This window comes from Marinomonas sp. HM11-D, assembly GCF_057626615.1.
The window spans coordinates 1-57,671 of record NZ_JBMMKT010000012.1 but is presented as its reverse complement, the minus strand read 5'-3'; the positions used below and the strand labels follow the sequence as shown (position 1 = coordinate 57,671).

Here is a 57,671-nt window from a genome sequence, read left to right as displayed (position 1 = left end):
GAATTTGCCGTTCAAGGGCGGCTTTGGACAAAGCCATTAAGCTGGCTTGGGCGGTGAGGCTGTGTTGATAGCGGTCTTTCCAACTGGCACGCCAGAAATGCAGCATCCACGGCAAGATCGATAGCGCGTAGCGTGGCGGAATAGACAAAGGCCCAAGCGGATCTAGCAGCCATTTAGGTGCTTTACTCATAATCCCTGGGGTGGCCAGCGGAATCACATCGGCAAAGGCAAAAGCGCCGGCGTTCCCCATCGAGGTACGTGCTTTTGGATCTTGGTTATCCAAGATAGTGACCTGCTTGCCTTCGCTCTGCAGTTTTAAGGCAATGCTGATGCCGATAATGCCTGCACCGATAACCAATACCTCTGTCTGGATTGGGCTGGCGTTTGTCATAGTCGTACACCATAACGCAGAGGATCGCTTGGGTTACTGATCATTTTGGCTTCGCGGGTGACAAAGGCTTGTCCGGTGATCTTAGGCATCACCGCTTGTTTTGTGGCATCTGCCCATTGGTAACTTAGGGTGTAGCCACTGCCAATGGTGCTTTCTTGATAAATTTCTTCGCCTGCGGTTAAGCGTCCATCAGCAGCCAAACAGGCTAAGCGCGCCGAGCTGCCGGTACCGCATGGGGAACGGTCGTAGGCATTGTCAGGGCATAAAACAAAATTACGGCTGTGGCCTGCATCGGTGAGCGCAGGGCCATAGAAAACAATATGATCGATAATGCCGCCGTGCTCGCCGCTTAAACCTTGTGCGTAAAGCGTTTCGCGTACCTTGATGCCCGCTTCAGTTAGCTCACGAAGATGCTTGGGCGTCACAGGAACGGGGCTTTGATCGACGATAAAGAACCAATTGCCGCCATAGGCGATATCCCCCGTTACCGTTCCCAGCTCAGGTACCTCAAGGCGGATCCCCTGCTGAAAGCGGTAACTAGGAATATTTTGCACGGTCACGGTATTGGCGTCCGATAAGGTCACTTCGACTACGCCCACTGGTGTTTCAATACGATGTGTACCGACGCCGATCTTGCCCATATAAGCCAAGGTCGCCGCCACACCAATGGTGCCGTGACCGCACATACCAATCACCGCCGCCGCATCAAAGTAAATCACGCCCGTGACACAGCTCGGGTCGTTCGGTTCGACCAAGAGCGCGCCCACCATGGCTTCTTGGCCATAGGGTTCGCTGGTTAAAGCGCGATAAAAGTCTGGGTATTCTGTTGCCAAAACCTTGGCTTGTTCTGCCAGTGTACCCTTACCAAGCTCTGGACCGCCTTCTACAATCACGCGAGTTGGCTCGCCTTCCGTATGACTATCGATTACCAGCATTCTGACAGCACTCCACCTTGTTTGATCCAATCCCTGAACCATGCTTTGAACAAGGCATACTGCTGTTCACAGTAATGGCGTTGTGAAGCGTTCAATTCATCGGTCGGGTTAAAATGTAAGCGATACTCCGGTTCGCCATTCAATTCAAGCAAGTATTTAAAGAACAGCACCAGCTCAGGGCCTTCGTCGAAGCTAGCGAGCACGGACATGGCTTCTTCTAGTTCTTTGGCGCGTACCCGCGCTTCGGCATTGCCTTGAGCGGCCATACGGGATAGCTCGGTCAGCAGTAGCACTTCTTTGGGCAAGGCTGTACCTATCCCTGTAATGGCCCCGACCGCGCCACAATTGACAAAGCCGTGATAGACCGCAGTATCCACGCCCACCATGAGCAGAACATCCTGATCTTGTGAGGTAATGTTTTCTGCGGCATAACGTAAGTCAGCTGGACCGCCAAATTCTTTAAAACCCACTAAATTGGGGTGTTCAGCACGCAGGCTAAAGAACAAATCCGCACGCGTAGCGAAGCCATATACTGGGCTGTTGTAGATAATGGCGGGTAGGCTCGGTGCCGCTTCTAAAATGGCTTTAAAATGATGACGTTGCGCGGCGATCACGCTGCCACGGGACAACACACGAGGGATCACCATCAAACCGGCAGCGCCGACTTGTTCGGCGTGGGCGGCAATGGCGGCTGCGGATTTTGTATTGATGGCGCCAGTCCCCACCACCACGGGAATGCCTGCGTTCACTAAACGCTCAACCCCTTCCATACGTTCTGCGTCGCTTAATAGCGGCCAATCCCCCATGGAACCGCAATAGACCACAGCAGACATGCCCGCCGCGATCATTTCATGGCCTTTCTTTACTAGGGCATCAAAGTCTGGCGTACGATCGGCTGTACAAGGGGTCATTAGCGCTGGCATGACACCGTAGAAGACTTGCGTATTCATTGGAGCTCTCCTTGGAATGGTTATTTATGTATTTTGGATACAAAATACATTCAATATTGGAAGAGCGTCAATCACCTTTGCGACAATGTTTTCATATTAGGCGTCGCTTTCTTATCTAAGCTTTTGATAAATATGCAAATAATTAAGATTTGAGAGATCTCATACTATTTCACTATAGCGTCTCTGATAGCGATAGGTTAAAAATGAACCTATCAAATGATTGGTTTTAGACACGGATACGCACCATGGATATGAAGTCAAAGCTCGAGGCGGCTACAAAAGTTGAAAACCCCACTAAGGTGGCAATCTTAGATGCCGCTCTTAATGCCATGCTAAAGCATGGTTACAAGGCCATGAGTTTTCGCGATCTTGCCGCAGAAGTGGGGATTAAGAGTGCCAGTGTGCACTACCACTTCCCAACCAAAGGCGATTTGTGTGCCGCTGTGATGCAGCGCTACAGCGAGGAGTACGCTGAACGCTTGGTATTGCCGAAGAAAAAGCGTCAGGCAGCGCAAAAAGCCCTTAATCACTTTATTGATGACTTCAAATCCAATGTGGTGGACCAAGACCATGTCAGCCTTTGTACTGTGCTGGCGGCGGAAAAGAGCCTGCTCGATGAAGCTACCTTAACGGCCATTGCAGAGTTTTACGATCTGAAATTTGATTGGCTCGCAACGGTGGTGTCCTACATGAAAAAAGACTGGATGCCGACGGACGAAGCTCGTGCTTACGCCAGCCAGATCCTTGCCAGCCTGCATGGGGCTTCAGTTTTGGTGCGCGCAACGGGAAATAGTCAGTGCTTCGATGAAGCGGTTGCCCCTTGGCGTAACTTAGTTGACCGTATTTAACCCATATCCTCGATAGATCATTCAGTGTACGCGCTGAACAATGTTAGAATGGCGGCCAATTATGTTTTAAGGATTGGAGCCGATTGTGAGCGCAGTAACTGAGCAGAACATCAACGCCGTCAAAGAATTCTTGATGGGCCTACAAGACCGTATTTGTCAGCGTCTTGAAGCGTTTGAGCCAAGTGCGCGCTTTCATGAAGACGCATGGCAACGTGATAACGGCGGTATGGGCCGTACCCGCGTATTGGCGGGTGATGTGATTGAGAAAGGCGGCGTCAACTTCTCCCACGTGCGTGGTGACAAGCTGCCGCCTTCTGCCACTGCAGATCGTCCAGAACTCGCGGGTGGCAGCTTCGAAGCCATGGGCGTTTCCTTAGTGATTCATCCGCGTAACCCTTATGCACCCACGTCGCACGCCAATGTGCGCTTGTTTGTGGTTCACAAAGAAGGTCTCGACCCAGTATGGTGGTTTGGCGGCGGTTTCGATCTGACCCCATATTACGGCGATGATGCAGACTGTATCCAATGGCACCAACAGGCCTTGGATTCGTTAGCGCCGTTTGGTGAAGACTATTACGACCGTTTTAAAGCCTGGTGTGATGAGTATTTCTTCTTGAAACACCGCCAAGAACACCGTGGTATCGGCGGCGTTTTCTTTGATGATTTCAATGAGTTACCGTTTGATGAAAGCTTTGCATTGATGCAAGCAGTGGGTAACGGCTACATCGAAGCCTACGCGCCAATCCTAGCAAAACACAAAGACACACCCTTTGGTGAGCGCGAGCGCGATTTCCAATTACACCGCCGTGGTCGCTACGTAGAATTTAACTTGGTATTTGACCGTGGCACCCACTTTGGTTTGCAAAGCGGCGCCGGTCGTACCGAATCTATCCTGATGTCACTACCACCTGAAGTAAAATGGACTTACGGCTACGAGCCAGAAGCCGGCAGCCCAGAAGCGGCGCTGACGGATTATTACCTAACTGGCCGTGATTGGCTGGGTCGACAGACGTCATAACATAACAATAACTAGCCCATCGGGCCTTAAGTACTAGTTTTAGAGGTTTATAGTGGAACAGTTCGCCGTCATCGGAAATCCGATTGCACACAGTCGATCTCCAGAGATTCATCACGCCTTTGGTCAACAAACTGGCCGTGATGTGCGATATGAAAAGATCCTTGGTGATCTAGAAGGCTTTGAGCAGCAAGTGCGTGACTTCTTTGCTGCGGGGGGCAAAGGCTTAAACATCACGGTACCGTTTAAACAACGTGCCTACGATATGTGTGACAAGCTCAGCAAACGTGCTCAAGAAGCCGGTGCGGTTAATACCCTGATAATGGGTAAAAACGGTGAGCTATACGGCGATAACACCGATGGTACGGGCATGGTACGCGATATCGTTGAAGTGCTAGGCCAGCCGCTTGAAGACAAGCGCGTTCTACTGATCGGTGCAGGTGGTGCGGTACGTGGCGTGGTTGGACCGATTTTAGCGCGCAATCCAGCATCATTAACCATCGTCAATCGCACGGTATCGAAAGCACAAGAACTTGCTGAGATCTTTGGCTGTGATTACGCTGGCTTTGATGAATTAGAAGGCTCTTTTGATGTCATCATCAATGGTTCTTCGGCAAGCCTAGGTGGTGATCTACCGCCGCTAAAAGACGAACTCGTGACCGAAAATACTTGGGTCTACGATATGGTCTACGGCAAAGAACCAACCGTATTTATGCAGTGGGCCTTTGCTCATGGTGCGAAAGGCTCAGATGGCCTTGGCATGTTAGTGGGTCAAGCAGCAGAAGCCTTTTTCCTATGGCAACATGTACGCCCACAACAAGCACCAGTGATTGAGCAATTGCGCTCTGAGATGTGATTTTGTCTGAATTTTAAGATCACAAACTCTCTTCGTACTGACTGAACGGCACATCCCTGTGCCCATCAGTCAGCGTCGTCATCCTGACGACTGTACTCAGATGAGTTTATGATCTTTGTTAGGTTGTTTTACGTGATCAAACATACTTCTTGGGCATGAGTTATCAGTCTAAGAGCCGCCGTCAGGATGACGGCATCGGCTAATCAGCACAGGGATGTGCTGTTGAGCCGACTCGAAGACGATAACTTATGCCCTTTAACAATCTTGTTCTAGGGAGGTTCCATGAAAGCTCAATGGTTTGCATCGGTAGCGGATATTGGCTACGAGCGTTGGCAAGAAGCCATTGGCGAGACCTCCTATCCCTTTGCGCAATACGCGTTTTACCAAGCCCTTGAAGAGCATAACTGCCTAGGCGACGGTACTGGCTGGTATCCTGAGTACTTGCTGGTGATGGATGACGATGATGCTCCGTTAGCCATCGCCCCAACCTTCTTGAAAACCCATTCTCATGGGGAATTTGTTTTCGATTGGTCTTGGGCCGATGCTTATCAACGCTACGGTTACCAGTATTATCCTAAGCGCGTCTGGGCGGTGCCTTATTCTCCTGTTACTGGCCCGCGTCTGTTTACTCACCTTGATCCAACTGGCCATTCTGAAGAATACGTTGCCTTATATGCAGCGTTAGCGCCGGTGCTGACGCAAGCCAACCAAGAGCGTCAATTCTCCAGTTGGCACCTACTGTTCTGCCGTGAGCATTTGGCCGAGCATCTAGGCCGTTCTGATGAGTATCTGCACCGTATTTCCTGCCAGTTCCATTGGTTTAACAAAGGCTACCAGTCCATGGAGGACTACTTTGGCCACTTCTCCAGCCGTAAGCGCAAAAGTGCCCGCAAAGAGCGTGACAAGATCGCCCAGCAAGGCCTTCGTTTAGAACGTAAGCTTGGCTTGGAGTTAACGCCGGAAGAGGTGAAATTCTTTTATGTTTGCTACCAAAGCACCTACGCCAAACGTGGTCAGACAGGTTATTTAAGCGAAGCTTTCTTCCAACAGCTGGTGAAAAGCATGGCCGGGCAGATTCTCTTGGTATTGGCTTATAAAGGTGATCAACCAGTGGGTGCGTCTTGGTGTTTCTTCGACGATCACTCACTTTATGGCCGTTATTGGGGCTGTATCGAGGAATTTGACTGCCTGCACTTTGAAGCCTGTTACTACCAAGGCATCGAATTCTGTATCGAAAAAGGGTTACAGCATTTCGATCCAGGCACTCAAGGGGAACACAAAATCGCCCGTGGCTTCGAGCCTGTGTTTAGCCACAGCGTTCATTACATCGAGAATCCCGGCTTTCGTGATGCGATCGGCAACTTCTGCAAAGAAGAAGCCGAAGCAGTGCGTGGCTACCATCAAGATACCCACGAATTATTGCCGTTTAAGCAGGGCTAATTGCTCCTCCCCCTTTTTTAAGGGGGAGGTTGGGAGGGGGTAACCCCACCCTAACCCTCCCCTTGGTAAGGGGAGGGAATATGCGATACCTCAGTTTTAAAAACTCTGATGTGGACCAAACACTTCGTAGTGAATGCGATCTTCGTCCACACCAAGTCCTAGTAGCTGTTCCTTCACAAACATCATAAAGCCCACTGGACCACACAAGTAGAAATCACCGTCTGCCAGCGGCAGTACGTCAGAAACTTGCGCTAACTGCATTTGACCAGCCAAGACACGCTCTGCGTTCTCTGGTGCACCGTTTTCCAACCAAGTGTAATGCGTTAGATTCAGTGTCTCAGTCAAACCTGCTACATGCTCGGCAAATGAGTGTTGCTGGGCATTACGACACGCGTGTAGGTAGAAGATTGGGCTCTTACTGCCTTGTTGAGCTAGGGTATCCAGCATGGCATTCATTGGCGTTAAGCCAACCCCAGCAGAGATCAATACCACTGGGCGTTCGCGCTCTTGGTAATGGAAGTCACCCGCTGGTGGCATTAGCTCTACTTCATCGCCTTCTTCGATGCTGTCGTGTAGGTAGTTGGAAACCACGCCATTTTTCACATCGTTTAGTTCACGTTTAACGCTGATACGGTAGCTTTCGCCATTCGCTGCCGTTGAGATACTGTATTGACGGATTTCGTCAAACTCGTGATTGCTTGGGTGCACTTTAATGCCTAGGTATTGACCTGGAAGGTGAACCACCACTTTGCCGCCATCCACTGGAACAAAGGTAAAGCTAGTCACCAGTTCAGACTCGGCTTGTTTCTTCGCCACGCGGAATGTACGGAAACCTTCCCAGCCGCCGTTCTTCTCAGCGTTGGCTTTGTATAGGTCGCCTTCAATCTTGATAAAGATATCTGCCAATTGTTGGTAAGCCGCGCCCCAGGCTTCTTCAATTGCTGGCGTGAAGGCTTCGCCAAGTAGCTCACGTAGGGTTTCGATTAAGTGGTGGCCGACGATGGCATATTGATCCGCTTGGATATTAAAGCTGGTGTGCTTATGGGCGATGCGCATCACCGCGCCAGTCAGTACTTCTAGGTTATCAATATGCGTGGCGTAGGCCGCGATCGCGTTGAACAAAGCGGCTGGCTGACGGCCCGTGGCTTGGTGCGACATGTTGAACACGTCTTTTAGCTCAGGGTTATGGGTAAACATACGATTGTAAAAGTGTTCTGTGATGGCTGTGCCTGCCGATGCTAGAACTGGAATGGTCGCTTTTACTGTGTCGATATGAGTTTGCGATAGCATAGCGTGTCTCCGCGATAATTTGGGTGATTAAGTCGCTCGATAACCTGAGCCAGTTACCCTAGCTATAGCGAATTCAATGCCAATTTATAAACTTCTTTAAAATCAGTGGTTTAATAAATTAACGAAAACTGATTTATGTCACTTTGACTTGTTTTATAAGATGTCATTATGAATTGTATGAGTCAAAATGACTTATCTTTTATGCAATATGAGTTACGCCCATGATTTCTAGCGACACCCTGCTACGTTTTGCCTTGGATCTGGCCAGTGCTGTGACCCTTGAAGACCGCTTTGAACGTCTAATTCGTGCGATTCGAGCCACAGTCGACTGCGATGCGGTGGTGTTGTTGGAACGTCGCGGCGAGCTGCTGTTGCCCTTAGCCCAACAAGGTCTGATGGACGATGTCATGGGGCGTCGTTTTACTATTCCCGAACACCCGCGCTTTACTGAGATTTGTGATTCCTACCAGCCTGTGCGTTTTCCAACGGGCTGCACCCTTCCCGATCCCTACGATGGCATGGTGGCTGGCTTTGACGATGGCTTACCAGTACATGCCTGTATGGGGATTCCCTTATACGTGCAAGGCAATATGCTCGGGGTGGTCACCCTTGATAGCATGACCCCAGGGGTATTCGATACGTTAGATTCCCGCGCGTTAGATATTGTCGCGACCATGGCGGCGATGAGTTTGAATACCGCCATGCTACTGGCGCGTTTGGAGCAAAAATCCAAGCATGCTCAAGAACTTTTGGTCGAGTTAAGTGAAGAGGCCCTGAACAAAGAAGCCACGGAAATGGTTGGCCAAAGTGCAGCTATGCAGACGCTTAAACAGCATTTAGAACTGGTGGCGCCAGCGGATTTAGCGGTGTTAATTGAAGGCGAAACCGGCGTCGGTAAGGAGTTGGTGGCGCGTACCCTGCATCGCTCTTCCAAACGTGCTCAAGCGCCCATGGTGTATGTAAACTGCGCCGCGATTCCTGAAAACCTGATTGAAAGTGAGCTATTTGGCCACGTCAAAGGGGCCTTTACCGGGGCGGATCGTGATCGTGTGGGCAAATTTACTCTAGCTCACGGTGGTACGCTGTTTTTGGATGAAATCGGTGAGTTACCGCTAGAAGCCCAAGGTAGCTTGTTAAGAGCGATTCAAAACCAAGAAATCCAAGCAGTGGGTAAAGATAAAATCGAATACGTGGACGTACGCATCATCGCCGCCACTAACCGCGATTTGAAACAAGAAGTGGCCGAAAAGCGCTTTCGTGCCGATCTGTACCACCGTTTAAGTGTGTTTCCGATTGCGGTGCCGCCTTTGCGTGAGCGTAACGGTGATGTGCTGTTATTAGCGGGATTCTTCGCCGAACAGCTGCGTCGCAAGTTTGGTTTACAGCAATTAACCCTGTCACCGCAAGCCAGTGACTGGCTTAAAGCGTATCGTTGGCCAGGCAATGTACGAGAGTTGGAGCATGTCTTATCACGAGCGGCGTTATTGGCAAAAAGTAATACAAATCAGGGGATTACTAGAATAGAGCCAGTTCATTTGACGGGGTTGGTGGATGCTTTTGATCAGCGTACTTCTGTTGAAATGCCAGTGCCACCACAATCATTATTAGATACAGCTGACACACAGGATTTAAAACAAGCGACAGAAGATTTTCAGCGTCAAAGGATTGAGCAGGCGCTGGATCAAGCCCAATTAAACTGGGCGCAAGCGGCACGATCCTTAGGAATGGATCGTGCGAACTTGGTTCGATTAGCGAAACGCTTGGGAATCGAAGTGACGAAACAGCGTTGTTAACTAGCTGTTAGACTCTTGGCTATGCATGGCTTGGCTGACTTGCTGAATACGCCCTGCCGGTACACTAAACGCAGCGACCAAGTATTCACGCAGATCCTCTGGGTAGCCCAGATCACTGATGGCGTCAGACATACAGTTTAGCCAAATCAGGCGTTCTTTATCGTTTACTTTTAAATGAGCGTGGGCGCGCGGCAAAGCGATTTGACCATATTTCTGAGCGTACATGCGCTCGCCGCCCAACCAACCATGTAAAAACAGGATCAGTTTGTCGATTGAAGTATCGATCGGCTGCGGATGCATATCAAACAGCGGACGATAAGCCGGTACTTCCGCCATGATGCGGTAAAAGTTATGTACTAGCTTAGTCAAACCTTCCATACCACCCACGGCCTGTAGGGTGGCATCGCCATCACCGTATGCTCGAGTAGCGCTTGGCTCAGTCATCTTTCTTCTCTGCTACTGCGGCCGCTGCTTTTTCGGCTTTGGCTTGGTCCATTTTGATGGAGTTGCGGTAGCCACCTAATGCTGCCAAGGCGCCGATGATCAAACTCATGTACATCGGAATCTCAAACAACATGGTGATACTAATAAAGACTAAGCCTACGGCTAGGCCTTCTAAAATTGGCTTTAGTGTTTTTTTCATAACGAAATCCCCAAAAATTTAGCCGCTGATTTTAGCAAAATACCCACCAGTTTAAAGCAAATTGTGGAAAAAACGCCCAGTTATCCAGATGTCAATACAATCACTCACAACGCCCAATCAGTCAGCGATATTTGTGGATAAACAAATTTATATCGTCGATTGTGGATATAAACAGTGAAAATTTGCCCTATGAGCAGTTGAAAACTGTCTATAAAAGCCAGTTTTGTGTATAAAGCCTTGTTATGTCCACAGGCGAGTTTGGGTTTATGTCTGTGACCGGTGAATCGAGTTATCCACATAAAGTGGATATCCACAGAGTATGGATTTTCGAGGCTTGGCTTGAGTTTTCAACAGCTTGTGAAGCGTTTTCAAAAAGACGCGCCATTGAACGGTAAAATTTGGCGCATGGCATGGCCGCCAATGGTGTCTAACATTACCACGCCACTTTTGGGTTTGGTGGATACCGCCGTGGTCGGCCACCTAGGCACTGCTATTCATCTTGGCGCGGTCGCCATTGGCGCCAGTATTTTTAGCTTTTTATTCTGGGCGTTTGGTTTCTTGCGTATGGGCTCTACTGGTTTAACCGCCCAAGCTCTTGGTCGCGAGGATGGTCGCCAAGTTCGCGCCCTGCTACTGCAATCCCTCGCCATGGGCGTTGGCATCGGTTTTCTGCTGATTCTGTTCCAAACACCGATTATCGAGCTGGCGATCTACTTTATGGCGCCTAGCGCCGAACTAGAGCCGTGGGCACGCGCCTATTGTGAAGCGCGCATTTACAGCGCCCCTGCGGTGTTGGCGGGCTATGCGTTGATGGGCTGGTTCTTTGGCGTGCAATATTCCAAAGGTCCGCTGTGGATGCTGTTGCTGATTAACTTAGCCAATATGGTGCTCGACTACATAGCCGTGTATCAGTGGGATATGGCCAGTGTTGGTGTCGCCTGGGCGACGGTGGCTTCTCATTACTTAGGCGTGGCGTTCGCGCTGGTCATGGCGGCAAAGCAGTTACAGCGTTTTGACGGCCATGTGCCGTTAATCGATTTATCGAAATGGCGCACTTACATGGAGTTGGTGCAGGTCAATCGTTATCTGTTTGTTCGCACGATTCTCTTGCTCACCGTGATGACCTTCTTTACCGCTCAGGGCGCACGCCAAGGGGATGCGATCCTTGCCGCCAATGCGGTGCTGATGACCTTTTTAATGATTATTTCCAATGCCTTAGATGGTTTTGCCTTTTCCGTTGAAGCCCTATGTGGCGAGTATTTGGGGCGTAAAAACCGCGAACTGTTTCAAAAAGTGATTCGTCTATCGACTTATTGGGCCGTGGTGGCTGCGGTGATCTTGATGCTGATCTTCAGTGTCTTCGGTGGCTTGATCATTGATCTTTTGACCAGCGTTGAGTCGGTGCGAGCGGAAGCCAAACTGTACCTACCTTGGCTAATCGCCTTCCCCCTGTTGGGTATTTGGTCATATATGCTCGATGGTATTTTTATCGGTACCACCAGTGTGAAACAGATGCAAAACACCATGATTATCAGTGTGTTAGGCGTGTTCTTCCCGTTGTGGTTTATCACCCAAGGTTTGGGCAATCATGGCTTGTGGCTAAGCATGGCGCTGTTCTTTATCGCCCGTGCGATCACACTTTGGTGGTGTTACCGTCGTAATATCAAACAGGGTGTTTGGTTCAGTTGTTAAGGGTTTCACTGCGTCGCAGAGAGCGCTGAATACGCGACTCTTCGCGGCGCATGTTCAATAAGTTGTCTTCCACAAACACCAAATGTGAGTGCACCGCCGCGCGGGCTTCCTCGGCTTTGCCGGCCATAATGGCTTCGTATAAGGTTTTATGGTGTGCCATCACGTGCTCGCGGGCGTCTTTGCGCTCAAATAAGCTGCTGAGGTTGGCGGAAATGCTCTTCTCTAATGTCGAGCATAGACCGCGTAAAGTGTGCAGTAACACCACGTTGTGGGCGCATTCGGCGATGGCCATATGAAACTCAGTATCCAACTTCGATTCTAAACTGGCATCTTGCTTTAGATTCGCCTCAACCAAGGCTTCGTAGCGCTTGGTCAGCATGGCTTTGTCCGCATCGGTGGCGCGCAATGCCGCGTAATAGGCGGATAACCCTTCTAGGGCATCGCGAAACTCCAGTTGATCATACAAGAACTCATCGTGGGCGCTGAGTAGGTCCAATAATGGATCGGTAAACGATGAGCCCACTTGCTCCGACACATAGGTGCCACCGCCATGTTTGGAAGTCACCACGCCGCGTGCAGCAAGCTTTTGAATGGCTTCGCGCAAAGATGGGCGCGACACTTCAAAACGCTCCGCTAGCTCGCGCTCTGGCGGTAATTTTTGCCCTGCGGTAAAGGTGCCATCCAAGATCATACTTTCCAGCTCCTGCATGATGATATCGGACACTCGAGTCTGTTTTGCGCGTGGGAAAGAAGGTTTAGTCATGGTTCGCGTCCTAAATGGCGTCTTGTTTTACAATATAAAAGCTATTTTGGTATGACCAATTTTAGACTTATTAACACAATGTTCTAAAAGTGTTAGTAACTATAAAATTGGTAAAACCACTTATAAATAGCAATGAAATGTCGCTAAATTCTACGAAATTGAAAATTTGACATTCAGGGTAAAGCTTTCTATTGTTTTGCAAAATAACAAAGGTAAATTGGTATTACCAATTTATTTTGAATACGCCTGACTCTTATCCTGAGACGGATGCCTTATGAAATCCCAATATCAAGCCTTGTACAACCAGCTCGCTCAGCGCATTGACGAAGAGCGTTTGATCCACGACCCACTGCGTACGCTTGCCTATGGTACGGACGCCAGCTTTTACCGATTGGTGCCGCAATTAGTGGTGCGTGTGCATAACGAAGACGAAGTACGTTTTGTGCTGGGCTGTACTCGAGCGCTTGATATTCCGGTGACCTTCCGTGCGGGCGGTACCAGTTTGTCAGGCCAAGCGGTGACCGATTCGGTGCTGATTCAACTATCCGATCAATGGAAAGGCTACCGTATTCACGATCATGGTCATGCAGTTTCGTTACAGCCAGGCATCATTGGTGCCCGTGCTAACCAGTTGTTGGCACCTTATCAACGTAAGATCGGCCCAGATCCTGCCTCGATCAATGCGTGTATGATCGGCGGTATTGCAGCCAATAACGCCAGCGGCATGTGTTGTGGTACCGCGCAAAACAGCTATCACACCGTGAAAAGCATGCGCATCATCTTTGAAGACGGCACCTTGCTCGACACAGCGGATGAGAACAGTCGTGCTGCATTTCAGAAAAGCCATGCAGATTTGTTATCTGAACTCGCTTCATTGGCTAAAAATGTAAAAGATAACAGTGATTTAGCGGATAAAATTAGACACAAATATAGGCTTAAAAACACCACTGGGTATAGTCTTAACAGTTTGGTGGATTTTACCGACCCATTCGATATTTTGATGCACCTAATGATTGGTTCAGAAGGCACTCTGGGCTTTATCAGTGAAGTGACCTACCACACAGTCGAAGAGCATCCGATCAAAGCGGCGGCGCTGATCTATTTCCCTGATATGGAAACCACCTGCCGTGCGGTAACCGTGCTAAAAAGCACGCCAGTCTCGGCGGTGGAGCTGATTGACCGTGCTGGCCTTCGTACGGTGGAAGGCAAGCCTGGCATGCCAGATATCCTTAAGGATCTTGGTGATGAGGTCGCAGGCCTATTGGTCGATGTGCGTGGTATGACAAACGCAGAACTTGAGCAAAAAGTCACAGAGGTCACCCAGTCGCTGCAGGGCATGAATGCCCTGTATGAGATTGAATTTACTCAAGAAAAGACCTTATACGAAACCTACTGGAAGATCCGAAAAGGCATGTTCCCAGCGGTGGGTGCGGTACGCAAAGTCGGCACCACAGTCATTATCGAAGACGTCGCCTTCCCTGTTGAGCAATTGGCGGAAGGTGTATTGGAGCTGCAAGGCGTATTCCAAAAATACGGTTACAGTGAAGCCATCCTGTTTGGTCATGCTCTAGAAGGCAACTTGCACTTTGTCTTTACCCAAGGCTTTGATGATCCAGCGGAAGTGAAACGCTACGAAGCCCTAATGGACGAAGTGGCACAGCTGGTGGCGGTGAAATACAAGGGCTCTTTGAAGGCTGAACACGGCACAGGCCGCAATATGGCGCCTTATGTGCTGCTTGAATGGGGCCAACAGGCCTACGACATCATGTGGCAGCTGAAAAAAGCCTTTGATCCCAAAGGCTTACTTAACCCTGATGTGATCCTGAGCCATAACGCCAATATCCATGTACAGAACTTGAAACCCTTGCCACAGGCTAACGATAAGGTCGATACCTGCATCGAATGTGGCTTCTGTGAGTCTGTTTGCCCGTCGCGCGCGCTAACTCTAACACCACGTCAACGTATCGTGCTGTGGCGTGAAATCCAGCGTCTTGAGCGCTCTGGTGAATCGCCAAAACGCTTAGCAGAGCTACGCCACGAATACGAATACGAAGGCGTCGATACCTGTGCCGCCTGTGGACTGTGTTCAATGCAATGTCCAGTGGGCATCAACACCGGTGATCTGACTCGTGAACTTCGCCATGAGCGTTACGACGACACCAAAGTCGGCTACTGGGTGGCAGATCACTTTGAGGGTGTGACCAAGACAGCCCGTGCTGGCCTTGCGGTGGCAGGCGGCATGCGTAATGTCTTAGGCAATGCGGGTATGAAGGCGGTTACTGGCGTCGCCAACAGTGTAACTGGTGGCATAGTGCCGAAATGGCATCCACAAATGCCTGCGGCTGCGTCCATGCCAAAACACCGTATTGCCATCACACAAGAAGGCCGCCCAAGTGTGGTCTACGTGCCAAGCTGTGCGACTCGTGTGATGGGGGCAGGCCCGAATGCTTTGGACAAACGTCCTGTGATGGACGTCATGCTGTCTGTACTGGAAAAAGCAGGCTATAACGTAATTGTACCTAATGGTATCGAAAGCCAATGCTGTGGCATGGCCTTCCAGTCCAAAGGGCAATTCGCTGCTGCGGAACAAAAAGCCAACGATCTCAATACGTTACTGATGCAAGCCAGCCAACAAGGCGCGCTTCCGATTGTGTGTGACACCAGCCCTTGTCTGCTACGAATGAAAGAATCGCTAGATCCTGCGTTGAAGCTTTATGAGCAAGTGCAGTTCCTGTCAGAGTTCGCTATGGCGAACCTTAAGATCGAGAGCAAGATTCCGAAAATGGCACTGCATATTACCTGCAGCACCACGCGCATGGGACTTGGACAAACCTTTGTGAACTTAGCGCAGCAACTGGCTGAAGAAGTGGTTATCCCGCCAGACATCACCTGCTGTGGCTTTGCCGGTGACAAAGGTTTTAGCACACCAGAGTTAAACCAAAGCGCTCTGAAAACCCTTAAAACCGCCGTAAAAGACTGCGAAGTCGGCTACTCCAACTCCCGCACCTGTGAGATTGGCTTAACCGAACATTCGGGCATTGAGTATCAATCGATTGTTTATCTAGTCGATCAGTTGGCGAGGTAGGTTACCCAAAGATCTTAACCCCCTCCCAGCCTCCCCCTTGGCAAGGGGGAGGAGCTTAGTTTTGTAGTGTTGCGGTATTTCATGTCCCTTCCCCTTTTTAAGGGGAAGGTTAGGATGGGGTTACAGATGCTTGGGTTGATGCAAAGACCTTAACCCCCTCTCAGCCTCCCCCTTGGCAAGGGGGAGGAGCTTAGTATTGTAGCCCTGCGATAATTCGTGTCCCTTCCCCTTATTAAGGGGAAGGTTAGGATGGGGTTGCAGATGCTTGGGTCGATGCAAAGACCTTAACCCCCTCCCAGCCTCCCTCTTAGCAAGGGGGAGGAGCTTAGTATTGTAGTCTTGCGATAATTCGTGTCCCTTCCCCTAATTAAAGGGAAGGTTAGAATGGGGTTGCAGATGCTTGGGTCGATGCAAAGACCTTAACCCCCTCCCAGCCTCCCCCTTAGCAAGGAGGAGCTTAGTATTGTAGCCCTGCGATAATTCGCGTCCCTTCCCCTTATTAAGGGGAAGGTTAGGATGGTGTTACAGATGCTTGAGTTAAAGCAACACTATCTACGACTGCTGAACTACCATTACTCCAATAAACAAGGAGTCAATGGAATGACAAAAACCTTTAATATCAAAGCCAATAAGCCACTTCGATCAAGTCTTCGAAGCAATATGACTGAACCGGAACAACGCTTATGGCGTCGTATCAGAGCCAATCAATTAGGCGTTAAGTTCCGCCGCCAACATGGTATAGGCAATTACATCGTGGACTTTTACTGTCCTGATATCAGGCTAGTCATTGAAGTTGATGGTGACAGCCATTTCACGCAACAGGCTCAAGCATACGATCAGATTCGAGAGGACTTTATGAATGCTCTCGGAATCAAGACGATCCGCTTCACCAATGATCAAATAATGTTTGAATTGGATGCGGTATTAGAGGCGATCCTCCAAGCAGTCACACCCCATGAAACCATTCCTGTTTCTGCAAAAACGTAATCAATTCATCCCTTAATAACTTGGCTCGGACCGATAAGCTGCGGCGATAGGGCCACACTAGATAAATCTCGCGGTTGCGGCCGCGCCATTCTGGTAATACGCGCTTAAGGTTTCCCTGCTGAATGTCTTGATAGACCAAGCTCTCCGGCAGCAAGGTAACCCCCTGTCCGTGTTTGGCGAGGTTAACAGCGATGCGCATGTCGTTGCTGGTGTGGCGGTGGCTTTTGATTATGCTGCGTTCTTCGCCAGTCGTGTTATGGACGATGTGCCAATCGGTAAAGAGCTGCCCTGCGACGCTTTGGGTATTTTCCAATTGTTCGACTGTCTCAGGAAATGGCGTAAAGTCCGGTGATGCCACTAACACTCCATGAATTTCGCCGATCTTGCGCTGAATAAGCGATAAGTTGGCCGATTGGCCGGAGCGTAATGCCAGATCCGCTTGGGTGTCTTGCAAGCTTTCGTAATTATTGCTGAGCTCGATTCTCAGGGTAATCTGCGGGTATTGTGCGGCGAATTGCGCCCAAAAGCCGTCAAGTGGCCCTGCACCAAGGTTAGTCGGTGCGAGGATCTTCACTTCCCCTTCTAAGCTATTCAGCGTGTGGTCGAGATCGGAAATACGTTGATCGAGGGCTTCGATAAATTCGGCACATTCGCGGTAATAAGACTCGCCCACAGTGGTCAGGGTTAAGCCCTTGGTGGAGCGGTGCAGCAGCACTGAACCAAGGGTATTTTCAAGGCTGGCAATGCGCCGTGAAACCGTGGCGATGGTCATGCCGAGTTTGTCTGCGGTGGCCGTTAAGCTTTTCGTCTCGGCGGCCACGATAAAGATTTTAAGGTCATCAAGCATTTTTCAAATCTGTAAAAAGGGTTATCAAAACTGGCTATTTTTACCAATATAGCGGTTTGCTATGCTGTATGCATTGCTTAAAACCCTTCACAGTGATCGAGGTAACCCCATGAAACATCGCATCGTATTCGCCACACTTATGTCATTTGTACTGTCTTTGCTGATGTCTGCATGGATTACCTTTATGAACATTGGTGCGCACCCTGAGTTTGTCTCGTTTTGGATGAACGCTTGGATCTACGCATGGCCAACAGCGGGCGTGATCTCCTTTATCTTCGCGCCGTTCTTGCATCAATTAGCTCATAAAATTGCAGCTAAAATCTAGCAAAGACAATAAGTTAAGCTATATTGAAAAAGCCTCTTGGTGATCGATCAAGGGGCTTTTTTCGTATTTAATGGTCAAATGCTCTACCCCCTAGGGGATATAGCGTTTGGCCAACTGGCTTGGTTAACTTACGCTCATAGTAACGCTCTCAGCCGCGTGCTGAGCATGTTAGAAGGAATCCACTATGAAAACCTATCAAGAATGGCAAGCACTTCGCGAGACGCTTAACCTGCGTTCGGAAGCCTATATCAATGGTCAATTCACCCCTGCGAAAAAAGGGGCGACGTTCGAGTGTATCAACCCAGCCGATGAGACGTTATTGGCCAATGTGGCCAGCTGTGACGAAGCGGATGTGAACATCGCCGTTGCGGCGGCAAAGAAAGCCTTTCGTAGCGGTGTTTGGTCAGAGATGGCACCTGGGCAGCGTAAGCGAATTTTACAAAAATGGGCCGATTTGCTGGAGCAGCATTTCGACGAGCTGGCACTGACCGATACCTTGGATATGGGCAAATCCATTTCTGAGATGGTCAATATCGACATTCCCGACTCGATCGATTGTTTGCGCTGGTCTGCCGAGTGCATCGACAAGCTATACGGTGAAATCGCGCCAACCAATCCGCAAAACCTTGCTTTGATTAGTCATGAGCCGCTGGGTGTGGTGGCGATTATTACCCCTTGGAACTACCCGCTGATGATGGTGATGTGGAAGATCGCGCCAGCGTTAGCGGCCGGTAACAGCGTGATTCTTAAGCCTTCGGAAAAATCCCCATTGAGTGCTCTACGTATCGCTGAATTGGCGACGCAAGCGGGTGTGCCGGATGGTGTGTTTAACGTGTTACCGGGCTTTGGTCACACGGCGGGTAAAGCCTTAGCACTGCACCATGATGTTTGTACCCTTGCGTTTACGGGCTCCAGCCGCGTTGCCGGTATGCTGATGCAATACGCTGGGCAATCGAATATGAAGCGCGTTTGGCTGGAAGCGGGCGGCAAGTCCCCTTGTATCGTGTTTGCAGACTGCAAAGACATCAAAGCCGCGGCACAAGGAGCGGCGGTGGCGATCTTTACCAACCAAGGGGAAGTGTGTATTGCCTGCTCACGCTTGTACGTACACAGCAGCATCAAAGAAGAATTCCTGCAACACCTACTCGAAGCCACGCGCCAGTACGTACCGGGTGATCCGCTGGATCCTGCGACCAAAATGGGGCCTTTGGTGGACAAAGCGCAGTTTGAACGGGTCACTGGTTTTATCGAGAGTGCTATTTCTGATGGGGCCACCTTGGAAATCGGTGGTGTACCTAAATACGAAGAAGGCAAAGGCTTCTACGCCCATCCGACCATCTTCTCGGGTGCCAGCCATGAGATGGAGTTTGTCCAAGAAGAAATCTTTGGCCCAGTACTGGCCATGATGACCTTTGAAACCGAAGAAGAAGCGATCGCGCTGGCAAATGACTCGAAATATGGCCTAGGTGCGTCGATCTGGACGGCAGACTTATCTCGCGCTCACCGTGTGAGTCGCAAACTAGAGTCCGGCATGGTGTGGGTCAACACCTGGGGTGATGGTGATACCACCGTGCCATTTGGTGGCGTGAAAGCTTCTGGTAATGGCCGTGATAAGTCTTGGCATGCGCTGGAGAAATACACCGAAGTGAAAAATACCTGGATTCGATTGTAGTTTTGCAGCTCAACCCCACCCTAACCCTCCCCTTGAATAAGGGGAGGGAACATGAAATCCCTCAGTCCTGAGATACTAGGCTCCTCCCCCTTGCTAAGGGGGAGGCTGGGAGGGGGGGATGTATCAGCATTGAGAGGTTCCTCTATGTCAGCACCAAGTCATGTGAATTCCTATTACGCGGCGTCGGCGAACGACAAAGCCCTACGCCCTACGCTCACCGGTGAACACCGCTGTGATGTGTGCATCGTCGGCGCGGGTTTTACCGGTATTTCGACCGCGCTAAGCCTTGCTGAAAAAGGTAAAAAGGTCATCGTCCTTGAGGGCTCACGCATTGGTTTTGGTGCGTCGGGACGTAACGGCGGGCAGATCGTTAACAGCTTTAACCGCGATATTGACTATATTTTTGCGAATTATGGCGACAAGATCGGTCAAAAAATGGCGAAGATGGCGTTTGCTGGCTCGGAGCTGATTCGCCACCGTATCGAGAAGTATCAGATCGACTGCGACCTAAAACACGGTAACGTATTTGCTGCCTGCAACGATAAGCAATTTGAAGAGCTCAAAGCCAAGAAAGCCCTGTGGGAAGCCCACGGTCATAACGAATTAGAGCTGCTTGATGTACACAGCATCCAAGACCATATTGGCTCAGAGCGCTATGTGGGCGGTTTATTGGATCGCAAAGGCGGGCATATTCAGCCTTTGAATCTTGTTCTCGGCCAAGCCAATGCCTTTGAGGCGTTAGGTGGGCAGATTTTTGAAGACTCCAAAGTGGTCCGTTTAGAGCAAGGGGTGCCGGGAAAAGTCATTACTGAACAAGGGGTTGTGATCGCCGACAAGATCGTGGTCGCCGGCAATGCCTATGTCTTTGGTTTGATTCCAGAAGTGGAAAAGAAAGCCATGCCGTGCGGTACACAGGTCATCGCCACTGAGCCTTTGTCGCAGGAGTTGCAAAAACAACTGTTACCAACCGATCGCTGTGTAGAAGACTGTAACTATTTATTGGACTACTACCGCCTGTCTGGGGATGGTCGTTTGATCTATGGCGGCGGTACCACCTATGGCGCGCGGGATCCCGGCAAGATTGAATCCATTATCGTGCCTAAGATGCTAACCACCTTCCCCTATTTGAAGGACGTGAAGATCGACTACGCTTGGACCGGTAATTTCCTACTGACCATGATGCGCATGCCGCAAGTGGGTAAGATCGGGGCGAACCTGTATTACGCGCAAGGCTACTCCGGCCATGGCGTCACCAATGCTCATTTGATGGGAGAAATCCTATCTGATGCGATGGATGGTGATACCGAGCGTTTTGATGTGTTCGCTAGCATGCCACAGTATCCGTTCCCTGGTGGGCGTATGTTCCGAGTGCCCTACACCGCCTTGGGCGCGGTGTATTACAGCCTGCGCGATAAGCTGGGTATTTAGTGGCTGCTTTCCAAGGTTTCTAAGTGCTTTAAAAACAAAGTAAAAATCTCCGATTGGGAAGAGGTGTTGAGCTTAGCGTGAATGTTCTTACGATGTACTTTCACCGTGCCAGCACTGATTCCCAAATCCTCGCCAATCGACTTGGACGAGTGTCCTTTTAGTAGTAATCCCAGCACGTCTTGCTCGCGATCCGTCAGCACTCCTTGGGCAAAGGATTTAAGCGCCTGTTGCATGGGTGCAGATTCCGGCGCGTGCTCGGTAAACTCCCCTGCTTGCAGCCACCAAAACTGGCGAATCAGCGCTTCCAGCATAGGAAAGGCTAATTTCAGCTGCTTTAACTCATTGTGTTGAATCTCCCCTGCGTTTTGCTTGCGGCCCAGTGAAATGGCGCAGCTGGTGTCCTTGTCCAATTCCACGATCAGATTGATCTCATCTTCTAAGCCAAACTCTTGGTAGCAGGTTTGAAAGTACTCGGTTTCGTGGAACGAATCCGGTGCCATGTCTGCCAAGCGATACACACCGGAAGCAATGCCCTGGTGAATGGCGTTAAACAAAGGATCGAGCAAGTAGGCTTGGTTTAAATAAAAACGCAGGGTGGCGCTTTGCTCTGCTGGATCACGAGGATGAATCAGCAGCGGCCGTAGCGTCTTTTTGTAAGTCACCATAATCAAGGTATCGAAGTAACACAGCTTACTCAGCACCTGCTCCAATACCACAGGGAAGTTTGGCAGGCGAATATGGTTGGCCAGCAGGCTTAAATCCTTGATCAATTCTGCACTGTCTTGTGGCCCTAAATGTGTCCGCTGCACCATGCTGTTACCTGATAAATTGGCTGAATAAATTTGATCGACTTTTGTATTCGACAGGAGTACAACTAAAATCAATAAACCGAATAATAGTTCGGATTAAATGCAAAAGTGAATGTTTTAATGCGATTCAAACCTCCTGTCACAAACAAAGACATCTTGGAAAAATCCCACTAAAACAGCACTCTCCAGGTTCGGCTGACCGACGTCAGCGCTGATTTCGCGCCAAACTCGAAGAAATATTCAAGTTTAATGAACCAGTCGAGGCGCGAGTGATGAAGAGTAATGTGTATGTCAGATATCAACTTTATCGAAGATCATGAGTTTGACCTGTTTATTACTGACCTTAACGGTAATTTGCGCGGCAAACGTATCCCAGCCAGTGGCTTGAAAGGCGTCATGGCCAATGGCGTCAAACTGCCACAATCGGTGATCGGCTTTGATCACTGGGGCGATGATGTATTGGAAAACGGCCTAGTGTTTGAAACTGGCGACAGTGATGGTATCTGTCTGCCAGTGCACTCGACTCCGATTCCCGTGCCTTGGGCTGAGACGGCCCGCGACCAAATTCTTGCCATGATGTACAACCCAGATGGCACGCCCTTCTTCCCAGATCCACGTCAGATTCTGACGCGCATTATTGAGCGCTATAAAGAGTTGGGTTACACGCCAGTGGTGGCAACTGAGTTGGAATTTTACCTGTTAGATGGTGAATCAGAAGCCAAGCGTCGCCCTTCTCCGCCGGTGATTGTTGATGGTAACGGCTGTCGCTTGAGCAAAACCGACTGTTACTCGATTGAAGAAATGGACGGCCTTGAAGGCTTCTTTGCCGAAGTGCGCCGCGATTGTGAAATCCAAGGGATTCCGGCAGACACCATTATCTCCGAGCTGGGCCCCGGCCAGTTTGAAATCAACATGAAGCACACCAACAACGCGGTGCAAGCGGCCGACCATGCCATCATGTTTAAGCGTTTGATCAAGGGCGTGGCGCGTCAGCATGACTTTGGCGCCAGCTTTATGGCCAAGCCTTACGCGGATAAAAGTGGTAGCGGCTTCCACGTGCATTTCAGCCTGTTAGACCAAGACGGCAATAACGTATTTGATGATGGTACTGACGAAGGCTCACGTCTACTACGTAACGCCGTCGCCGGCATGTTGGCGCATATGTCCGACTCCATGTTGGTGTTTGCGCCGCACTTAAACTCTTACCGTCGCTTCCAGTTAGGGGCACACGCGCCGACCTATGCGAGTTGGGGTTATGAGAACCGTACGGTGGCGGTGCGTATCCCTGAAAGTGAGCCCGATGCACGCCGTATCGAGCATCGCGTGGCGGGTGCGGATGCCAACCCTTACTTGGTGCTAGCGAGCGTTCTAGGCGCGGCCTTGCACGGTATTGAAACCAATATGATGCCGCCAGAACCTATTGAAGGGGATGCCTATTCGCAAAGCGAACTGTTTGAGGCGTTGCCTAATCGTTGGGAAACGGCCAGCGAGACCTTCCGCGACAGTCCGTTTATGATGGAATACCTAGGCGAAGAATTTGTGCGAGTGTACGCCGCCGCCAAAGATCAGGAACAACAGAAAATTTACGGCCGTATTTCCAATGTGGAATACGAGGCGTATCTATAAGCCCAAGGGCGGATAGAGGAAATGAGGACGATGAAATGAAAATAGGGATTCTAGCGGCGGGGATCACCCCAGATGCACTACGGGGTGAGTATCCAACCTACGCCGAAATGTTCGCGCAGCAGATTGGCGCATTAGAGCCGGCGCTTAGCTTTGTTACTTACGATGTGCGTCTAGATGAGTTTCCAGAAAGCTCAGATGAATGCGATGCTTGGCTAATTACCGGCTCTAAATCCGATGCCTACGCGGACGAGCCATGGATCTTAAAACTGTGCGAATTGATCCGTGAGATCGATGCCAAAGGCCAAGTGCTGGTCGGCATCTGCTTTGGCCACCAAGTTATTGCCCGCGCCCTAGGTGGCACCGTGGCGAAATACTCCGGCGGCTGGGGCGTGGGTATTCACCACTACCAAGTAGTCGACAATATCCCGTCCGTGCCAGACCTTGGTGACATTGCATTATGTGCTTTCCACCAAGACCAAGTGATTGAAAAACCAGAGAAATTAATCACTTTCCTTAGCAGTGAGTTCTGTGAACACGCGGGTATGATTTACCAAGATAAAATCCTGACCTTCCAAGCGCATCCAGAGTTCTCCAAAGCTTACGAGCACGACCTAATCAATCTGCACGATGGCGGCAACTTACCCACCGACGTGGCGCAAAAAGCACGTCAAAGCGTCGAGCAAGACACTATCCAATCCTCTGCCATGATGGCTTGGATTGGCAAATTTCTACAGGGCTAACAGACCGTTGGGCTCCGCCTAATTTTAGGCTGGAACCTTTTCGTACGACCCTATTCCATTCGGGGAGCTTGGCCGCATCTTCTGTAGCAGTGAGTTGTTACCCTAGCTTTTTTCGGTGCCGGAGCTTCCATGCAATTCAATTCGCTTGCGCAACGTCTTTGCTTCGTTCCTCAGCTTCGACACGTCAGCGCGAATTAAACGCATGGAATCTCTAAGGAAGATCTCGATTCGTACGACCCGATTGTATCGAGAAGCGAGTCTTGCAGCTCCTCCATATCTGGCTATAATGTGAACACAACTTATCCTTCTTCCACGCGGGCGACATACAGACCTCTGGAGTTGGACGAATAAGCCGGCCTCGTGCCGGTTTTTTCACATCTAAAGCCTAGGAATACGTTCGCAGCTACAGAGAGTTTTTACTTTAGCTTTTGCTGGCGTAGGAGCTTCCATACGCACATCCGCAGTTGCTCTTCTATTTGGTTCTCATAGAGAATGTAATACATAGATTCTTCTACGATATAGAAACGTTTATTGTATAGAGTTTAATACTAAGTGAATTGAATTTTAAAGGGGCGGTTATGATAAGGAATGTTGCAGAGCTTTTAAAAGGCTTTTTAGATGAAGAGTGCTCCAAATTAAAAGAGTATGAGTTAAAGCATGCTCCTACAATTGGTGATATGTACGAAGGTTTATCCGCTGAGTTATTAAATAGATCAATCCCATCAGAATTAGGTCTAAAAATTGTAGATGGTTTTATAACTGATGGATCTGATTATCTATCTGGCCAGATGGATTGTATGCTAGTACGTGGTGAAGGCGAGCAGGTGCCATTCACAAAATCTTATAAATGGCATGTAAAAGACGTTTTAGTCGTTTTTGAAGTAAAAAAGAATTTATATTCTAGTGATCTAATAAACTCATTTTATAAGTTAAGGCAAGTTGCAGAAAGTTATTCAAAGTATTTATTTAAAGAAGATAGATCCGAAGAAGAGAATAAAAGAATAGACCTATCATCTTCCTATAATATTTTCTCTCAATTAACTGGTGTAACAGCTCCGAGTTATTTTGATAGAGAAACTTTAAGCAAAGAAAATGAGCTTATTTATACAACTATTTTTATGGAGCAGCTAACTCCCGTCAGAATTGTTCTAGGTTATGATGGCTTTAATTCGGAATTTGGGCTTAGAGAAGGCTTTTTTAAGTTTTTAGAAAAAGAGGGAATGGGAGCTGGTTATGGTGTTCCTTCTTTTCCACAATTAATAATTTGTGGAAAAAACTCATTAGTTAAAGGGAATGGAAGGCCATATCTTTTTCCCATTAAAGATAAGTACTGGGATTTCATGGCCTCCACAAAAGCGAGCCCCATTCTTCTAATGCTTGAGCTTATCTGGAGTAAAATTTCACTTGAGTACGAAATAGATCTACCTTGGGGTGACGACTTAGAAATGGAAAGTATGAATAAGTTTCTCAGTGCTAAGCCTGTAGTTACTCCAAACCAAGGAGGATGGAAATTAAAATATCATGAGATTACTAAAGAAAAGCTCGAGCTCGCTCCAACAGAAAGTTACTGGGAGCCAACGGAAGTAAGTTATCAAGTGTTTAGCATTTTCCAATATTTAACCCAAGCTAATGTTGTAACTAGTGACCCAGATTTCAGAGAGTTTGCTTTGAAGCACTCGAGTAGTGTTCAAGAGTTTATAGATGAAATCACTTCAACTAGTCTTGCATCATATGATGGAGAAAAACTGTCATTAACTTCTACAGACCTTTGTACAGCCGTATTGCCGGATGGTCGATTTGTAATTGCTGAGAATAATGCAGGTTTGTTTACATCTTGGTTATCAAACATAGCCTAATTAGATATAGAAAATAACCATTAGTACCCTTCCATGCGTTTAATTGGCGCTGACGCGGTCGAGGTACGAGAATTGCGCAAGCCAATTGAATTGCATGGAAGAGTGCCCCAACAGTCTGGCAACCTTCACAAAATCAAAGCCTCGCAACCTTCGCGATCTAAAACCTAAAGAGTTAAACCAACGCCCAAAACGCCTCAACCAGTGGGTTTTTCAAGCTCTTCTTCAAGGTAAACAAACCAATATCGTATGGCTCTAGTTCTGGCTGAACGTCGAGGATTTGAACGCGGTCCATCAGTGGGCTGTTGTCGAGTACGATTTTCGGTACCACGCCGATGCCAAATCCCAAGCTCACCATGCTGACGATGGCTTCGTTACCGGCGACCTGTGCATAGATATTTGGCGTGATGCTTTGTTCGCTTAACCAGTCGTCAACGCGAATCCTTGAAACACCGCCTTCAGATAGGATCATCGGCACCCGTTCCCAGTCGCTTTTTGACGCGGGTGCGGTGGTGGGCACGTTCGGTTGTTGTTCAACGGGGGCGATAAAGACCAACGGCGATTTGGTGATTGGAGTAAAGGCTAAGCCTTTGTTCATAGACACCGGCTTGGCGGCGATGGTGATTTCTTCGTTGCCGTCTAAAATTCGCGTAATGGCTTTGTCTGGGTCGCCGGTGTGCAGTTTGATTTCGATGTGCGGATGCACTTGGCGAAAGCGGTTTAGCAACTCAAACAAGAAGCTGTAACTGGCGGTGACGGAGCAGTAAATGCTGATTTCACCACTGAGTTGGTCCGAATGATCGGTGAGTTCGTGGCGAATGAGGTTCCATTGGCTGGTGGTTTCGCGAGCGTATTTTACGAAACGCTGGCCTTCGCGGGTCAAGGCGACGGTGCGGTTATCACGGCTGAATAGGTCTACCCCCACTTCTTCTTCTAAGTGGCGAATGTTGCGCGACAGGGCCGAAATGCTGATGTTGCACTCATCGCTGGCACGGCCAAAGTGCAGTGTTTCGGCTAATGCGAGAAATTGTTTGAGGGTTTTTGTATTCATAAAGCCCATGATAGCTCTGTTTTGCAAAAAATGGGACGTTATATTGCAAATATATCAATTTACGAAAGAGTCGCTCTTCTATACATTGAACCTACTCGCAGCACAGCCTGAATGTTGTTAGGTGTGTTTGTGTCACTCTTTTTTAATATCGACATGTTTTGATGTCGGTACTTTAATCATAAAAATTTAGGATGTGTTAACCATGGCTAACTACTTCAATACTTTGCCGCTACGTGAGCAACTAGCTCAACTAGCAAAATGTCGTTTTATGGATATGTCAGAATTTGCTGATGGCGTTGAAGCGCTTAAAGGCAAAAAAATGGTAGTAATCGGCTGTGGTGCACAAGGTCTTAACCAAGGTCTTAACCTACGTGATTCTGGTCTAGACGTTTCTTACGCACTACGCGCAGAAGCAATCGAACAGAAGCGTCAATCTTGGAAAAACGCGACTGAAAACGGTTTCGTTGTTGGTACTTACGAAGACCTAATCCCAACGGCTGACGTAGTTCTTAACCTAACTCCAGATAAGCAACACACTTCTGTAGTTAAAGCTGTTATGCCTCTTATGAAAGAAGGCGCTTGCCTATCTTACTCTCACGGTTTCAACATCGTTGAAGAAGGCATGCAAATCCGTGACGACCTAACAGTAATCATGGTTGCGCCTAAGTGTCCTGGTTCTGAAGTACGTGCTGAATACGTTCGTGGCTTCGGTGTTCCAACACTTATCGCTGTTCACGAAGACAACGATCCTAAAGGCGAAGGTCTTGCACTAGCAAAAGCTTACGCAGTAGGTACTGGCGGTCACAAAGCAGGCGTTCTAATGTCTTCTTTCATCGCTGAAGTTAAGTCTGACTTGATGGGTGAGCAAACTATCCTTTGTGGTATGTTGCAAACGGGTTCTATCCTTTGCTTCGACAAAATGGTTGAAGAAGGTATCGACGCAGGTTACGCATCTAAGTTGATCCAGTACGGTTGGGAAACAATCACTGAAGCACTTAAGTACGGCGGCGTGACTAACATGCTAGATCGTCTTTCTAACCCAGCTAAGATCAAAGCATTCGATCTTTCTGAAGAGTTGAAAGTGATCATGCGCCCTCTATACAACAAGCACCAAGATGACATCATCGACGGTACTTTCTCTCGCGTGATGATGGAAGACTGGGCGAACGACGACGCTAACCTTCTAAAATGGCGTGCAGAAACTGCTGAGACTAACTTCGAGAAAACTCCAGCAGGTGACGTAGAAATCTCTGAGCAAGAGTTCTTCGACAACGGTATCTTGATGGTAGCAATGGTTAAAGCGGGCGTTGAGCTAGCATTCGAAACTATGACTGCTGCAGGCATCATCGCTGAATCTGCTTACTACGAGTCTCTACACGAAACTCCGCTAATCGCGAACACTATCGCTCGTAAGAAACTTTACGAAATGAACGCGACTATCTCTGATACAGCTGAGTACGGTTGTTACCTATACAACCACGCTTGTGTACCTCTACTAGCGGACTTCATGAAAGGCATCAAAACTGACGTGATCGGTAAAGGCCTATCTGTAGAAGACAACGGCGTAGACAACGCTCGTCTAATCGAAGTAAACAAAGCGCTACGTTCTCACCCAGTTGAGGCAGTAGGTGCGGTTCTTCGTGGTCACATGGCTGACATGAAAAAAATCGTTTAATTTCCGTTAGAAATTAAACACCTAAAAAGCCGAGTTACTCATTGAGTGCTCGGCTTTTTTGTCGCTTTCTTTTTTGCAATTAGTTCGACATCGGTAAGGAATCACTCATGGACTCTAGTATTTGCCTTGAAAATCTCAGCGTTAACTTTGATGAACGCTTTCATCTGAACAACATTGATTGGACGATTGAGCCAAGCCAACATTGGGTGATCACGGGCACAAACGGGTCGGGTAAGTCAGCTCTCGCAGCAGTGCTTGCAGGTGTCGGTGAGATGGAATCAGGTCAGTTATCAGGCCTGCCAAGCCGTGTAGGGTTAGTCTCGTTTGAGGCGCAAGCGGAGCTGATCGCCAAAGAACTAAAGAAAGACGACGCCGACATCATGGATGTCATTGCCATCGGTACGCCGGTGCAAGAAATGATTTTTGAAGGCTGCGCGGACCCTGAATTGGCTGCAGAGTTGGTGGAAAAGTTTGGCTTAAGCCATTTGCTAGACCGAGCATTTCGTAAGCTCTCGACCGGCGAAACCCGCAAATTAATGCTGATCCGAGCCTTGTCGAGCAAGCCGGATTTATTGATCCTAGACGAGCCATTTGATGGCTTAGATGCCGACACGCTAGTGATGCTTCAGGAGCATCTTGCGTCCATTATCGACACCACCCCCATGGTGATGGTGTTGAACCGCTTTGATGAAATGCCAAGCTTTATTACCCATGTGGCCTACTTGGAAAAAGACGGGCGTGATGGCGGTAAGTTGTCTTTCAAAGTGGATCGCAACGACGAAGCCGCATTTGCGGAGTTGTACCAATTACTGCATCTGAAAACCACCGATCTACAAGTCCCTGAGACCGATCCAGCCAGCAAACTGCCAGCACTAGACCCTCAGCAGCCATTGGTAAAACTTACCGATGCGACGATCAAATACGGCGATACCGTGATTGTAGATAAGCTCAACTGGACCATTGAACCAGGCAAACATTGGCAGCTAAGTGGCCCCAATGGCAGCGGTAAAACCGGCGTATTGTCGTTGATTACCGGCGACCACCCACAGTGCTACGTGAACGATATTTTCGTGTTTGGCTTCCAACGCGGTAAAGGCGAAAGCATCTGGCAGATTAAACAGTTTATCGGTTATGTCTCCACGGCGTTGCAGTGGGAATACCGCGTCAGCGTGAGCTGTAAAAACGTCATCATTTCTGGCTTCTACGACAGCATCGGTATGTACACCAAATCGACCGACAACCAGAAAAAGATCGCCGATCAATGGTTGGCGTTATTGGGCATGAGCGACCGTGCCGATCAGCCGTTTAACAAGCTTTCCTACGGTGATCAGCGTTTGCTATTGATTGCCCGTGCCATGGTCAAACACCCACCGCTATTGATCCTAGACGAGCCATGCCTAGGCTTAGACGATATGAACCGCCAGCTGGTCTTGGCGTTGATTGAAAAGATCTGTGCCGGAAAAGAAACCACCGTGCTGTACGTAAACCACCACGCAGAAGACCAAATCGCAGGCATTGAAAACTACCTAGCGCTTAAGAAAAACGCTTAAAGCCCTTAGCAGCTGAGCTCCGCCTCATTTCTGCTGGTTGGAGCTTCCATGCAATTCAATTCGCTTGCGCAACGTCTTTGCTTCGTTCCTCAGCTTCGACACGTCAGCGCGAATCAAACGCATGGAATCTCTGGGAAAGATCGCGATATTGTGTCTTGTAGGACCGCGCTTCGCGCGGGAACCTGCGATACGTACGACCCGACTCCGCTCGGGGAGCTTAGCCACATCTTCTGTTGTAGTGAGTCGTTACCCCAGCTTTTGTAGGCATGAGCTTCCATGCAATTCAATTCGCTTGCGCAACGTCTTTGCTTCGTTCCTCAGCTTCGACACGTCAGCGCGAATTAAACGCATGGAATCTCTGTGAAGCATCGTTGGGTTGGTCTTTGTACGACCCTATTCTATAGGGGGCGTTTGTATCTCAGAGGTTAAAAGGTGGTATGTGGATTTAACTCAAACTTATTTGTTTTGCTTCCTCATCGCTGATCTATGCTGCCTAAAAAGTTCCTTTTCTTGTTTAGGGAAGTAAACCAACTCGAATAGCTTATCTATGACTTCTGGATAAAGTGTTTGGGGTGGATTAGTGGCTCCCCAATGTCTAATGAGTTTAATAGACTTTCTTTTTCTGCCAAAAAATAGGTTATTCCAAATAAGCGCGGATCTTTGAAGTGACTTTTTATTATCGATGACTTTCTCTAAATAACCACCGGGGATAGTTATTTGAGATCTGCTAGTTAAGCTCGACTTTAGAGACCTTAGTATTGCTTCACGCCTTTCATCCGGTGCTTGGAATGTAACCTCTGTCCTACAATATCCACGAATAGCCCATACAATTTCATCTAGGTCAACGATCTCAAACCCTTTGAAGTATGTAGGCATTGTTAAATAGCGGTTGTTTCCTTGGTCATCGGCCAAATTAAGAAACTGTTCTTGTTTTGTAGTTAGGGTGAAATCGAGAGTTTCGATATTTGCAATTGCAGCATATAACTTATTCAGATCATGGCCAAAATCTTTACTGCTAATTCGGTGAAACAAGAGAATAGATTTAAAGTACTTTTCAATTGCCTGGAGAGATGACCAGTAAAACTGAAGCATTAATCCATTTTTGTAGCAAACACGAGCTGTAATGTAATCTTGGTCTGCAATCTCCCTAAGGTTTCTGATTGCGAAGTCATTTAGATAAAGTTCATCCTTGTTTTTATGGTCCATCATTACTTTTCCTTGATTTGGTATATTGGTTCTTGGTGGGAGAATAAAGCCTGGCCTTCACTGTAACTAAGTAAAGAAAGCTACTCGCCTACCTCACCCAAATGATGCTTTAACAAACAATTCAGCATCAGTTTTAAATCCGCCAAAGTACGTGCGGCGCGTTGTGGGTTTTGATTTACCACTACCAAATAACTACTGTGGGTGACTTCCAAAAAGTGACGGGCAATACGTTCGCGCTCACGGATATGTTTCTTCAAGCCGATACGTTTAAACGCCTTCGACATTTGCGCGATGACCATATCGTCATGGCGTTCATCGAGGCCACGTAGCTCGGGTACGGAGAACATGGCTTGCACCAGCGGTAGCACGGCTTTTTGTTTGCGGTAGGTCAGCAGGTTGGTGTCTATCACTTGATCGATAAACTCTGCTAAGGGCATTTGCTCTAACGGCCAGTTCTGGATCTCTTTGAGTACTTCTTCGATGCTGTCGAGCCACGATTGTCCCATGGCGTAGAGGATCGCCTGCTTGTTGGGAAAGTAGTGGTACAAGGAGCCGACAGAGATGCCGACTTCTTGGGCGATCAGGGCGGTGTTGAGGTCGTTTAAGCCGACACTTTCCAGCAGTTCGCTGGTCACTTCAAGGATCTGTTGCGTACGTTTGATCGAGCGCGATTGCACCGGTTCACTGCGTGGTGAGACCGGTTGCATGGCTTTCTTGGCGTTGCTGGTTTTTGCCATGATGATCAATGGATTCCTTGAGTAAGGGGTTGGTGAACATTCACATTATACATTGTTAAAGGCTCGACTCGTTAAGGTAAACGGTCGAGCATGGAGTAATACAGCATGCCTGCCACTTGGCCTGGCCAGCGCAGTAAGGTGCCGCCGGGGAAGTCTTTGCAGCGAATGCGTTCAAAGGTTTGTACGTCTGCTTCTTGCCCTTGTATGGCGTTGGCAATGCTGGCGCCAGCGTAGGTCGCTAAGGCGACGCCATGGCCAGAGTAGCCCTGTGCGACAAAGACGTTGTCCTGTTGGCGTGCGATATAGGGCATGCGGTTGAGGGTGATGGCTAAGGTGCCGCCCCACGCGTAATCAATGTTAAAGCGATCCAGCTCTGGGTAGGTCTCGATCATATGCTTCTTCACAAAGCCCGCGATGTCTTTCGGGAAGCGTGGACTGTAGTTTTCACCGCCGCCCCACAACATGCGTCTATCACTCGATAGGCGGTAATAATTGACCACGAATTTGGAGTCCGCCACGGCCACTCGTTCAGGGTTGATGCGCTCGGCGATCTCTTCTGGTAGTGGCTCAGTGGCGATAATAAAGTTATTAATCGGCATGATTTTACGAGCTGCCGGTTCGTTTAAATGTCCCAAGTAACCATTGCAGGCAAATATCAGATAGCGGCTACGTACTTGGCCGTGGTCGGTTTTTACTAGGCACTGGCGGCCAGTTTGATAGGCCGTCACCCGCGATTGCTGGTAGATCTTGGCGCCCTGCTCATGGGCCGCCTTAGCCAGTCCTAAAACAAAGTTAAGCGGGTGCAGATGGGCACCCTCTTCGTACCATTCACCACCAAAGTAGCGCTTGGTGCCCAGCTTGTCGGCTACTTGTTGGGCGGAGAGGAAGCTCACACCATCGTATTTTAAAACATTTTGCTTATAGTCGACGGCGCTTTGGATGTGTTGTAAATGGCGTTTCTTGTAAGCCACGTGCAACACACCAGGCGTAAGATCACAGTCGATTTGCAAACGATGCACTAGGTCTTTGACCAAGTCGACCGAGTCGATGGAAGCCTGCCATAGGGCGTCAGCCGCTTCTTTACCCAGCTGCTGGCTAAGCTCTTCGTGGCCCATATTATGGCCTTGGCACACCTGTCCACCATTACGCCCCGAAGCGCCCCAACCAATGTCATTGGCTTCAAGCAAGGTCACGCTAAAACCTGCTTCTGCCAGATGTAACGCGGCGGAGGTGCCGGTATAGCCGCCACCGATGATACAGACATCGCTGCGCTGTTCGCCGATCAGTTGTGGGAAGTCGATGCGGCCTGTTGCCGTGGCTTGGTAATAGGATGGTGTCGCTTGGCTCACGGGGCCTCCTGGCTCATAATCGTTGCAAAGGGTTTCACAAGGTATTGCTTTCACGACTAAACTAAAATACTTTCAAACCGAAGTATTATTCGGTTTACGTGCAAAGCATAATCGAATCAAACAAGATCGCAATGGAAATTTACTGGCGTGACAAACGCGTTGTCACACAGCAAGGTGCAAGGTGGGTTATGACCGAACTAGAAGCGTTTTTAAAGCAACATGCCATCACCGAGGTCGAGTCGACCCTCGCGGATATGACGGGTAATGCCCGCGGCAAGTTCTATCCAACGTTTAAGTTTTTAGCAGAGAAAACGGGGCGAATTCCGGAAACGGTATTGGTGCAGAGTGTGACCGGCGATTGGGCTGATAATCACTATGAGATTGTCGATGCCAGCGACCGCGATATGGTGCTTAAACCGGATCCCAACACCTTGCGCATGGTGCCGTGGGCGGATGAGCCGACGGCGCAGGTGATCAACGACTGTTACACTACCGATGGTGATTTGCACCCGTTGGCGAGCCGAACCATTTTGCGTCATATCTTGGCCTTGTACGAAGCAGAAGGCTTAAAGCCGGTGATCGCGCCGGAGGTTGAGTTTTATTTGATTCATCCGAATACGGACCCTGATTATGAACTACGTCCTGCCGCGGGCCGTTCTGGTAAGCGTGAGACCTCTCGACGCTCTTACAGCATTGATGCGGTCAACGAGTTCAATACCATCATCGACACTCTTTATGCCTACTGTGAAGCGCAGGATTTGGATGTGGATACCTTGATCCATGAATCTGGCGCGGCGCAGATGGAGATTAACTTTATCCATGGTGATCCATTGGATTTGGCGGATCAGGTGTTTGTGTTTAAACGTACCTTGCGTGAAGCGGCCATGAAGCATGGGGTTTATGCGACCTTTATGGCGAAGCCGATGAAAGACGAACCGGGCAGCGCCATGCATATTCACCAGAGTTTGCTGGATCTCGAAACCGGCGAGAACGTGTTTAATAACCATGGCAAACCGAGCGAGCGTTTCTATCACTATTTAGGCGGCTTGCAGAAATATACGCCCAATGCGATCAGTTTCTTTGCGCCGAACGTCAACTCTTACCGTCGCTTCTCGCCAGAAATGGCCGCGCCCATCAATATGCAATGGGGCTTTGATAACCGCGTTGCTGGCTTGCGCGTGCCCTACTCGACGCCGGAAGCTACGCGTATTGAAAACCGCTTCCCTGGTGCCGACTGCAACCCTTATTTAGCCATTGCCGCGACCTTGGCCTGTGGTTATTTGGGTATGAAAGAAGAGCTGTACCCGACCGATCCGATCCAAGGTAATGAGCCGCCCGCCAACCAAGAGGTGGAAATCGCGCGTACCTTGGAAGAAGGCTTACGCCTATTAGAAGAATGTCAGCCCCTGTGTGAAATCATGGGCGAGCACTTTGTACGTGCCTACATGGGCGTGAAACGCAGTGAGTTTGAAACCTTCAACCGCGTGATCAGTTCGTGGGAGCGTGAGCATTTGTTGCTAAACGTTTAATGCCTGCTACCAACAACAAAGCCCGCATTTGCGGGCTTTGTCGTTTTAACTCAGTGCTTAATCTTGTTTAGGTTTTTCGTCCCAAACCGTTAGGTCAATGTCATTTTGCACTTCTGGATAATCGTCTGAGTTAAAGATTGGCGTACGCGTTTTGTTTTGCGCAAAGTAATCTTTGGTCAGTTTCACCACCAAGCCAGACAACATCACAATGGCGATCAAGTTGATCGTTGCCATCAAGCCCATGGCCGCATCGGCTGCGTTAAATACCACGGCAATGCTCTCGTAAGCCCCCCAAGGAATCATTGCCAGTGCTAAGATACGTAAGACAAAAATTCCCGGCTTGCTGGCCCATTTTAGGTAGGTCAGCGCGTTTTCCGCGTAGCTGTAGTTACCAATGATCGAGGTAAAGGCGAAGAAGAAAATCGCGATCGCCACGAAGTAATGACCCACACTACCGATATGATGCGACATGGCCGACTGAGTCAGCACAATGCCCGATTCGCCGTTGCCTAGCACGCCCGATAGCAAGATCATCAAGGCGGTTGCGGTACAGATCAGTAGCGTATCAATAAATACACCAAGGGATTGCACCATGCCCTGTGACGCTGGATGGTGTGGATTTGGCGTCGCCACCGCGGCAATGTTTGGCGCAGAACCCATGCCCGCTTCGTTGGAGAACAGGCCGCGTTTGACACCGTTTAGCAAGGCACCGGCGATACCGCCTGCGGCTTGCTCAAGACCAAAGGCGCTCTTGAAGATCAGCGCGAACATATCCGGCACTTGCTCGTAATTAACGATGATGATGTACAGCGCCAAGGCTAGGTAGGCAATGGCCATAAAAGGCACGGTGATTTCGGCAAAGCGGGCGATTTTCTTAATACCACCAAAGATCACTACCGCGGCCAATGCCATCACGATCAAGCCGGTGGCCATTTTCGGCACACCAAATGCTCCTTCCATGGCGCCGGCAATCGAGTTCGCTTGCACCGCGTTGAACACCAAGCCAAACGCTAGGATCAACGCCAGTGAGAAGATGGCGCCCGCCCAAGGAGCTTTCAGACCCTTACTGATGTAGAACGCTGGGCCGCCGCGTAATTGACCGTTTTGGTCGCGGACCTTGTACAGTTGCGCAAGCGTACTTTCTGCATAAGCGGTCGCCATGCCGATCAAGGCTACGACCCACATCCAGAAGATAGCGCCAGCGCCGCCAAGCGCTAACGCCACAGCAACGCCTGCAAGGTTACCTGTGCCGACACGGGACGCCAGACTGGTACACAGTGCTTGGAATGGAGAAATGCCACCACGGTCGCTCTGAGGCGCCTTGAAGACGGTACGAACAAACTCTGGGAAGTAGCGAATCTGGATAAACCCTAAACGTAGGGTGAAGTAAACGCCCACGGCCAACAGGCCATAAATCAGGATATACCCCCAAAACAAAGTATTGAGGGAGTCGATCAGTGTAGCCATAAGGCACTCCGGTTAAGTTGTGATTATGTGCGAGGGAGAGGACTCGGGTAGAGCCCCCGAAGCGGCGCATTTTTGATGCGCTGCTTCAAAAAGTGGGCAAGCCTAGCGTGTTAAAAGATTTTGGCAAGGCGAAATGGGTAATAACTGCGCATGAACGGTGCATTTCGCCGAAAAAGACGAATTATGGCGTATTTTTCGGACGAATAATCTTTAAACCAAATTTGCTGATACGATCATTTTCAAATTCACGCACGGTTAATTCGATCTCACCAAAGCGCAAACGGTCACCGATCACGACGCGGCCGTGGAACTTATTTAAGAAGAGTTCACGCACGCTCAACTCCTGATAGGCGTCTTCGACTTTGAAGAAGTAGAGGTACGCCAGATCTTTCATTTTCGCATCACTGTTGACGACAAAGTCGCCATAGAACTCGCTCATGGAGGTGCGTTGCAGCTTCTGCCCTGGGGTAAAGTAGCTATTGAGTTCCGAGTCCTTTTCTAACTGGGAGAAAAACGCGGCTTTATCACTTGCGCGCAGCTTTTCACTGATGTCGGCGAGCAACTCCCCCCCGCGCATCACGCCCATGGGTCGCGAAAAAGACGTCGATGGCAACGACTCCACCGAGCAGCCGACCAGTTCACTGTCACTCGGTACTTCATAAATCAAAATATGGCGGTTGTGGTAATCCTCAAAACTGATGCTGAAGGCGTTCGGTGTCGCTTCTTTATCCGGTAACTCGACCTTAAGCCAACGGGCCATCTTCGGAATGCTCCAGCCCTGCAGTACCAACGACATAATCACAATCACAAACACCAGATTGAAATAAATCTGTGTCTGTTCAATACCGGATAAAGACGGATACATGGCCAAGATGATCGGCACCGCACCGCGCAGACCACACCAGCTGATAAAGACCTGCTCGCGCCATGGAAAATGAAATGGCAATAGCGACACCAATACCGCAATCGGACGCGCTAAGAAGATCAGCACCGCGCCGATGGCTAACGCCGGCAGAATCACAGGGCCAATGGTGCTTGGTGTCACCAATAAGCCAAGCATCAAGAACATGCCGATCTGACTGAGCCAGGCCATGCCATCGTGGAAACGATGTACATCGCGTTTGTAGGGCATGTTATGGGCGTTACCCAGTGTGACCCCGACAATGTAAATGGCTAAGAAGCCACTGCCGCCCCAAAGGTTGGTAATACCGAAGATGCTTAAGCCCGCGCTGGTGACCAGTAATGGATACAAAGAGCTGGCGAGCTGTAACTTAGGTAGCAGATGTTTTAAAACTTGTCCGCCCAGCACCCCAATGGTTAAGCCTAGACCCATTTGCTGAATCAACTCGGTCAGCAATGACCAGCCAAGTCCTTGTTCAGGAACAGAAATTAAGCTCACCAAGGTGATGGTTAAGAAGATCGCCATAGGATCGTTGGCGCCGGATTCCACTTCCAGTGTGGCGCCGGTACGCTCTTTGATACGTAGGCCAGCGTTACGGATCAGACCAAATACCGCTGCGGCGTCGGTGGAACCAATAATGGCTCCGAGCAGTAAGCTTTCTTGCCAAGGAAGGCCTAATAGCCAATACACCGCCGCGCCAGTGATGCCTGCGGTGAGCAAGACGCCCACGGTGGCGAGTAAAAACGCGGGGCGCAAACTGATTGCAAAGGACTCACGGCGTGTGCCCAAACCGCCGTCGAGCAGGATAGTCGCTAAGGCCAAGTTACCAAACAGGAACGCCAAGCCAGCGTTATGGAACTCGATGCCACCAATACCGTCTTCCCCAGCGAGCATACCAATCACCAAGAAGACCAATAGCAAGGGCGCGCCTAGGCGACGGGACAAGACGCTGGCCAAGATACTCAGCAGTGCGAGCAGACCGGCAAGAAAGATATATTGGCTGGAGATTTCGATGGTCATGGGCGCTTTAAGATTCCGTGTTTGCAACGCCGCTGACGGGATGTCCTAGGCTTTCATGTTTTAGTCTATGAAAACCCCCATCAAGTTCAAAGCTGCACGAAATCAAATAGCGCCGATTTCCTCTATTCTAAACAATCTTGCAACGCTTATTTGGCATTAGGTGCTTCAGGTGCTGGGTAAGTACTGTTTTGCTGAGCGTTGTCCTGCTCTAGCGGTTGCCATTGCTTGGCAAGTGGCATCACACCAGCCCACACGGGCCAGTCCATATCTGCTTCATCGTCGACTACGCCTTCGGCACGAATTTTAACGCTGGCTTCGTCGATTTTGATCCGTACCAAGCCGGTGGCAAGCACTTCTTGTTCGCTCACCGGACGTAGCTGTGACCAACGATTTGGCGAAACTTTGTCGATAAATAGCTCAAAATGACGCACTTTTTCGGCGTAATCCTCGATCACTTCCGGAATGCCAAATACGGTCACCGAGCGGTAATTGACCGAATGATGGAACGCCGAACGCGCCAACACCAAGCCATCCAACTCACAGATATTGATACAAACCTTTTGTGCTTCTTTTACCGAACCGTGGGTGTTACGCGCCTTGCTGTGACCATGCCAGTATAAGTATTCCCCTTCACGCCAATGACACGTTGGGGTGACGAAAACTTGGCCGTTGACCTGTTGGCCAATATGGCAGAGTAAGGTGTCATCAATAATTTGATAAGCGGTTTGCGCATCGTATTGGGCTCTTTTCGGGCCTCTTTTGACGGTGCTGGTCGGTGTTTGTAGCGAGTCACTCATGGCTAGGTCCTTGTCTTAATACTGGCTTCTTTTGGAAGACGTTAGCGATATGAACTAAGCCTAGACCCTATTGGGGTGTTTAAAAATGACCAGTTTCTAACTTTGTGACCAGTCCAGATTGACTGTGGCCCAGCACGAAAAAAGCCCATCTAGGATGGGCTTATCAAAGATAAACTAATTAATAATCAGATATTTAGCGCTTTCTTAACCGCTGGCAGACCAGGCTTGCCGTCGGTGGTCTGTACCCCCTCTAGCCAGGTATCCAGAATCGCTGGATTTTTGCTGAGCCATTCGTTGGCGGCCTCGATTGGTGTCATGCCCTCATCGGTCATGGCGATCACGGTGTTTTCCATATCCAGCGTGAATGCCATGTTTTCCAGTAGCTGAGTGACATTACCGCACTCTTCGCCATAGCCTTTACGAGTCACGGTATGAATGGTGGCGCTACCGAAGTTTGGACCAAAATACTCATCGCCGCCGGTCAGGTAGGCCATATCAAAATTGACGTTCATTGGGTGCGGTTCCCAGCCAAGGAAAGCGATGAACTTCTCACGTTTTACCGCACGAGCGACCTGCGACAGCATGGCTTGTTCGCCGGACTCCACCACGCGCCAGTCGCCAAGGTTGAAGTCGTCTTTTTCAATCATGTCCATCAGCATTTGATTGGAGGCAGAGCCGACGCCAATACCGTAAATTCGCTCGCCAAACTCATCGGCAAACTTCTCTAAATCGGCAAAATCATGCACCCCCGCATCGTAAGCATATTGGGGAACCGCGAGGGTAAATTTGACCCCTTCAAGATTGGTGCGAATGATGTCTAGGTGTGCTTGGTATTGCTCCATAAACGCCGCTTGCGCCGGCATCCAATTACCGAGGAAAACGTCGATTTCGTCATTCTTCAAACTCTCAAAACCAATCGGCACGGCGAGCATCTTGATATCGGTTTCATAGCCCAAGGCATGCAGTATGGTGCTGGCCATACCATTGGTGGCGCCAATATCGGTCCAGCCGGGGTCGGTCATGGTCACGGTTTGGCATTGTTCCGGAACGGCTGCCAAGCTGCTGCCTGCAGCCGCAGTGACAATGGTGGCAAGAAGAGTTTGCTGAAGACGTTTCATCATGGTTCGGTTCCCTTTTGATATTTCTTATTTGAGTTCAAAACATTATCACCGTCCGTGTGAAGTGTTTTTTGAGGAAGACGCTGAAAACGTTTTGCTGAGAATGCTTTTACTCTACCAGCTTTTGGACTGGTTTTGGCAAGTGAAAATCGCCTGAATAGGCGAATTGAAGTGAATAAAGGCCATTTTAAACGCTTGTTATTATCTGGTGATTTGATGATAATTCTTTGAAAAGTAATGGCTTTTTATATTTTTAGTGGTGGGTTTCAGGATTGTATTAAATTTGCATGCCATCTTATTTTTGATAGCAGTATCGACTGAGAAACTTGTCTATTTTGCATAGAGCACTAATTAAAATAAATTAGAGAACTAAAAAAAGCCCATCCGAGGATGGGCTAAGCTGGTAGATCAGTCGCTGATTAAAAAGAACAGAAATTACAGGCCAAGTGCACCTTTCACAGCAGCTAAGCCTGGTGCACCCGATGTGGTGGACACGCCTTCCAGCCAAGTGTCCAGCACCGCTGGGTTGTCTTTGAGCCACTTGCTGGCGGCTTCGTTAGCCGGCATGCCTTCATCGGTCATAGAGATCACGGTGTTTTCCATGTCTAGGGTAAACTCCATATTCGTCAGAAGTTTAGCGACGTTGCCGCATTCGTTGGCGTAGCCCTTACGGGTTACTGTATGAATGGTTGCGCCGCCGTAATTCGGACCAAAGTACTCATCCCCACCAGACAGGTATTTCAGATCAAAGTTGACGTTCATTGGGTGCGGTTCCCAGGCTAGAAAGACGATGCCCTTCTCGCGCTTCACGGCACGGGCCACCTGCGCCAGCATGGCTTGTTCACCCGATTCCACTACACGCCACTCCCCTAGACCGAAGTCGTTCTTGTCGATCATCTTCATTAGGTTTTGGTTGGCTGGTGCACCGGCGCCGATACCGTAAATACGCTCATCAAAGTCTTTGGCATGGGCTTGTAGATCTTTGAAGTCATGCACGCCTTTGTCGTACATGTAGGATGGTACGGCCAGAGTGAATTTCACGCCGGTTAGGTTGGTGCGTACTATGTCTAGGTTGTCTTGGTATTGATCGATAAAGGCGCTTTGCGCGGGCATCCAGTTACCGAGGAAGACATCGATTTCACCGTTTTTGATACTCTCAAAGCCGATTGGTACCGCCAGCAGCTTAATATCGGTTTTGTAGCCTAGCGCTTCTAAAACGGTGGTGGCTAAGCCATTGGTGGCACCAATGTCGGTCCAACCTGGATCGGTCATGGTGACGGTTTGGCATTGCTCCGGTACGGCCGCAAACGCTCCGCTCGCTGTGATGGAAACAAGGGTGGCGAGCAGAGTTTTGTTTAGGCTTGATGTCTTCATTATGGGTTCCTCGTGATATGGATGCTGTGACTGTCTTACATCGATTTTTCTACTATTTTGGGTCGAACGGGTTAACGCAATGACGCGCCTTAGGGCGCGCCATTATGGTGATCACGACACTTTTGGGTAGCGCGCTTTGGCTTCCAAATCGTCTAGATCAATATGGTTACGCATGTACATTTCGCTGGCTTGGAAGATCGGTTGATGATCCCAGGCCACGTGGCTGCTGCCTTCGCCGAAGGCCTTAACGATCAAGCGACGGCGACGTTGGCTGATCAAGACCCGTTGCGAGATTTCATCCGCATCCCAGCGGGCCAGTGCTTCGTCTCGGAAGGCTTTAACTACATCGGCGTAGTTGTCGTCTTGCGCAAGGTTATTCAACTCGAGTGGATCTTGCTCAAGATCGAACAGTTGGTCTGGGTCGATGCGGCAGTGCACATACTTGTATGGACCACGGCGGATCATAAACAGCGGTGCCAAGGTGCCTTCACCACAGTATTCGCCGATCACTTCATCGTGACCGCCCTCTTTGCCTTCCACATGGGGCACTAGGCTGCGACCGTCGATTGGCATGGCGTAATCAACGCCCTTGCCATCGGTTGCCCAATCAACAAAGGTTGGCAACAAGTCCATGGTCGACACGGACGCTTTGACACGCTTTGGCTGGAAGCGCTTAGGTGCGCAGACAATCATAGGCACGCGAGTTGAGCTTTCAAAGAAAGACATCTTGTACCAAAGGTTGCGCTCACCCAGCATGTCACCGTGGTCACCAGAGAAAACAATGATGGTGTCGTCTTCTAGGTTACAGTCCCTCAATACTTTCAATAACTTACCGATCTGATCGTCCACATAGCTGCAAGAACCATAGTAAGCATGGCGTGCGTTACGGACTTCTTCGTCGCTAATGTCTTGCTCGTAGTATGCGTACACATCCTGCAAACGGCGCGAATGCGGGTCTTGCTCTTCTTTGGCGATCTTCACTTGCGGCATGTCGATGTCCGCATGATCGTAACGATCCCAGTAATCTTTGGTAATCGCGTATGGATCGTGTGGATGGGTCATGGACACCGTTAGGCAGAACGGACGGTCTTGTTTGCCGCGAGCGTAGTCGTATAGGTAGCGCTCCGCGTGGAACACCACTTCATCATCAAAGTCGAGCTGGTTGCTGCGCACACAAGTGCCTGCTTGAGTCACCGACGACATGTTGTGGTACCAAGTTGGGCGTGTATCTGGATCGTCCCAGTTAGGGAACCAGCCGTAGTCTGCTGGGTAAATATCTGTGGTCAGACGTGTTTCAAAACCGTGGAGCTGGTCTGGGCCACAGAAGTGCATCTTGCCAGACAAGGCGGTTTGATAGCCGTTGGCTCGCATGTAATGGGCAAACGTTGGAATGTCCGCTGGGAAGTCTGCGGCGTTATCCCAGGCGCCGATGCGAGTGGGTAATTGACCGGTCATCAGCACATAACGCGATGGCGCACACAGCGGGCTATTGCAGTAAGCAGACTCGAACACAACACCTTTTTCAGCCAGAGCAGACAGGTTGGGGACTTTTACCGTTTTACCGCCGTAGAAAGGTAATACCGGCGCGGCCATTTGATCGGCCATGATAAATAAAATGTTGGGCTGTTTCTGAGACATTGTGTCACACTCCAATAACGCAGTTAAATAAGTTGGATTAATGTTTCCTTTGGTGTCGAATCCATTATCTACACTAGATTGAACCTTAATTTTTAGACTGTAAACTGACTGAAAATTTATGGATGGGATAAGCTGAGCTAATGTTTACTGAAAACGACATGCCGCCACTGCAGATGCTGGTGGTGTTTGAATCCTCTGCTCGCCATTTAAGCTTCACCGCTGCTGCGCGTGAACTGGGCACGACGCAGCCGGCGATTAGCCAGCAAGTCAAAGCGCTAGAGCAGTTTTTGCATACACCTCTGTTCCGTCGGGTCTATCGCGGTGTGGAACTGACCGATGAAGGTCATATCTTGTTTAAAACGACCCAGTCGAGCTTTACCGAGATCCGTAAAGTGATCGGATTTATCCGTAATAAACAGAAAAAACCACGCATCAATGTGGCGACCGACTTTGCCTTTGCCGCCTATTGGTTGATGCCGCGCTTGCCGGAGTTTCGGAAACAGTTTCCGGATGTGGATATCCGCCTGCACACGTCCCAGAGTAACGCTGATGTCACGCTTCAAGATATTGATCTGGCTATACTTTTTAGCGATGGCATGCACAAAGGCTTTGTCTCGGAAAAGCTTTTCCATGAGGTGGTGTTTCCAGTGTGCAGTCCTAAACTGTTGGAGGAATATGGCCCGTTTGATTCGCTTGAAGACATTACCCGCGCACCGCTATTGAAACTGCATGCGGAACCGGATGAGAAATGGATGGTGTGGGAGAAGTTGTTTGAACAACACAACTTACTATGGTCGCCTTCGCAAATGGTGATGGAGTTCGATAATTACACGCTGTTGGTGCAAGCCGCCATCGCGGGGCAAGGGGTGGCACTCGGCTGGGGCTCCTTGCTGGACGATATGTTGGCGTCGGAGCTATTGATAGCGTTTCCAACGTTCGCCACCCACTCCGCTAATGGCTACTTCTCCGTCGTACCTGCGGCGCGCGAAGACGATCCGATTGTGCGTCAATTCAAAGCATGGCTACATCAGCAAAGCTTATCTTGAAATAGGCCTCGCCCATTAACGAACATTTTAATGGGCGAGCCTGTTGTGTCGGATTCGTTTAGGTCTTTAGCATGCGATCCTAGTTTATAACGCTACGATTAATGGCGCTTTCAGGATCAAAACTGTCAACGGCTTTGTTTTGAGCTTTGGCGGTCCATTGCCAAGTGGTGGCGAGACGTTCTGTGGTTAATGCGCCCAATCCATCTGCTTTCGACACTTCGTTGTAGACCAAGCCTTTGATTGAATTAATGGTATTGGTAGCCGTGGCGGCATCCACTTCGGGCACTAGCTTATGTACGATTTCACCGCTTTCTTCAGGGTGTGCCCAAGTGTACTCAATGGCTTTGGCGTAGGCCTTAATAAAACGCTTGGCGACCTCTGGTTGTTCGGCAAGGAAGCGATCGGAGCCGATCACCGAAGTAGAATAAAACTCTAGGCCCGCGTCGTACCAAGGCATTACCGTGAGTGACTTACCCGCTTGCTCGGCTTGTTGCTGGTACTTCACTGTGTCCGTGACCCAAGAAATCACCACATCGGTATTGCCACGAATCAGCATGGCATTGATGGCACCTGGATCAGCTTTGGTGAGCTTGATACTGTCTTCTGGCACACCGTTAACACTCATCAACAGTGGTAAAAATACGTTGGAAGAGGTAAAGGGTGAAGTCGCTACGCGCTTGCCCTGCACATCTTTGACCGATTGAATGCCTGAGTCTTTCAATACGAAAAAGGCATGAGGTGCTTCGCTAAATACGGAATATAGCGCACTGACTGGCACTTCGTTTTCGGCTTTGGCCATCAACAACGCCACCAAATCACTCAAGCCCATATCTGCATTACCTGTCGCCAACTTGGTGATGGCATCGTTTGAACCACGACCTACCGCGACGCTGACATCCAGATCCTGCTCGGCAAAGAAGCCTTTTTCCAAGCCCACGTAAATCGGTGCTTTATCACCGCCCGGTAGCCAGTCAAGCTGGAAACGAACGCTGTCCGCTGCCAATGCTGAGGTGCTAAGGGAGGCCAAGCCCGCTAGGGTAAGAGAGGCCAGCAAAGGTTTTTTTAATAGGTTGTACGATTTCATAATTAAGACTCCGAAATGATCGATGAATCCGCGTGGCGGAGTGAACACGACAAAGTCACGAAGTCGGGTGAAGATCGGGCGAGAGGATCAGGGTACACAGCTGAGTTTGGCTTTCCAGTTGCAAGCGTAAACATCGCTGTCACTTCCCATTCCACACGCCGCTTCGGCATCGTCGAATGGGAGGTGAGCAATGCCCGAGTATGACGAAATCATACCTGACCGCTTCTACTCAACTCCCGTATCCGGTGAAGTATGTGGTTATCGTTGCAAGGCTTAGGCCAACTTTTAACCGCTATTTTTAAGGAGTTCGGCGACGTTTTTCTGCTTTCATGCACTATTACGATTCATTATGGGCGCTGAAAGAACTGTTTTGGTGAGCCGCAAGGCTGAAACACACGGTTCGAGAGCCGCCGTGCGATGGTATAAGAATTGCTAAGTGTTAAAGATAATCTACGCCGATTGTGCGTAGCATTTGTCACACCAACAAAGAGTATAAGCGGTTAGATCGCATATGCGATTGGGACATTGCTCTTTCCATGAAAGGAGAGCTTATGCGCCGTTATCTGATCGCTAATTTACATGCCATGCCGACTTATCAAGGCGCTGCCAATTGCATCCGTATCGCCGATGGTAAAATCACCGAAATTGGCCAATATCTACTGCTGCAAGACGGCGAACAATACATTGATGGCCGCTACTGTGTGGCGTATCCAGGCTTTATTAATACCCATCACCATCTTGCGCAGTCCATCCTAAAAGGCATTCCAGAAGGACGCCAAGTCCCCCTCGGAGAATGGCTTGCGCAAGTGCCCTATCGTTACTGGCCAAAGATTACGCCGCAAGACATGTACACCGCTGCACGGGTGGGTTTTTATGAATTGCTACGCTCAGGTGTGACCACCTGCGCCGATCATCATTACTTGTACCATATGGCCACCACGCCTGAGTTAGAAGACGCTGTTTGGCAGGCCGCGGATGAACTGGGTATCCGCTTTGTGTTGTGTCGCGGGGCTGCCACAGCGCAAGGCAGTCATCGCGGTATGCAAGGCTCAGCCATTCAGCCGGAAAGCCTGGATATGGCGTTGACCCGCCTAGATGCGACTCGCCAGCGCTATCACGATGCCTCGCCTGAAAGTATGCGCCGCCTAGTGGTCGCGCCGACAAGCTTAGTCCACACCTCTCCGAAAGAAGACCTGATCGCCTTTGCCCAATATGCCAAAGCCAACGGTTTGAAACGTCATTCGCACCTGTTAGAAGTGGGCTACGACGAAGAGGTGGCGCAAAGACAGCATGGTATGAGTGCCATCGACTACGCTGAGTCCTGTGATTGGCTCGGCGAGGATGTGTGGTTCGCCCATCTCGTCAAAGCCGATGAGAAAGCCATTGCCAAGTTGGCCGCAACGGGCACAGGCATTGCTCATTGCCCGACTTCGAACAGTCGCCTAGGTAGTGGCATTGCGCCCGCCATTGCCATGGAAAAAGCCGGTATGAAGATCACTCTTGGTGTGGATGGCTCGGCCTCCAGCGAAAGCGGTTCCATGTTGCAAGAGATGAACCTAGCCTGGCTGATTCATCGTACGCAACTGGGGGCGAATGCCACATCGCCAGAGCAAATTTTAGACTGGGCGACCGTCAATGGTGCGGATTTATTGGGCTTGAATGCCGGTAAGCTGGAAGTTGGGCGGGCCGCGGATATTGTCTTGTATCGCCTAGATTCACCCCGTTTAGCTGGGATACATCAATCAGAGTGGGCGCCGATCATGGCGGGCGAGCCGTGTGAGGTGCAGATGAGCTTCGTACAGGGCAAGCCAGTGGTCGATTCTGGACGAGTGTTAGGCATCGACGAGCAACGCCTGACGCAAGAGGCTTTGGAGGCGGTCGCGCGCCTTAAAGCGATTGTGAATGGTTAGGCTTCTGGTAGTCTCCTAAAGGTTGTAAGAAATTAAAATGGACCAGACCAGATGATCGCTAGCCTCTCTTTTAGTCTTGAGGAAAACGCCACGCCCCGATATGAGCAGCTGCGTCAGCAGTTGTTGCAGGCAATGGATCAAGGACGTTTAAAAGAAGGCGACAAACTGCCTTCGAGCCGCGCCTTGGCACAGATGCTTGGGGTGTCCCGTAGTGTGGTGATCCAGACCTACGAGCAGCTAATTTCCGAAGGGTTATTGTCCAGTCAGCCGAAACGCGGTGTGTATGTGGCGCAGCAGACGCGTATTGCGCCGCCTTCTCTGCCAGTTATAAGCGCCCCACTGCCTGCGTCCTTAGCGCGTTTTGACTCCGGCGTTGATGTCAGTGTATTTCCCAATAAAGCCTGGGCGGCGAGTATGCGCCGCGCTTGGTTAAACCCCGATCCCAAGCTGCTCAAAGGCGAATACGAATCGGGTTACCCTGCTCTGCAGCAAGCCATCTGCGAGTATCTGTTTGCGGTGCGCGGGATGGAATGTCGCCCTGAACAAGTGGTTTTGATGGCGGGTAATCACGATGCCCTCGCCCTGCTGCAACATGCGTTGGCCGATCAAGTGCAACATTGGTTATTAGAAGATCCCACTTATCCGCCGTTGCGTTCTGGCTTTCAAGGTTTGTCTACCCGCCCGATTACCATCACCGAGCAAGGTCCACAACGACTGGATCTGGCTGAGCCTTGGGCGGCGGTGTTGACCCCAAACCGTCAATATCCGTTAGGAATTTGCACCAACTCGGCAACACGGGAAGATTGGCTCAGTGCGCTTACAGATTGTCACAATTTTGTCATAGAGGACGACTACGATAACGAATTTTTATACCAAGGCGGTGTCTCAAAACCTTGGTTTCAGGTGGCGCAACATCGGCCTGACGCTCGCGAACGGGTGTTTTACATCGGCAGTTTTTCGAAAGTGCTGTTTCGCGGTTTGCGACTGGGATTTATCGTCGCGCCCATGGGGCAAGTCGCAAAACTACTCGAAAGTCAGCGGGAATTGGGCCTATTTGCCTCGCAAACTTTGCAGCCAGTGGTGGCGGATTTTATGAAAAATGGCGAATTTTACCGCCATTTGAACCGTATGCGACGCCATTATCGAAGTAAGCGGGATCGACTGCTAGAGTTGCTGGAGTCTTATCTTGGCACATGGTTCACCTGGCACAAGCCGAGTGGTGGTTTACATATTGTGACATATGTCAAAGATGAATTTTCTAGTGAGCAATGGTGTCGTGAATTGAACGGGCACTGTTTGCAGAGCGGTCTAAGATTATCCTGGCTTCAGCAACATTACGCTGAGCAAGAGACGGCCCCAAAAGGACTGGTGTTAGGCTTTTCGGCGCCCACCGAAGAGCAGTTGAAAGCTTGGATTATACGAATCGCAGAGGTGTGCCAGTCCCTGTCTGTGAGTTCGTAAGGATTATTCGAGCTTTGTGTGGACAAATCTAAATGAGAATTGTTATTATTTGTTTGCACTGAATTTCGTGGAGGTATCCTATGGAAAACTGGAAGCAATACATCGTGGCAGGCAACCAAGCCTTTCAACAAGGCGAAAACATGGTCGCGATTACATTTTATAAACAAGCGTCAACCCGCGCGCGTCAGCAACTGGGTCAATGGTATGACACGCAAGCCGTGCTATCGGCGTTAGTCGTGAGCGATTTAAAAGTGGCCGAAGCTCAGTGCCGTTTAGAACGCTTTGAAGAAGCGATCGACACCTACTCAACTCTAAGTTTGGATTTGCGCCGTTTCCAATGCTGCTTTGCTCCAAGCAACCCGATTGCCAGCATCGTCACGCAAGCGCTGAACAGCGTGAAGCAAGAGTTTATCAATCTTACCAAAGTGTACGCCTACGATATTTTATACGCTTCCAAGCGTAGCCCCATGTAAGCGACGTTAACGGAACCCCTTCAAACCTGCCGTTAACTGCATCGAAAAGTGGGCGAATTAGCCCACTTCGATATAGCCCATCAAGCCTGTCTTCAAATGTTCGATCACGTGACAGTGATACATCCAACGCCCCGGATTGTCTGCGACAAAAGCGATGCGTGCGGTCTCATTTTGTCCTAATAAAACGGTATCTGAGTGAAATGGCTCAATTGCTTGCTTGTTGGAATCCAGCACCGTAAAGGTATGGCCATGTAAGTGAATCGGGTGATGATATTGGGTCAAATTCGACAGCTCAAAAATATAGCTTTTGCCGCGTTCGAGCTTGGCTAACGGCGCAGGAATATCGCCGGCTGACATGCCTTCCCAAGCTTTGCGGTTAATGGTCCAGAAGCGGTAATTGACCTCGCCATTTTTCTCAACCGGATTGATCGAGGCATCCCATTCAAAGGCAAATTGAATGGTTTCGGCATTGTCTAAATCTGGTGTGGGAATCGGGTTCATCGGCAGGCTCGGTAGCTGCTGACGCTGTTTATCTTCACCCACGGTTTTAAAGTGCGCCAGAACCTGATGCTTGTGATAAATGGTTACGATTTGATCGGCGTTATTGGGGGCAATAAAGCCTAGATCCAAACGCATCCCTGGGCCCATTAAATGCTGGCCTAAGGCACGCGGTTTGGCGATTGGGTTGCCATCCACGGTCACTATGGTCAGCTTAGCGCCTTCACCGCTAATATCGTAGGTCACGGTGTTATCAATATTCACCAAACGTGCGCGAACCGCGCCGCCTGTCGGCACATAATAGGTGGGGGCGACCTTGCCATTCACTGTCATCAAGCGTCCTGGCGTGCCCATACGAAAGGCATTGCGCGGTGTGGTTAATGCCGTGAATGAACCATCGTCGCGGATATGCCAGTTCTTTAGGCCCATCACCACATCCGCATCAAAGCCAGGGTCTTTGGCTTCATCAACGATAAAGGCACCGACTAAGCCTTTGCCTAACTGCTCAACACTGTTCATATGTGGGTGATACCAGAAGGTGCCCGCATCCGGTGGTGTGAATTCATAATCAAAGCTGTCGCCTGGCATGATCGGCGGCTGACTGAGGAAGGGTACACCGTCCATAGCAATCGGAATGCGCAGGCCGTGCCAGTGAATCGTGGTCGGCTCGGCCAGTTTATTGATCACGCGGATACGGATTTTCTGATGTTGCTTGGCACGAATCACGGGCGCGGGAAAGTGGCCGTTAAAACACCATGCAGGTGTGTTGCCACCAGGGGTGATGTGTACATCGGCAGGCGCGACGATCAGTTCATAATCAAAACCCTCACTGGGGTTAGCAAGGACGATTTTTGGCATAGCGCCTAGGGCCAGCAGAGTTGAGCTGGTTTTCAAAAACTGACGACGATCCACGATAACTTTCCTCTGACAAACAGGCTTCTCACAAGCAAGCTATGGATGATTTCATAGATGAAAATAACTCTCAATAAGGTGGTTGAGCTATAAGCAGGAGTTTTGATTTAAATCTCAAACAGGGGGAAAGAGAAAACGGTAAAACGACCTGTTTTGGTGCAAATCTGGCGTGTTTTGTCCGACTGTTTAATGATCAAGTCGGTAGAATCACCCTTCAGCCAAATCAAACAGGAGGGCACATGGACGGCAATATCAAACTTATCTTCAGCGGCATCGCGATTCTCTTAGCCATAGCAGGCTTTGTGCCCTATATTGTGGCGATCTTGCGCGGTCGCGTGAAACCCCATGTGTTCTCTTGGGTGATTTGGGGCATTACCACCACCATTATTTTCTTCGCTCAGCTAGAAGCCGATGGCGGCGCGGGGGCTTGGCCAATTGGCTTATCAGGCTTTATCACCATCTTGGTGGCGATCTTAGCTTATTTGAAGCGGGGTGATGCGACCATCACTAAATCCGACTGGGGCTTCTTGATCATGGCCATTGCATCGTTACCGCTGTGGTACATCACCAGCGATCCGCTCTGGACGGTCATTATTCTGACTACCATCGATATGATTGGCTTTGGACCGACCTTTCGGAAAGCCTATAAGCGCCCCTTGGAAGACAGTCGTGTGTTCTACATCATTATGATTTTGCGCAGTGTCTGCTCGATCGTGGCACTGGAGGCGTACTCTGTGACCACTGTTTTATTTCCGTTCTGTTTGGCGATGGGCTTCTTGATTCTTCTGGTGATCCTGCAATATCGTCGGATGGTGCTGGCTCAGCAAGTTTTAGCTCAGGGGTCTGACCCCCTCGATGACTAAGCTTACGTAATCTGCTGTAGTTATGGGTCTGACCCCCTCGATGACTAAGCTTACGTAATCCGCTGTAGTTACGGGGTCAGACCCCTTGGGCTAAGCTACGGTATTTTAGGAATCTGCCCTCTTGGGATTAACTGACAAAGGCGCTGTAATTGCGCCTGCGCACTATCGCTATCTACCTCTAGATAGAGTGGCCATCCGCAGTTAATTCGCAAGCAATCGTTGTAATCAGGGTGGGTGCTGAAACAACTGCCACGGCGGATATCGACGCCAATTTTCTGAGCTTCATCCGCCAGCTGATTGGTGTCCAAATCTGGAATTCTGACCCATAACACCAAGCCTCCTTGAGGTGCGCTGATCTGTGCTGAATCAGGCAAATGTTCCGCTAGAAACTGCCGATACTGATGCACTTGGGATTGCAGAATCGGGCGTACCTTATTGATATGGTTACGGTAATCGCCGCACAAAATAAACTCTGCAATACAGGCCTGTACCAAGCTGTTGATGCCCATACTGGTGTAACTGTGATGGCCGTAAAACTTATCAAAGTAGCGTCCAGGCAAACACCAGCCTAGGCGCAGTCCTGGTGCTAGCGTCTTTGAGATGGAACTGCACCAGAGAATATAACCCTCCTTATCCCAATACTTCGCTGGCAGTGGTTTGTCCTTTTGATGGCTTAACTCAAAATAGACATCATCCTCGATGATCGGCAGTTGATACTTGGCGGCAAGGTGTGCGATGGCCTGTTTTTGTTCCGCAGGTAGGGTAATACCGAGTGGATTCAAATGGGTGGTGCTGAGCAAGGCTGCCGAGACTTTTTGTTTCGCAAAACACGTCTCCAGCGCTATCAGATCAATCCCTGCATGGGTCACAGGAATCTCAATAATCTTACGCTTAAGCGTGGTCAATAAATCTAATAAGCCGCTAAAGCAGGGCGAACAAACGGCAATGGCGTCTTGCGGTTCGGTTAAACACTCAAGGGCGATGCGCACTGAGTCGAGACTGGAGTTAGTAATCACCAACTCATCCGCATTAAACGGAAAATGATTGTCACGAAAGTGTCCTGCTAGCGCTTGGCGTAGGCTGCTCAGGCCTTGGGCTTCTGGGTAGCTAAACATGCTTTGGCTAGCCCGCTGGGTGACGCGTTTAATGGTGCGCGTGAGATCTGTTTCCGGCAGTAACTCTGGCGCGAGTAGGGAAGTGCCGAGGGGCGCAAAGCCGCTTAAACCACTGTCATAACCCTTTTTCGGAGCAAAACGACTGGGATCTCTTGGCGTGAGAGAATGGCTTGATAACGCAGGAAATTCGGTCATCTTGCCGCGATTAGCAACAAAATAGCCTGCCTGAGGTCGAGCGTAAATCCAGCCGCGATCTTCTAAGTAGCCATAGGCCTTACCAGCTGTGGTCAAACTAACGCCTTGTTGCTGGGCCAATTGGCGCAGCGCGGGCAAGCGTGAACCGACTGGTAAGCGCTCACTGACAATATCGTCGATAAAGCTTTGCGCTAAGGATTCGTAGAGGGTCATGGCGGTAGTCTGTTCTCTGGCAAAAGACGGCTTTTAAAATTGTACTCTTCTTTTTATTAAAAATTGAATCTGCTCCCTTGGCAAGTCCAGCACCATACTAAGTCCTTACTAACCGGCAATCGCCACCATAGAGGAGGGCAAACCATGACTCAAAAGGACAGCTTATTACTGGTGCTATTGATGGCCCTGTGGGGCTTTAACTTCAGCGTGATTAAACTGGGCGTCAACAATATCGATCCATTTCTACTGACGGCCCTGCGCTTTACGCTGGCGGTATTGCCGTTGATCTTCTTTGTGCGCCGCCCGAATGTGCCATGGCGCTATCTGATGGCTTATGGTCTCACCTTTGGTGTCGGTGTGTGGGGACTGACTACGCTGTCAGTCGGAGCAGGGGTATCCTCTGGCTTGGCATCCTTGCTGCTGGATATGAGTGTTATCAGCAGCCTGTTAGTGGGTCGTTACTTACTGCAAGAGCAAGTCACCGTCAGTAAAGTACTCGGCTCGGTGCTGGCACTATTGGGATTGGGCATTATTATCTGGAACCAAGACGGCACCGTGACCGCGTTAGGCTTAGTGCTGGTGCTCTGTGCCTCAGTGTTTTGGAGTATTAATGGCTTGATCGTCAAACGCTCCGGCACCCGCGAAATCTTCGCCTTTAATATCTGGGGCATGGCCTTCGCCCCGATTCCATTACTACTATTAGCGCTGATCGTCAGCGGCCCAAGTTCAGTGGTGCAATCCATCACTGAGATCAACGGCTCGGTGCTGTTCTCCGCGGCCTTCCAAGCCTATCCCACTACGTTACTAGGCTACTGGTTCTGGAACAAAATGATCGTCAAATACTCCGTCTCAAGCGTCGCCCCCATGACCTTGTTGGTGCCAGTATTTGCCCTAATCGGCGGCTACTTATTCTTTGGCGAAAGCTTAGATGTGGCACAAAGTGTTGCTACCGTGGTGATCCTGCTGGGCGTGGCGGTTAGTGAGATTAAACTGCCGAAGGGGCGGGGTGTGGCCGTGAGAGCAGGGTAGGTTTCGCTGGGGTCAGATTCCTTATGTGTGAGCCTTTCGTACTTTTGAAGTACTGCATGAAAGGAATCTGACCTCTGCAACTAAGGGCTGGCTGTTTCGCTTAGAATTTAGACTTCTTCAAATGGAATATCTAAACTCTCAATAATATTTAGGAGTTGGTCGTTAGCTATTATTTTTCTTTTTGAGCGAGGAGTATTGAACACCGCACTGCTGATTTCTCTAGCTCTACTTATAATTTTTTGGGGAGAAAGATTAGCTATTTCGGCTGTTTCCAGAACAGCAATATTTTGCTTACGTGTATTCTCGAATAGATCCATAAACTCTAAATCTAGAGATATTTTTGATAATGCTTGTTCACATAAATCAATTTGATCAGTTAGGTTTGTGAAAGAATCTTCACTTGGATGTCTAAATATATTTACAGCTTTTGTTCTAACGGGGCCTCTACAGCGGCCTATTTTAAACGCGTTCTCATATATATATTGAGCTGAGTTATTGTCTATATCATTTGTGCTCGAGTAGATAGCAGCTCCAAATATTAAACCGATCATACTGAAAATAGAGTAATAGCTATCTTTGAGCTCATTTGCAGTAATTGTTACTTCTATTTGCATGCTCAGTTGTTTCAAACGTCTCAGAGATACCTTGTGTTGGTTAAGTTCTGAAATTAGTGCCACCACAGCTCTTAGTTCTTTTGCACTATCGATCTGTGGGATAGTCATCAAAGGGAATTCTTTGATGTTTTCAAATGTTAGCTCGGCTTGGAGAAACTCAAAAAAGTCTGGCTCAGGCAAGGTAAGCCTTTGCTCAAAGAAGCGACTTAAATATTCATGGGAATCGAAATCCTGCCCATAAACCGCTTTGATTGAATGCTGAAGCTGTTTGGTATCTGTCGAGAAAACAAAAACAAAGTTCGGAATATCAAAGAGATGCTTAACCGTTTCTAACATCTCAATGGCATACGTTGGACGGCAGCGGTCAAGCTCATCAATAAAGACAAATACTTTCTTTTTTGGGGCATCTAGTTGGGCGAATTCAACGAGTTTCTGTACTTCTCGTTTAAAGTCTTTAGTGAATTGCTTGTGTCTTATATGTGCTCTTGTTGCTTCGAGGCCAAGATCACCAATATTCAAATTCGATTTATAGCCTTTTGCATTAATCGCTGAGCCAACAACAGATTCAAACAGTTCAAGTAGCTCTTTGACCCCCTCATCTCCAATTAACTTTCCAAGAGCAGACTTTAGAAGCTTTGGCACGCTTCCTTTGAGCTGGGCCGCAAAGTGAACAACCTTCTTTTCCTGCTCATAGAAACCATCTTTTCTGGTGCGCTCGGATAACTGATCGATGATCTCTGCAATAATGATTGTAAGTGGGTCATTGAGATAGTCTGATTCCCAAGCATCGATCTTGATGCCGATGTGACCTTGCTCTTCAACCAGTAGCTTCCAGTTTTCTACAAAAAAGGTCTTACCTGTACCCCAAGCGCCATTTAGGTTTACAGGAAAGGCATGTTCTTTAGTGTCACGTGAGTTCAAATATTGCGTGAAGCGCTTGGCAAGGTCTTTGCGTTTAGTGCTGGTAGCGCAGTTTATAAATGGAGTTTTAGAGGTTTCAGACATTCACTACTGCCTTGTAGATGATTCAGGGGGCAGATTCCTTAAAAAGAATCTTTCAGTGCTGTAACTCTAGCATGAAAGGAATATGACCCATCTCATGTACTTAACATCGACAAATAACGAGCTATCGAAGTTCGTTGACACTTTGGCTTCCTACTTTGATCTTTCGGGTAAAGCGCGCGCTTTTAGGTATGACCTTAACTTTGGCTGGAATTTGAGTGCTTTGGCCAGAGATACTTGATTGAGAAACTTCGTCAAACGAGTAATCAACATTCAATCGTTCAAGCGCTTCAATGATGACACCGTCTGAACCTGCTGGGTTATCAGGCATTGGCTTGCCAGTGATGCGATTTAGGCGTGCCCGCGCGTACAAGCCATAGCTGATTTTTAACAGCAGGCCTTCGCGAACAAGTTGTCTTAAACAGCGGCCAACTTGATCGTAATCGGCAATATCTTTGAAGTCTGAGCGCATAAAAACAGAACGCTTAGAGCGCTTTACTCTGGTCTCGATTCTGCTTTGAATGGTCATGTCATCACCTCGTTAATGTTGTCTATATAATAGACAAAAATACGACATTTCTCAAAAGCAAAAATACGACATTTTTAAGCGGATGAGAGCGTGCTTTTAGCTGACTTATTTAGTTCAGGGGTCAGATTCCTTGTGCATGAGCCTCTTGTAACGTGGAGGTGTTGTAAAAAAGGAATCTGGCCCCTGCTAGAGCTGAGAGCCCTTGCGCATGATATATGCGCTTTTGGGCATGTTATTGAGGGCGTTTTTGTATTATAAAAAGCGTCCTTTCAGAGCTATCTAGTAGCACCATAAAAACAACATTGAAAGATTTCTAGAGCGAAGCGACTTCGTCTCTAAACCGTCTGTTTTGTTGGCGTTTTCGCCGAATTTTAATGCTTTCTTTCGTTTTTTTATCGCTATAGGTAGTTACATGGTTGTTTACCCAAATCATAGCTGGGTGGTGGTGCTGACCACGCTAAAGGGGTCTATTCTGCGACGCATTGCGCCGCGTTTGCTGATGATCACTTTACTGGCGGTGGCCATTGTCTTTGTCGAGAAGTCTTATCCAGATTTATTTGTGAATGTCAGTGCGACACCGCTGACCCTGCTGGGTCTATCCCTGTCGATCTTTATGAGCTTTCGCAACAGTTCTTGTTATGAGCGTTGGTGGGAAGGCCGCAAGATGTGGGGGCTTATTGTGATTGAAGCCCGTGCGTTTGGCCGTGAAACGGTAAATATTGAAGGTCATCCACTGCGCGAAGAAATTCTAAAAATGCTGTGTGCCTTTGCGCATGCGATGAATGCGCATCTTAAAAGACAGGATGAATGGGCGGCGGCCAAACCTTGGATGGTGAATCAAGATCTGAAATACGTGGATAACCTTTCCGATACGATTTTGAATGAAATTTCTCGTCGTCTTTGGGATTTGCGTAAAGAAGAGGCGATCAGCGAATGGCATTGTTTGGAGTTAGTACGACGTCTACGCAGTATTTCGGAAGCACATGCCAACTGTGAGCGTATTAAAAATACGCCGCTACCGTTTCCTTATAGCCTTCTATTGCACCGCACGACGTTTATTTTCTGTCTGTTGTTGCCATTTGCCATGGCGCAGCCATTAGGTTGGTTGGCACCTGTGATTACCACGATTGTGAGCTACACCTTCTTTGGTCTAGATGCGATCGGTAATGAGTTGGAAGACCCTTTTGGTAGCGAAGTCAATGACCTACCAACCAATGCCATGGTGCGCGTGATTGAACGTGATGTGCATCGTGCCTTAGGCCAAGAATTGCCGCCGGCGCTCAAGCCCGTAAATCATGTATTGAGTTAAAAATTGCCCATCGTAGTC

General features: G+C 49.2%; 48 protein-coding genes (1 of these 48 running past the window's edge). 24 read left to right on the top strand and 24 right to left on the bottom strand.

The genetic code is table 11. The features are described 5' to 3' along the window. The 3 genes in view from ACOSVP_RS14680 to ACOSVP_RS14670 are tightly spaced (each overlapping or abutting the next) and all read right to left on the bottom strand, a layout consistent with a single transcriptional unit that may run on beyond the window. On the bottom strand, window positions 1–391 hold the 5' end (the start) of the coding sequence (locus tag ACOSVP_RS14680) for an NAD(P)/FAD-dependent oxidoreductase (RefSeq protein WP_487348240.1). 878 nt of this gene lie to the left of the window's left edge; only the first 391 of its 1,269 coding nucleotides appear in the window; it begins with the start codon at window positions 389–391; the stop codon falls past the left edge of the window. Beyond that, a complete protein-coding gene (locus tag ACOSVP_RS14675) occupies window positions 388–1,326 on the bottom strand; it encodes a 4-hydroxyproline epimerase (protein WP_487348239.1) in 939 nt (312 codons plus the stop codon). The genes ACOSVP_RS14680 and ACOSVP_RS14675 overlap by 4 nt, the downstream gene beginning before the upstream one ends. Next, window positions 1,317–2,276: a dihydrodipicolinate synthase family protein gene (locus ACOSVP_RS14670; RefSeq protein ID WP_487348238.1), complete on the bottom strand. Its 960-nt coding sequence runs from the start codon at window positions 2,274–2,276 to the stop codon at window positions 1,317–1,319. The genes ACOSVP_RS14675 and ACOSVP_RS14670 overlap by 10 nt, the downstream gene beginning before the upstream one ends. Window positions 2,277–2,521: 245 nt before the next feature. On the opposite strand from ACOSVP_RS14670, the gene ACOSVP_RS14665 reads away from it, so the two are divergent. The 4 genes from ACOSVP_RS14665 (at window position 2,522) to ACOSVP_RS14650 (ending at window position 6,435) form a co-directional block, all read left to right on the top strand. Then, window positions 2,522–3,124 (top strand): TetR/AcrR family transcriptional regulator, encoded by a 603-nt coding sequence (locus tag ACOSVP_RS14665; RefSeq protein ID WP_487348237.1) that lies wholly within the window; start codon window positions 2,522–2,524, stop codon window positions 3,122–3,124. Between the two features lie 85 nt (window positions 3,125–3,209). Beyond that, window positions 3,210–4,142, top strand: coding sequence for an oxygen-dependent coproporphyrinogen oxidase (gene hemF / locus ACOSVP_RS14660; RefSeq protein WP_487348236.1), 933 nt, complete (start codon window positions 3,210–3,212; stop codon window positions 4,140–4,142). 52 nt (window positions 4,143–4,194) lie between these two features. Further along, a complete protein-coding gene (aroE, locus tag ACOSVP_RS14655) occupies window positions 4,195–4,995 on the top strand; it encodes a shikimate dehydrogenase (RefSeq protein ID WP_487348235.1) in 801 nt (266 codons plus the stop codon). Between the two features lie 282 nt (window positions 4,996–5,277). Continuing rightward, complete coding sequence (locus ACOSVP_RS14650) at window positions 5,278–6,435, top strand: GNAT family N-acetyltransferase (protein ID WP_487348234.1); 1,158 nt, start codon at window positions 5,278–5,280, stop codon at window positions 6,433–6,435. 96 nt (window positions 6,436–6,531) lie between these two features. On the opposite strand, the gene hmpA is transcribed toward ACOSVP_RS14650, so the two are convergent. Continuing rightward, on the bottom strand, window positions 6,532–7,725 hold the full coding sequence (hmpA, locus tag ACOSVP_RS14645) for an NO-inducible flavohemoprotein (RefSeq protein ID WP_487348233.1): 1,194 nt from the start codon (window positions 7,723–7,725) through the stop codon (window positions 6,532–6,534). A gap of 221 nt (window positions 7,726–7,946) precedes the next feature. On the opposite strand from hmpA, the gene norR reads away from it, so the two are divergent. Continuing rightward, on the top strand, window positions 7,947–9,518 hold the full coding sequence (gene norR / locus ACOSVP_RS14640) for a nitric oxide reductase transcriptional regulator NorR (protein ID WP_487348232.1): 1,572 nt from the start codon (window positions 7,947–7,949) through the stop codon (window positions 9,516–9,518). On the opposite strand, the gene ACOSVP_RS14635 is transcribed toward norR, so the two are convergent. After that, window positions 9,519–9,962, bottom strand: a complete 444-nt coding sequence (locus ACOSVP_RS14635; protein WP_487348231.1) for a group II truncated hemoglobin — start codon at window positions 9,960–9,962, stop codon at window positions 9,519–9,521. Then, complete coding sequence (locus ACOSVP_RS14630) at window positions 9,955–10,161, bottom strand: hypothetical protein (RefSeq protein WP_487348230.1); 207 nt, start codon at window positions 10,159–10,161, stop codon at window positions 9,955–9,957. Before ACOSVP_RS14630 ends, ACOSVP_RS14635 begins: the two co-directional genes overlap by 8 nt. Window positions 10,162–10,566: 405 nt before the next feature. Between ACOSVP_RS14630 and ACOSVP_RS14625 the strand changes: the two genes are divergently transcribed. After that, complete coding sequence (locus ACOSVP_RS14625; protein WP_487348289.1) at window positions 10,567–11,853, top strand: MATE family efflux transporter; 1,287 nt, start codon at window positions 10,567–10,569, stop codon at window positions 11,851–11,853. Here the strand turns inward: ACOSVP_RS14625 and ACOSVP_RS14620 are convergent. Next, a complete protein-coding gene (locus ACOSVP_RS14620; RefSeq protein WP_487348229.1) occupies window positions 11,843–12,616 on the bottom strand; it encodes a GntR family transcriptional regulator in 774 nt (257 codons plus the stop codon). The two genes, ACOSVP_RS14625 and ACOSVP_RS14620, sit on opposite strands and share 11 nt — an antisense overlap. Window positions 12,617–12,890: 274 nt before the next feature. Here ACOSVP_RS14620 and ACOSVP_RS14615 point away from each other — a divergent pair, with 274 nt between their 5' ends. Beyond that, entirely contained in the window at window positions 12,891–15,701 is a 2,811-nt protein-coding gene (locus ACOSVP_RS14615) for an FAD-binding and (Fe-S)-binding domain-containing protein (RefSeq protein ID WP_487348228.1), read from the top strand. Window positions 15,702–16,301: 600 nt separating this feature from the next. Beyond that, window positions 16,302–16,688, top strand: a complete 387-nt coding sequence (locus ACOSVP_RS14610) for an endonuclease domain-containing protein (protein ID WP_487348227.1) — start codon at window positions 16,302–16,304, stop codon at window positions 16,686–16,688. Here the strand turns inward: ACOSVP_RS14610 and ACOSVP_RS14605 are convergent. After that, window positions 16,648–17,535 carry a LysR family transcriptional regulator gene (locus tag ACOSVP_RS14605; RefSeq protein WP_487348226.1) on the bottom strand — a complete coding sequence of 296 codons (888 nt, stop codon included), beginning with the start codon at window positions 17,533–17,535 and terminating at the stop codon, window positions 16,648–16,650. The two genes, ACOSVP_RS14610 and ACOSVP_RS14605, sit on opposite strands and share 41 nt — an antisense overlap. Before the next feature lie 109 nt (window positions 17,536–17,644). Here ACOSVP_RS14605 and ACOSVP_RS14600 point away from each other — a divergent pair, with 109 nt between their 5' ends. From ACOSVP_RS14600 to ACOSVP_RS14590, 3 genes are all read left to right on the top strand, one after another. Continuing rightward, the gene (locus ACOSVP_RS14600; protein WP_487348225.1) at window positions 17,645–17,860 is read left to right on the top strand and encodes a DUF2798 domain-containing protein; all 216 of its coding nucleotides are present in this window, start codon (window positions 17,645–17,647) and stop codon (window positions 17,858–17,860) included. A gap of 184 nt (window positions 17,861–18,044) precedes the next feature. Then, entirely contained in the window at window positions 18,045–19,532 is a 1,488-nt protein-coding gene (locus ACOSVP_RS14595; RefSeq protein ID WP_487348224.1) for an aldehyde dehydrogenase, read from the top strand. Between the two features lie 144 nt (window positions 19,533–19,676). Beyond that, window positions 19,677–20,960: an NAD(P)/FAD-dependent oxidoreductase gene (locus ACOSVP_RS14590; RefSeq protein WP_487348223.1), complete on the top strand. Its 1,284-nt coding sequence runs from the start codon at window positions 19,677–19,679 to the stop codon at window positions 20,958–20,960. Here ACOSVP_RS14590 and ACOSVP_RS14585 read toward each other — a convergent pair. Further along, window positions 20,957–21,772 carry a LuxR C-terminal-related transcriptional regulator gene (locus ACOSVP_RS14585; protein ID WP_487348222.1) on the bottom strand — a complete coding sequence of 272 codons (816 nt, stop codon included), beginning with the start codon at window positions 21,770–21,772 and terminating at the stop codon, window positions 20,957–20,959. The genes ACOSVP_RS14590 and ACOSVP_RS14585 overlap by 4 nt on opposite strands. Before the next feature lie 285 nt (window positions 21,773–22,057). Here ACOSVP_RS14585 and ACOSVP_RS14580 point away from each other — a divergent pair, with 285 nt between their 5' ends. The 3 genes from ACOSVP_RS14580 (at window position 22,058) to ACOSVP_RS14570 (ending at window position 25,991) form a co-directional block, all read left to right on the top strand. Further along, entirely contained in the window at window positions 22,058–23,395 is a 1,338-nt protein-coding gene (locus ACOSVP_RS14580) for a glutamine synthetase family protein (protein WP_487348221.1), read from the top strand. 35 nt (window positions 23,396–23,430) lie between these two features. Further along, window positions 23,431–24,135 (top strand): glutamine amidotransferase-related protein, encoded by a 705-nt coding sequence (locus ACOSVP_RS14575; RefSeq protein ID WP_487348220.1) that lies wholly within the window; start codon window positions 23,431–23,433, stop codon window positions 24,133–24,135. 578 nt (window positions 24,136–24,713) lie between these two features. Beyond that, window positions 24,714–25,991: a DUF6602 domain-containing protein gene (locus tag ACOSVP_RS14570; protein ID WP_487348219.1), complete on the top strand. Its 1,278-nt coding sequence runs from the start codon at window positions 24,714–24,716 to the stop codon at window positions 25,989–25,991. A 172-nt stretch (window positions 25,992–26,163) separates the two neighbouring features. Here the strand turns inward: ACOSVP_RS14570 and ilvY are convergent, their stop codons facing one another. Next, a complete protein-coding gene (gene ilvY, locus ACOSVP_RS14565; protein ID WP_487348218.1) occupies window positions 26,164–27,039 on the bottom strand; it encodes an HTH-type transcriptional activator IlvY in 876 nt (291 codons plus the stop codon). A 202-nt stretch (window positions 27,040–27,241) separates the two neighbouring features. On the opposite strand from ilvY, the gene ilvC reads away from it, so the two are divergent. Both ilvC and modF read left to right on the top strand, forming a co-directional pair. After that, entirely contained in the window at window positions 27,242–28,714 is a 1,473-nt protein-coding gene (gene ilvC / locus ACOSVP_RS14560) for a ketol-acid reductoisomerase (protein ID WP_487348217.1), read from the top strand. Between the two features lie 107 nt (window positions 28,715–28,821). Next, complete coding sequence (gene modF, locus ACOSVP_RS14555; protein WP_487348216.1) at window positions 28,822–30,264, top strand: molybdate ABC transporter ATP-binding protein ModF; 1,443 nt, start codon at window positions 28,822–28,824, stop codon at window positions 30,262–30,264. A 456-nt stretch (window positions 30,265–30,720) separates the two neighbouring features. Here the strand turns inward: modF and ACOSVP_RS14550 are convergent, their stop codons facing one another. From ACOSVP_RS14550 to ACOSVP_RS14540, 3 genes are all read right to left on the bottom strand, one after another. After that, complete coding sequence (locus tag ACOSVP_RS14550; protein ID WP_487348215.1) at window positions 30,721–31,473, bottom strand: HEPN domain-containing protein; 753 nt, start codon at window positions 31,471–31,473, stop codon at window positions 30,721–30,723. Window positions 31,474–31,550: 77 nt separating this feature from the next. Next, entirely contained in the window at window positions 31,551–32,207 is a 657-nt protein-coding gene (locus ACOSVP_RS14545; RefSeq protein WP_487348214.1) for a TetR/AcrR family transcriptional regulator, read from the bottom strand. 71 nt (window positions 32,208–32,278) lie between these two features. Continuing rightward, window positions 32,279–33,556, bottom strand: a complete 1,278-nt coding sequence (locus ACOSVP_RS14540; protein ID WP_487348213.1) for an NAD(P)/FAD-dependent oxidoreductase — start codon at window positions 33,554–33,556, stop codon at window positions 32,279–32,281. A 188-nt stretch (window positions 33,557–33,744) separates the two neighbouring features. Here ACOSVP_RS14540 and ACOSVP_RS14535 point away from each other — a divergent pair, with 188 nt between their 5' ends. Continuing rightward, window positions 33,745–35,085 carry a glutamine synthetase family protein gene (locus ACOSVP_RS14535; RefSeq protein WP_487348212.1) on the top strand — a complete coding sequence of 447 codons (1,341 nt, stop codon included), beginning with the start codon at window positions 33,745–33,747 and terminating at the stop codon, window positions 35,083–35,085. Between the two features lie 57 nt (window positions 35,086–35,142). Here ACOSVP_RS14535 and ACOSVP_RS14530 read toward each other — a convergent pair whose 3' ends face one another. The 6 genes from ACOSVP_RS14530 to betC form a co-directional block, all read right to left on the bottom strand. Beyond that, window positions 35,143–36,552 carry an alanine/glycine:cation symporter family protein gene (locus tag ACOSVP_RS14530; protein ID WP_487348211.1) on the bottom strand — a complete coding sequence of 470 codons (1,410 nt, stop codon included), beginning with the start codon at window positions 36,550–36,552 and terminating at the stop codon, window positions 35,143–35,145. Between the two features lie 181 nt (window positions 36,553–36,733). Continuing rightward, window positions 36,734–38,473, bottom strand: a complete 1,740-nt coding sequence (locus ACOSVP_RS14525; RefSeq protein ID WP_487348210.1) for a potassium/proton antiporter — start codon at window positions 38,471–38,473, stop codon at window positions 36,734–36,736. A gap of 146 nt (window positions 38,474–38,619) precedes the next feature. Further along, window positions 38,620–39,270 (bottom strand): pyridoxamine 5'-phosphate oxidase family protein, encoded by a 651-nt coding sequence (locus ACOSVP_RS14520; protein WP_487348209.1) that lies wholly within the window; start codon window positions 39,268–39,270, stop codon window positions 38,620–38,622. A gap of 185 nt (window positions 39,271–39,455) precedes the next feature. Continuing rightward, window positions 39,456–40,391 carry a choline ABC transporter substrate-binding protein gene (choX, locus tag ACOSVP_RS14515; RefSeq protein WP_487348208.1) on the bottom strand — a complete coding sequence of 312 codons (936 nt, stop codon included), beginning with the start codon at window positions 40,389–40,391 and terminating at the stop codon, window positions 39,456–39,458. Window positions 40,392–40,823: 432 nt separating this feature from the next. Then, window positions 40,824–41,762, bottom strand: coding sequence for a choline ABC transporter substrate-binding protein (gene choX, locus ACOSVP_RS14510; RefSeq protein WP_487348207.1), 939 nt, complete (start codon window positions 41,760–41,762; stop codon window positions 40,824–40,826). A 111-nt stretch (window positions 41,763–41,873) separates the two neighbouring features. Beyond that, on the bottom strand, window positions 41,874–43,400 hold the full coding sequence (gene betC, locus ACOSVP_RS14505) for a choline-sulfatase (protein WP_487348206.1): 1,527 nt from the start codon (window positions 43,398–43,400) through the stop codon (window positions 41,874–41,876). 140 nt (window positions 43,401–43,540) lie between these two features. On the opposite strand from betC, the gene ACOSVP_RS14500 reads away from it, so the two are divergent. After that, complete coding sequence (locus tag ACOSVP_RS14500) at window positions 43,541–44,446, top strand: choline sulfate utilization transcriptional regulator (protein WP_487348205.1); 906 nt, start codon at window positions 43,541–43,543, stop codon at window positions 44,444–44,446. A gap of 79 nt (window positions 44,447–44,525) precedes the next feature. On the opposite strand, the gene ACOSVP_RS14495 is transcribed toward ACOSVP_RS14500, so the two are convergent. After that, complete coding sequence (locus ACOSVP_RS14495; protein WP_487348204.1) at window positions 44,526–45,530, bottom strand: ABC transporter substrate-binding protein; 1,005 nt, start codon at window positions 45,528–45,530, stop codon at window positions 44,526–44,528. Between the two features lie 551 nt (window positions 45,531–46,081). On the opposite strand from ACOSVP_RS14495, the gene ACOSVP_RS14490 reads away from it, so the two are divergent. The 3 genes from ACOSVP_RS14490 (at window position 46,082) to ACOSVP_RS14480 (ending at window position 49,374) form a co-directional block, all read left to right on the top strand. Further along, window positions 46,082–47,440, top strand: coding sequence for an amidohydrolase family protein (locus ACOSVP_RS14490; RefSeq protein WP_487348203.1), 1,359 nt, complete (start codon window positions 46,082–46,084; stop codon window positions 47,438–47,440). A gap of 51 nt (window positions 47,441–47,491) precedes the next feature. Further along, a complete protein-coding gene (pdxR, locus tag ACOSVP_RS14485) occupies window positions 47,492–48,901 on the top strand; it encodes a MocR-like pyridoxine biosynthesis transcription factor PdxR (protein WP_487348202.1) in 1,410 nt (469 codons plus the stop codon). 80 nt (window positions 48,902–48,981) lie between these two features. Further along, on the top strand, window positions 48,982–49,374 hold the full coding sequence (locus tag ACOSVP_RS14480; RefSeq protein ID WP_487348201.1) for a DUF2753 family protein: 393 nt from the start codon (window positions 48,982–48,984) through the stop codon (window positions 49,372–49,374). A gap of 57 nt (window positions 49,375–49,431) precedes the next feature. Here ACOSVP_RS14480 and ACOSVP_RS14475 read toward each other — a convergent pair whose 3' ends face one another. Continuing rightward, a complete protein-coding gene (locus ACOSVP_RS14475) occupies window positions 49,432–50,784 on the bottom strand; it encodes a multicopper oxidase family protein (protein WP_487348200.1) in 1,353 nt (450 codons plus the stop codon). 239 nt (window positions 50,785–51,023) lie between these two features. Between ACOSVP_RS14475 and ACOSVP_RS14470 the strand changes: the two genes are divergently transcribed. Next, complete coding sequence (locus ACOSVP_RS14470) at window positions 51,024–51,647, top strand: hypothetical protein (RefSeq protein WP_487348199.1); 624 nt, start codon at window positions 51,024–51,026, stop codon at window positions 51,645–51,647. A gap of 95 nt (window positions 51,648–51,742) precedes the next feature. Here ACOSVP_RS14470 and ACOSVP_RS14465 read toward each other — a convergent pair whose 3' ends face one another. Next, on the bottom strand, window positions 51,743–53,170 hold the full coding sequence (locus tag ACOSVP_RS14465; protein WP_487348198.1) for an aminotransferase-like domain-containing protein: 1,428 nt from the start codon (window positions 53,168–53,170) through the stop codon (window positions 51,743–51,745). A gap of 144 nt (window positions 53,171–53,314) precedes the next feature. Between ACOSVP_RS14465 and ACOSVP_RS14460 the strand changes: the two genes are divergently transcribed. Then, complete coding sequence (locus tag ACOSVP_RS14460; protein WP_487348197.1) at window positions 53,315–54,199, top strand: EamA family transporter; 885 nt, start codon at window positions 53,315–53,317, stop codon at window positions 54,197–54,199. Between the two features lie 107 nt (window positions 54,200–54,306). On the opposite strand, the gene ACOSVP_RS14455 is transcribed toward ACOSVP_RS14460, so the two are convergent. Further along, window positions 54,307–55,818: a KAP family P-loop NTPase fold protein gene (locus tag ACOSVP_RS14455; protein ID WP_487348196.1), complete on the bottom strand. Its 1,512-nt coding sequence runs from the start codon at window positions 55,816–55,818 to the stop codon at window positions 54,307–54,309. Between the two features lie 121 nt (window positions 55,819–55,939). Beyond that, a complete protein-coding gene (locus tag ACOSVP_RS14450; protein WP_487348195.1) occupies window positions 55,940–56,344 on the bottom strand; it encodes a DUF6088 family protein in 405 nt (134 codons plus the stop codon). Between the two features lie 412 nt (window positions 56,345–56,756). Here ACOSVP_RS14450 and ACOSVP_RS14445 point away from each other — a divergent pair, with 412 nt between their 5' ends. Further along, window positions 56,757–57,653, top strand: a complete 897-nt coding sequence (locus ACOSVP_RS14445) for a bestrophin family protein (protein WP_487348194.1) — start codon at window positions 56,757–56,759, stop codon at window positions 57,651–57,653. The last annotated feature ends 18 nt before the right edge of the window (window positions 57,654–57,671 follow it).

Excerpts from the sequence above, each read along its gene's own strand:
- ACOSVP_RS14675 (WP_487348239.1), bottom strand. The coding sequence starts at position 1,326 with ATGCTGGTAATCGATAGTCATACGGAAGGCGAGCCAACTCGCGTGATT.
- ACOSVP_RS14670 (WP_487348238.1), bottom strand. The coding sequence starts at position 2,276 with ATGAATACGCAAGTCTTCTACGGTGTCATGCCAGCGCTAATGACCCCT.
- ACOSVP_RS14665 (WP_487348237.1), top strand. The coding sequence starts at position 2,522 with ATGGATATGAAGTCAAAGCTCGAGGCGGCTACAAAAGTTGAAAACCCC.
- ACOSVP_RS14650 (WP_487348234.1), top strand. The coding sequence starts at position 5,278 with ATGAAAGCTCAATGGTTTGCATCGGTAGCGGATATTGGCTACGAGCGT.
- hmpA (WP_487348233.1), bottom strand. The coding sequence starts at position 7,725 with ATGCTATCGCAAACTCATATCGACACAGTAAAAGCGACCATTCCAGTT.
- norR (WP_487348232.1), top strand. The coding sequence starts at position 7,947 with ATGATTTCTAGCGACACCCTGCTACGTTTTGCCTTGGATCTGGCCAGT.
- ACOSVP_RS14635 (WP_487348231.1), bottom strand. The coding sequence starts at position 9,962 with ATGACTGAGCCAAGCGCTACTCGAGCATACGGTGATGGCGATGCCACC.
- ACOSVP_RS14630 (WP_487348230.1), bottom strand. The coding sequence starts at position 10,161 with ATGAAAAAAACACTAAAGCCAATTTTAGAAGGCCTAGCCGTAGGCTTA.
- ACOSVP_RS14625 (WP_487348289.1), top strand. The coding sequence starts at position 10,567 with ATGGCATGGCCGCCAATGGTGTCTAACATTACCACGCCACTTTTGGGT.
- ACOSVP_RS14620 (WP_487348229.1), bottom strand. The coding sequence starts at position 12,616 with ATGACTAAACCTTCTTTCCCACGCGCAAAACAGACTCGAGTGTCCGAT.
- ACOSVP_RS14615 (WP_487348228.1), top strand. The coding sequence starts at position 12,891 with ATGAAATCCCAATATCAAGCCTTGTACAACCAGCTCGCTCAGCGCATT.
- ACOSVP_RS14610 (WP_487348227.1), top strand. The coding sequence starts at position 16,302 with ATGACAAAAACCTTTAATATCAAAGCCAATAAGCCACTTCGATCAAGT.
- ACOSVP_RS14605 (WP_487348226.1), bottom strand. The coding sequence starts at position 17,535 with ATGCTTGATGACCTTAAAATCTTTATCGTGGCCGCCGAGACGAAAAGC.
- ACOSVP_RS14600 (WP_487348225.1), top strand. The coding sequence starts at position 17,645 with ATGAAACATCGCATCGTATTCGCCACACTTATGTCATTTGTACTGTCT.
- ACOSVP_RS14595 (WP_487348224.1), top strand. The coding sequence starts at position 18,045 with ATGAAAACCTATCAAGAATGGCAAGCACTTCGCGAGACGCTTAACCTG.
- ACOSVP_RS14590 (WP_487348223.1), top strand. The coding sequence starts at position 19,677 with ATGTCAGCACCAAGTCATGTGAATTCCTATTACGCGGCGTCGGCGAAC.
- ACOSVP_RS14585 (WP_487348222.1), bottom strand. The coding sequence starts at position 21,772 with ATGGTGCAGCGGACACATTTAGGGCCACAAGACAGTGCAGAATTGATC.
- ACOSVP_RS14580 (WP_487348221.1), top strand. The coding sequence starts at position 22,058 with ATGTCAGATATCAACTTTATCGAAGATCATGAGTTTGACCTGTTTATT.
- ACOSVP_RS14575 (WP_487348220.1), top strand. The coding sequence starts at position 23,431 with ATGAAAATAGGGATTCTAGCGGCGGGGATCACCCCAGATGCACTACGG.
- ACOSVP_RS14570 (WP_487348219.1), top strand. The coding sequence starts at position 24,714 with ATGATAAGGAATGTTGCAGAGCTTTTAAAAGGCTTTTTAGATGAAGAG.
- ilvY (WP_487348218.1), bottom strand. The coding sequence starts at position 27,039 with ATGAATACAAAAACCCTCAAACAATTTCTCGCATTAGCCGAAACACTG.
- ilvC (WP_487348217.1), top strand. The coding sequence starts at position 27,242 with ATGGCTAACTACTTCAATACTTTGCCGCTACGTGAGCAACTAGCTCAA.
- modF (WP_487348216.1), top strand. The coding sequence starts at position 28,822 with ATGGACTCTAGTATTTGCCTTGAAAATCTCAGCGTTAACTTTGATGAA.
- ACOSVP_RS14550 (WP_487348215.1), bottom strand. The coding sequence starts at position 31,473 with ATGATGGACCATAAAAACAAGGATGAACTTTATCTAAATGACTTCGCA.
- ACOSVP_RS14545 (WP_487348214.1), bottom strand. The coding sequence starts at position 32,207 with ATGGCAAAAACCAGCAACGCCAAGAAAGCCATGCAACCGGTCTCACCA.
- ACOSVP_RS14535 (WP_487348212.1), top strand. The coding sequence starts at position 33,745 with ATGACCGAACTAGAAGCGTTTTTAAAGCAACATGCCATCACCGAGGTC.
- ACOSVP_RS14530 (WP_487348211.1), bottom strand. The coding sequence starts at position 36,552 with ATGGCTACACTGATCGACTCCCTCAATACTTTGTTTTGGGGGTATATC.
- ACOSVP_RS14525 (WP_487348210.1), bottom strand. The coding sequence starts at position 38,473 with ATGACCATCGAAATCTCCAGCCAATATATCTTTCTTGCCGGTCTGCTC.
- ACOSVP_RS14520 (WP_487348209.1), bottom strand. The coding sequence starts at position 39,270 with ATGAGTGACTCGCTACAAACACCGACCAGCACCGTCAAAAGAGGCCCG.
- choX (WP_487348208.1), bottom strand. The coding sequence starts at position 40,391 with ATGATGAAACGTCTTCAGCAAACTCTTCTTGCCACCATTGTCACTGCG.
- choX (WP_487348207.1), bottom strand. The coding sequence starts at position 41,762 with ATGAAGACATCAAGCCTAAACAAAACTCTGCTCGCCACCCTTGTTTCC.
- betC (WP_487348206.1), bottom strand. The coding sequence starts at position 43,400 with ATGTCTCAGAAACAGCCCAACATTTTATTTATCATGGCCGATCAAATG.
- ACOSVP_RS14500 (WP_487348205.1), top strand. The coding sequence starts at position 43,541 with ATGTTTACTGAAAACGACATGCCGCCACTGCAGATGCTGGTGGTGTTT.
- ACOSVP_RS14495 (WP_487348204.1), bottom strand. The coding sequence starts at position 45,530 with ATGAAATCGTACAACCTATTAAAAAAACCTTTGCTGGCCTCTCTTACC.
- ACOSVP_RS14490 (WP_487348203.1), top strand. The coding sequence starts at position 46,082 with ATGCGCCGTTATCTGATCGCTAATTTACATGCCATGCCGACTTATCAA.
- pdxR (WP_487348202.1), top strand. The coding sequence starts at position 47,492 with ATGATCGCTAGCCTCTCTTTTAGTCTTGAGGAAAACGCCACGCCCCGA.
- ACOSVP_RS14480 (WP_487348201.1), top strand. The coding sequence starts at position 48,982 with ATGGAAAACTGGAAGCAATACATCGTGGCAGGCAACCAAGCCTTTCAA.
- ACOSVP_RS14470 (WP_487348199.1), top strand. The coding sequence starts at position 51,024 with ATGGACGGCAATATCAAACTTATCTTCAGCGGCATCGCGATTCTCTTA.
- ACOSVP_RS14465 (WP_487348198.1), bottom strand. The coding sequence starts at position 53,170 with ATGACCCTCTACGAATCCTTAGCGCAAAGCTTTATCGACGATATTGTC.
- ACOSVP_RS14460 (WP_487348197.1), top strand. The coding sequence starts at position 53,315 with ATGACTCAAAAGGACAGCTTATTACTGGTGCTATTGATGGCCCTGTGG.
- ACOSVP_RS14455 (WP_487348196.1), bottom strand. The coding sequence starts at position 55,818 with ATGTCTGAAACCTCTAAAACTCCATTTATAAACTGCGCTACCAGCACT.
- ACOSVP_RS14450 (WP_487348195.1), bottom strand. The coding sequence starts at position 56,344 with ATGACCATTCAAAGCAGAATCGAGACCAGAGTAAAGCGCTCTAAGCGT.
- ACOSVP_RS14445 (WP_487348194.1), top strand. The coding sequence starts at position 56,757 with ATGGTTGTTTACCCAAATCATAGCTGGGTGGTGGTGCTGACCACGCTA.